The organism is Nostoc sp., from assembly GCF_036917465.1.
GTDB lineage: Bacteria > Cyanobacteriota > Cyanobacteriia > Cyanobacteriales > Nostocaceae > Nostoc.
In genome coordinates this window covers 1-46,699 of record NZ_JBALDL010000098.1, presented here as the reverse complement: position 1 = coordinate 46,699, position 46,699 = coordinate 1, and the positions used below count along the sequence as shown (strand labels likewise).

Sequence of the window (46,699 nt, the reverse complement as noted above, 5' to 3'; positions counted from 1 at the left end):
CGCGGATGCTTTGAGACTGACAAGATAATATTTTTAACCTCTAATTCCATTTGGTTTGCGTTCTCTCATATCGCTTTTAGTCTAAACTCCAGTATTGAAGCAGCTGAGTTGGCTACGGTAGTCGCCAGCCTTGTTGGACGGACTTAGAGGGGATTGGGCAACAACCTTTTTTGATGTAAGTTGGAGCTATGGAGAATCAGGACTCTTTTGCAGACGTAATAACGTATTGTAAACCTGCTGTTTTAAGATATCGTTATTTTGTAGTTCTATAGTAATTTTGTTGAACTGATCGATGCTCAAACCATTATCTTGGACAATTTTTTGAGAGCGATTACAGTAATTTACTGCGATATCTTGAGCCTTTCTAGGAAGACCATTCATGCTATTAGAATCGTTACAAACAATTTTAGGAATTTCTCCATTGCCAATAAGTTTTTTAATTTCTTCAAAGGCATTTTGACGTGCTGGTTCCATTGCTAGCACAGCTTGAGCATAGCTGTCTATTTGACTATTGTTAGCTATTGGTGCTGGAGTTTGACCATAAGCTTTTGAACTCAATAAAAAAGCGTTGGAAATCACACTTGTAGTAACAATCGCGCCGAAAAAGAATGATTGGCAAAGGATTCGCTTTCGGCTAGATCGGCAAAGGAAATCAGAAATTTTCTTCATATAGTGTGTGACACAAAACTACATCAGGGATATTATAAGAAATTTGAATTCTTTTCGGAGTTGGAAGTTCCTGCAACTGTTCAATACATCAAGTTTTTATATTTGATTGTCAACTCCCTCGGCATACTTGACAAAGTTCGATGACTTTAGTCTGGAATGTTGACATTTCTGATGCTCCTTGCTTGAGGCTCACTTCTAACTCCAATAATAGAGGTAAGCAAGAGATTAGTTGTTGCACAGAAAGCAGCTTGATTTCTTGCTGTAAGAAGTAGAGCCGTTTGGGATTACCGATATCAGCAGCAATAGCGATCGCTTGTTGATTGCGCTCCCCACTTTCTATCATAATCTTCACCCATAGCCAGGTGCGAAATTGTCCAATCAGTGTGGCAACTATCCGTAATCCCGGCTCGGAAGCATTGATCATATCTGCCAAGGTTGTCAGAGCTTTCGCTGTATCTCCTGTTCTGATTGCTGCTGCTAATTGTAAACTATTTTGAGTAGTATTTCTTACTAACTTTGTAACGGTATCTACGTCTAAAGGCTTGTTGCTACCGTGGGCATATAACCGTAATTTCTCTATTTCATTGTAGAGCAATCGCGTATCATTTCCTACAGATTCTGCTAACAACTGGGCAGTATTGGCAGTCAGTTTTAGTCCCACAGTTTGGGCTGCTTGATTAACAGATTGCACCAGTAATTCTGTTTTCCAAGGGGGAATGAGGGGAAATTCTCGGAATTCGGTAGCAAATTGTTTTAACAATTTTGTGGATTTGAGGCGTTCATCTGGCTTGTTGCGGCTGGTGAGTAATAAAAATGAGTTTTCGGGAATGACAGGTAGCGATCGCACCAGTTCTGCTAAAACATTCTCTGGACAGTGTTGACACAGGGTTGTATTTACCAGCCATACCAACCGCCCACCAGCGCCAAAAGTGGGTGTCATGGACTGATTTAACCCCTGGATAGCAGCATCAGCCTGATCTGGGGTGAATGCAGTGTAATTAAAACTGATCCAATTGGGATCGAGGACGCGATCGCGCAGCATAGCGATCGCCTTTTCTATCGTAAAATCATCCTCACCCCAGTAAAAATAAATTGGCATAGATAAACCTCAATTGGGCATTGGGAAGAATTCTTAAAACTCTTGTACAGACGCGATTCATCGCGTATCTCTAACTCCACCTTTTGTACAGACGCGATTCATCGCGTCTCCCAAAAACTAAATACTTTTGAAATCATTCTGTTAATCGGGGTAATTTTCCCTAAAATCTATCAAGTGAGAGCGTGAGGCCATGAAGATTGGACGACAACTATCAAACTTACTTAAATCGGTTAGCACGATTAACGCTGCCAGAAGCCTACAGATCGCAAGCCCAGCATATTCAGGAATCTTCTAAATTTCAGCCAAATTCTGGCTTGAGAGAAGCAGCGTCTTTTCCTGGCTATACGTTAATTACCCCGCCGGCAGGAGAAGAATCAGAAAACTCTGCTTTTTATGCCAAATTACAGACTTACCAACAGGAAATTTTGCAGTTGCCTGTAAACCGTAATTTGATTGTACCTCTACCTCCTGCTAGCTTCCATCTGACTTTAGCGGATTTAATTTGGGACAATGCTTACCTTGATGCCTACGAAAAAAATCCCAGCTTTGACGAGGAGCTACCCTCTTGTTTAGCCGAAATGTTTCAGCAATATCAACAATTGATGACAAACAGGAGTCATCCGATTAAATGGCAAATGCTGGGACTGATACTGATGCCGAGAGCTATAGCGGTTTGTTTAGTACCCCAGGATGAAAGCTGCTACGAGGAAATTATTAAATTTCGCCGAACAATTTATCAAAATCCCAAGTTAATTGCCTTGGGTATTGAGCAGCATTATCATTTCACAGCCCATGTTACATTAGCCTATTTTGGGGAGGTTTCATCTGATTTAGACCGGACAAGTTTCAGCACAAAGCTTTCTGAATTGAATGAAAAATGGCTGTTTAATTTGCCCGAATTTTCGATTCATCGCGTCGAATTGCGAAAATTCGACAACATGACACGCTATTATCGTGAACCAGACTGGCCGACTTTAAATTTTTGACATGATCTGCATATTATCTGAACAATAAACCCAGGAATTCAGCAACCCGTAGATCCCCGACTTCTTAAAGAAGTCGGGGATTTTGTTTGTGCGCGTTTAGTTCAGTATTGGTATAGTTTTTATATTTAAAATTTTGGTTGTTTATAAACGAGATAAACAGCCTCTAAAAATACATCAGGTGTAATATCTTCTGGCAGCTTTTCTAAATTAATAATAGCTACTACTTGCTCGGCTAACTTTAAAGATACTGAGGCTTTTGCCTTTAATGACATTGTAGATCGTCGTTGCAAATACTCACGAATAACAGCAAAATCATCGGGTAATAATTTGGATAAATCGGCAATTTGAATTAACTGTTCATGAAGTACTTTTGCCTGTTCTGAAATTGTCAATGTCGCGGATGCAATCGGTGTTTCAGCTTGAATTACAATTGTGCCGGCAGCTAAATCACCTAAGCGCTTTTCATGACTACCCAACATAATTAAAAAAGCGCCAATAAATAAAGTCTCATCAAAGGGTCGCAGTAAGGCACGTAGAGTTGCTTGTTGTAACCCGATGAGTCTGCCATCATCTCGAACCACGCGAATTTTAGCAACCCGTTTACCTGGGGTTTGCCCAAACCATAAAGTTTCAAAAAATACAAAATAGCTAATGTAAATTGCAAAGGCGATAATGAAGAAAATTGCTAAAAACCAAATATCTAAACTTGGTAAATTCGTAAAAGTATCTTCAATAAAATTTATCATTTGCGTGGAGAAAACAGTCCAGGTAAGGATAAACAGAACCAAAGTTACACCCAACACTGTATAGTCAATCAGCAGTGCCAAAGCTCGATTACCAATTCCTGCTAAAGTAAATTCCAACTCTACACTTTCTGGAGTTTGGAATGTGATGCGATTAAAAAAGCGCATATTTTAATCAATTGAAAATTAATAGAGTTGAATTAAGGTGTTGAGTTAACCAAAATCTTGTGTGGGAGGTTCTCGTAACTGCAAACCTAGACCCTCACGCCGAGTCCGCAAGTCCAGGTATAAAACGGCTTTTAGTGCTTGCCAGAATGGCATCACTAAAACCCCACCTACTAAGCTACCCACCCATGAAATAAAATACACAATTCCGTAGATAACAGTACCTGGCTCAAGCTTTATGAGGAATAAGCTAGGTATATAATTTAATACAAACAGTAATGGCATTGTAACGAAAAAAGCAACCAAAACAACGCCCTGAATGCGAAGTACTGAGGCTTTAGTTAACTCCCAACTTCTGGCAACACTTTCGCCACCATTAATATTTTCTTCAACTGCTAGTGGTACTTCAGCTACTATCCAACGCGAGTAGAACCAGGTTAGTCCCAATAGCAAAATAATTACCATTAAGATTATTGCCAATGTGGTTGCGACTATAACACCCGCAGTACCTAATATTCCTCCTAATAACACTCCTAACAAGGCAGAGAAAATACCACCTGCGATCGCTAATCCCAAATAAACTACCAGCAAAGATATACTTACCTGAAAACCAACTCTTAAAAATGACCACAGACGGGGATTAACATGGCTGCTGGCATCTTGGACACTTTCAGGTTGGTAAATCAATTCTCCAAAAGCCAAGCGTGAAATTAGTCCAGAGATCGCTGCATATTTTGCCCAGCCATAGATCGGAACTATAACCCACAAGTGAGCGATCGCAGCCAGTTTCAGATAAGTCTTCAGATGAGAACGATACAACTGCACCGCAGCACTAACAACGTTCCCTACACTCAGTGGTTGTATCTGACTGGGAGATCCAAAGTTTCCAGACATAATGGCAAATTTACCTTGAAACTACGGAGATGAATTTGAGGCTATCTTAAGCTAAGTTAAACTCAGTCTTCCCAAAATTCATGAATATTCAACGTTGGATAGCGCGACGAGAACCAAATTGGCAGCGTCTGGATGCCTTATTAAAGCAGATAGAAAAAAAAGGGCTAAAGTCCCTATGCGCAGCAGAAATTAGAGAGTTAGCGAGTTTATACCGTTCAGTAGCAGCAGATTTGGCTCGTGCCCGTACCCAGCAAATCGGCAATACTTTGATCCAAAGTTTACAATCTTTAACAACTCGTGCCTATACCCAGATTTACCAAGGTTCGCGGCGACAGGAATGGCACGCAATCCTAGAATTTTACCGATGGGGATTACCATCTGTAGTCCAAAAAACCTTTGTATACATCGCTATTGCGACAGCATTGTTTCTACTGGGGGCGCTAGTGGCTTGGTGGTATTCCTGGCAAAACCCCAGCTTTATGTCGTTGATAGTACCTGACAATTTGATTACCAAGGTGCGAGATGAGCATAAATTATGGATGGGATCAATTGTTGGTGTTGAACCTCTAGCATCCAGTAGTATTACGATTAATAACTTGTCGGTATCTTTTGGTGCTGTTGCTGGTGGTATCACAGTCGGGCTATACACAGCCTATTTGATGGTATTTAATGGCTTATTAATTGGTGCTGTTGGCACTTTGGTTGGTCAAAATAATCTGGCTTATCCTTTTTGGGCCTTTGTGTTTCCACATGGTTCGTTGGAATTACCCGCGATTTTTTTTGCTGGTGGCGCAGGATTTTTATTAGCAAGATCAATTTTATTTCCTGGTAAATATCGCCGTGGTGATGCACTAAAATTTTACGGTTCTCAAGCGGTGCAGCTAGTATTTGGGATTGTACCAATGTTGATGATTGCTGGTACGATCGAAGGCTTTTTTTCACCTAATCCCAGTATACCTGATGCAATTAAATATCTGGCAGGAATGGGATTATTTATACTTTTGGTGCTGTATTGTAGCCGTAAGCAAACATTAAATAATTGAGTTAGCGGCGGATTGGTAAATTGAATAAATATTTTAAAATAAGGTAAATACTTTTAAGTTAAGACTTCATTAATATTTCATTCAAGCCAACCCATTTATTCTTGTATTTAAATATGCCAAAACTGACAAATAATATAACATTTTCATAATATGTGATTTAATCATTTTTAGTTATTTAAATTAAAATTAATTTTTTTGTGAGCATATTTTCATTCAACTAATCTAGTCAATCAAATATCAATAATAAAAATTGTTGTAATTAAGATTTAAACACATCTTAATTTTTTATTCATTAAACGTTAAATAAAGTTTAACCATAAAAAACTTAACTTGATTAAGGCTGGAATTACAGCACGAAAGTATTCCTTTAATCAGAGGTTATATGATTTTTTTGACCACCATTTTGAATCGTGTCGTAGCTACTTCAGTGGTGACAACTTCTGTTGTACTTAGTCCATTTTTTGGTGCGATCGCACAAGCTGAAACTCTTAATGGTGCAGGAGCCACTTTTCCGGCTCCCCTTTACGAACGGTATGCTCGTGAAGTGAAGAAGAAACATCCAGACTTGAAAATTAACTATCAAGCAATTGGTAGTGGTGGCGGTATTCGTCAAGTCATCGCTGGAACCGTTGACTTTGGTGGTAGTGATGCTGCAATGAAAGATGATGAAATCGCTAAAGTCAAGAACGGTGTAATCTTAGTACCCACAGCAGGCGGTGCCGTTTCTGTAGTTTACAATCTTCCGGGCGTTAATGAACTCAAATTGTCCCGCAATACATTACCAGCAATTTTCTCAGGTCAAATTACCAAATGGAATGACGCAAAAATTAAAGCTGATAATCCAGGTGCTAATCTACCAAATCAACCAATTAAATTTGCTGTTCGCGCCGATGGTAGCGGTACAACTTTCATTTTTACTAACCACTTAAGTGCTACCAGTGGTTATTTTAAAGGCAGAGTTGGAGCTAACACTGCTCCAAAATGGAATTTGCCAAACGTCCTAAAAGGCAAAGGCAATCCGGGTGTAGCTGCTATAGTATCTCGTACTCCTGGTTCTATTGGTTATGTTGAATATGCCTATGCTGTCAAAAACAATCTGAAATCAGCACTGGTACAAAATAAGAAAGGAGAATTTGTTGCTCCTTCTTTACAATCTGCAAATGCAGCTTTGTCAAATGTCACCTTTCCAGATAATTACCGCGTTTTCGTAGGAGATCCAGGACAAGGTTATCCAATTGTTGGTCTAACCTGGATTATGGTTTATAAACAGTATGCTAATGCTGCTAAAGCTGATGCAATTAAGAAATGGATTAATTGGGTATTGAAAGATGGTCAACAATATAATGATGACCTCAACTACACTAAAATTCCATCTGATGTGGCAAATCGAGTTTTGCAAACAGTGAATAACTCTGTTAAACCTTAATTTGCAATTTTCAAGATTTACGTAGAACAGATCCCCTAACCTCCTGATGAAAATGGGGGTTTTAGATTCCTCTTTAAAAGAAGGAATAAGGGGGATTGTTTTACTAATTTCCTCTTTTAATAGGGTGAGTTTATAACTCACTCTAGTCGTTATAAAAAACTATTTTATTGATTTGTAATGGCAAATTCATTAGATGATTCAAATCTAGACGATGAAAGTTTCAATCTAACTGGTATCAGTGGCACAAATTTCTGGTTTGACCAAGGCTTTACACAGCTAGTACACCTTTTTGCTGTGATTACTGTTGCAGTATTATTTTTGATGAGTTGGGTAATTTTATCCGAAGCTCTACCAGCGATAAAGCAGTTTGGACTGGGGTTTTTGTGGGGAAAAGATTGGGATACAGGTAATCAGATTTTTGGTGCATTACCCTATATCTATGGAACTTTAGTCAGTAGTGCGATCGCTATTTTATTTGCTGTCCCGGTGGGAATAGCAGTAGCCTTAGTCACTAGTGAGAATTTTTTACCTCCGTTGCTGCGAACGATCCTAGCATTTGTTGTTGAATTGATTGCAGCAATTCCTAGTGTAATTATTGGTTTATGGGGGATTTTTGTCTTTATTCCAGTTCTAGAACCTTTACAAAAGTGGCTAGCCAGCACTTTTAAATGGATACCACTGTTTAATACAGAAGATCCTTCTGGGACTAATATGTTGACTGCTGGAGTTATTCTAGCCATCATGATTTTGCCCACGATGGCAGCAATTAGTCGTGATGTCTTAATGGCTATCCCTAAAGAATTACGTAGTGCATCTATGGCTTTGGGTGGTACTCGTTGGGAAACAATTTTTCGAGTCTTGCTACCATCTGCATTCTCTGGAATTGTGAGTGCAGCCATGCTTGCTTTAGGACGTGCTTTAGGTGAAACAATGGCCGTCACTATGGTGATTGGTAACTCTGCTCAAATTAGCGCATCTTTACTCGATCCAGCTTATACAATTCCCTCTCTATTAGCTAATGAATTTGCCGAAGCTGAACCGGGATTGCATATAGGTGCTTTAAGCTATTTGGGATTGATTTTGTTTGCGTTGACTCTAGCTGTAAATATTGGCGCTGTACTATTGGTTAAGTGGGTTGGCAGAAAAAATAAATGACACTTTATCACGAATGTAGAAAAACCTTTATCTATCAAAATTTGTAAAACTTATGAGTGGTTACATCCAGTCAGAAACGGATGAATCTTTGGCAGCAGAATTATGCAGTCCTCTGCCAACAGAGCGAGTAATATTTACATCCACAATGAATGCGATCGCCTTTGGTTTTACAGGTCTAGCACTCATTCCTTTATTATCAGTTTTGTGGGAAATTTTCATTAGGGGAATATCTGGACTCAAATCAGAAATGTTTGTCAAAGCAGTTATTGATAATGGCTTTGGCAACGCCATTCTAGGAACCATAATCATGGTAGTAATTGGTGCTATTTTAAGCATTCCCACAGGGATTATGACAGGAATTTTTTTAGCAGAATTTGGACAAAGCAACATAACTGCTAGTTTTGTTCGTTTTATCACCAGCATTCTTACAGGCGTGCCTTCAATTGTTGTCGGGATATTTGCTTATGGTGTGATAGTTTTAGTAACTAAAGGATTTAGTGCGATCGCAGGTGGTTTTGCTTTGGGTGTAATTATGCTACCTGTGATTATACTGACAACAGAAGAATCCTTAAAACTGATTCCCACATCTCAACGCCTCGCCTCTGCTGCTTTAGGCGGAACTCGCTTCCAAACTACTTTTCGTATTGTTGTCACTACTGCAATCCCCGGAATTACTACAGGCATTTTATTAGCTGTAGCTCGTGCTGCTGGTGAAACAGCACCCTTAATTTTTACTGCTTTATTTAGTCTAGATTGGTCAGAAGGATTGTTAAGTCCAACAGCTTCTTTACCAGTATTGATTTTTAACCTCTACAATGACCCCGACCCAGAAAAAAGCCAATTGGTATGGACTACTTCTATAGTGCTACTCGGCTTAATTTTATGTGTCAGTATTATTTCTCGCTTAGTTATTAGACACAGAAGAATAAAATGAAAAGAATACAAAATTCAGAAGTTAGATTTCATCAGTCAAAATTAAATATGGTTCTTCAGTACCTGTTATGCCAAATTATTAGTTAAATATCAAAGCTAGACTTTAAAGTAAAGTTTAGAACCCTTAAGTCCCAAGAATTGCCTAAAATGTTAAAAACAATGCCTGTTTTTGTTGTGCAGCAATATTTTCAGCTTTTTAGCAGATTAATTTAGCATACTAAGTACTGAAGAGCCTTAAATATTAGTTGTTCTGAATTGTCTCGTAGCTTAAAACCACTAAATCTCATATTTAGTAAAAAGTCTTAAATCTATTTGTTAAATTGCCAGTTCTCTATTATTTATTCTGGCTCCTGAATTCTGTTTTGATAAATTTTGATTTCGCACCTTGAGTAAGCATGAGTAACCTAATTCCAGCTATCAAAGTTAAAAATATTAGCTTTTACTATGGCACAACAAAAGCGATTGAAAATGTGTCAATAGATATTTACCAAAACCAAGTAACTGCAATTATTGGACCTAGTGGTTGTGGTAAATCTACCTTCATTAAAATTCTTAACCGCATTAGCGAATTAGAAGGGCCTGTGAAAGTTGAAGGAAATGTAGAATTTTTTGGTCAAAATATTTACGATTCTCGTGTCAACATTAATCGGTTACGCCGTCAAATTGGTATGGTGTTTCAAAAACCGAATCCTTTTCCAATAAGCATTTACGAAAATGTTGCCTACGGGATGAGAATAGCAAGTAGGTATTCAAAATTAGAATTAGATGAAATTGTTGAATCTGCACTTCACAGCGCTGCTCTTTGGGATGAAGTGAAAAATAAGCTTGATAAATCAGCCTTAGGGCTTTCTGGTGGTCAGCAACAAAGATTGTGTATTGCCCGTGCCTTAGCAGTCAAGCCGAAAGTTCTGCTGATGGATGAGCCTTGCTCGGCTCTTGACCCTATCGCCACCATGAAAGTTGAGGAACTGCTTCATAGTTTACAGTCTGAATTGACGATTGCGATCGTTACCCACAATATGCAGCAAGCCGCTCGCGTTTCTGATTTTACGGCTTTCTTTAGCACGGATGAAAGTCGAATTGGTCAAATGGTTGAGTTTGGCGCTACAGAGCAAATCTTTAACAACCCACTAGACCCTCGCACCCGCGATTACATTTCAGGGCGTTTCGGTTAAGGTATGTTCTTGACGTGACTTATTGATTTTTGTCGAGCTATCTGGTCTTCTGAATTCTTATTCAAATATTATTGCTATTTTAAATAGAACCAGCCCAAATCCTTTTTAATAAGAAAGAAGGTATAGCGATTTTCATTTTAATGAGCTACAGGTGGGGACGCACAGATGTCATAGGTGTCAACTTAAGGTGAAACCCTTGTGAAGAAACTCAATATCCGCATCACCTCCCCTCCCCGATACGTTGGGTATGGGAATGAGGGGTGAGGTAAAACGCCTGTGGGATAAGCGTTTGAGCTTAAATTGACACCAATGCACAGATGTGCGCCCCTACGAATTGTCTCTACTCTACACAATTGCAAACCGCCTATATTAGGTTAAGCCGCTAAAAACGGATATAAAAAGTAAATTAAAGATAAATTTTGGAACACAGTCTTGATATGAATATCTACTAACAGTTTATCTGCTGTATAACTAAATATATAGCTACGTAATTTCCATGAATATCTCCTTTTGGGAGTAACATAGTGAAACAGAGTCCTTGATTTATACTATTTTACTTACTTAAGTTTTGTTTCACACGTTTTGGGAATATGAGTAAACTAATTCCAGCCATCAGAGTCAAAAACTTCAGCTTCTCTTACGACACTCAAAAGATAGTTGAAGGCGTGTCAATGGATATTTATCAAAGCCAAGTCACGGCAATTATTGGTTCTAGTGGTTGTGGCAAGTCTACTTTTATTAAATCGTTAAATCGGATGAGTGAATTAGAAGGAGAAGTAAAAGTTGAAGGAAAAGTAGAATTTTTTGGACAGAGTATTTATGAGCGTCGGGTTAATATCAATCGCTTACGTCGCCAAGTTAGTATGGTTTTTCCCAAGCCAAACCTTTTTCCCATGAGCGTTTACGATAATGTTGCTTATGGGGTGAAATTAGTTGGATGGCATCCGAAAGTAGAATTAGACAGGATTGTTGAGTCTGCCATCAAATCTGCTGAACTTTGGGATGAAGTGAAAAATAAGCTGCACAAGTCTGCTTTAGAACTTTCTGGTGGTCAACAACAAAGATTATGTATTGCCCGGGCTTTAGCAGTCAAACCTAACGTTTTGTTAATGGATGAACCTTGTTCAGGTCTAGATCCTGCTGCTAGCATGAAAATTGAGCATTTGATCCATAATTTGCGCTCTGAGTTAACAATTGTGATTGTTACTCACAACATGCAGCAAGTTACTCGCCTATCTGATTTTACGGCTTTCTTTTGCAGTAATGAAAATCGGATTACTCAAATGATTGAATTTGGGACTACAAATAAAATATTTACTAACCCCGTGGATTCTCGCACCCGCGACTACGTTTTTGCCCGCGTCAGTTGAAGCGTTTCTTAAATTCTAGCTATTCATAGGGCTACGACATAGCGCAAGCGAAAATTAGGGGTGGAATTTCATTTCTGCTTGCTTTGAGTTTTTCTTGTAAGTAGGTAGGCGTAATTAAATATAAGATCAAACCTCACCCTCAATCCCTCTCCTTACTAAGGATAGGGAAACTGGAGGCAGGGTGAGGTTTTATATTTAATTTGACCCACTTACTTATTGGACAATGCGAACTGATGTTGACCGTCGTTTTTTATACTGTATACTTAGACTAAAGTATCTGCTCTAGACCACTTGAATCACAAAATGAAATGTCCTCGGTGCGAATCTACCTTATATCGGAAAAATGGTCGTCGGAATGACAAGCAGAATTACCTCTGCAAAAATTGTGGTAAACAATTTCTTGAGCCTGCATTCCCTCGTTCGCTGGAAGGTGAGTTACTTGCTAACAACAACGGACATACTAAAGTCTCTATAGCTAAAACGGCGGAAGTTTCATTAGGAAAAGACTTACCCCAAGAAAAAATCTCAGAGGAAAATCTTAGCCCTTTCAGTCTTACATTTGCTGAAGAACTGCTGCAAACTATAGTATCATCTGATTCTGATTGGCTAGAATCTGCGGTATTTTCTAAATTAATCCTAAAAATTCAACAATCAAATGAAATTAAATCTAAGTTAGAAACAGGAATATCTCTTCTACTTTTGGATGTAGAAAACTTAAAAATAGATATTAATTCAGAATTATTTTTAGCGAGTGTCTGTGAATATCCTCTCCAAGTAAAAATTGCATTTGCTAACTGGAGAAATCCAAGTATTGGCAAGCAAGATATTGAACTATATAACCGTAGCTATCAACTTGTCCATGTGCCTGGAGGTAAGGATAGTGCTGATGCAAAAATGATCGCATTTGGTGCTTGTATCTTACGCTACTATCCAACAGTTAAAGAAATCTTAGTCTGTTCTGGCGATGGAATTTTGATCCACCTTTGTAACGAACTTCAAAACCAGGGATTGATTGTCTATTGGGTACGTAGACAAGGACAAAATTTGCATATACAAAACCGGAATACTGGCAAATTAACTGATTATTCCTTACCAATGGCAACAGAAGTTCCATCCTTTGAAAAAGTGGTTGATACAATTCAAGATTTAATTAAAGCTGAACAAGAATCTATTAATGAACGATTAAACAGTTTAGTAGCTGTTGCAACTTTATTTCAAGAAAGATGCGAGATCGAGATTAAACATAATCCCAAGTTACCAGAAAGTGAGAAAATAATCCCGTTTTTAAATAACTCACTTACAGAATCTATTCCACAAGAACAAGAAAATTGTCAGAAAATATCTAGTGGGAAAACATTAGATGAATTATTATTTAAAATTATTCAAGATATACAAATAAATTCTCCCAACACTAAATTATCTGTATCTAAGCTAGGTTCAGAATTACAAAAAATAACCGGAGAATCTCCTAATTCAATTATTAAAAAATTAAAGTTAGGTTCCACTTTTAGCAAATACCTAAAATCATCTCCCACATTTACATTAAAGGCAAGTGGCAGTGAATATGAGGTAATGGCGCTACTCAGCGAGTAAATACTTTCTAGATGTCTACGTACAACCTGAGCCTGTAATTCTGTATTATGTAAAAAGATGTAAAGAAATATAAATATTGGAATGCAGGATAAAGTTGTCGTTATTGTCGGTGCTACTGGTGGTATTGGTTCAGCTTTAACACGCAAACTTGCGTCTACCGGAGTCCGGTTGGTATTGGCTGCGAGAGATGCTGTTGGTTTAACAACACTGGCTGCTGATTTACCAGGGGAAGTTTTGACTGTTCCCACTGATATTACTGACCCCCAACAGGTAGATACTTTGATAGAAAAGACCATCGCGGCGTTTGGTCAAATCGATATTTTAGTGAATGCAGCAGGTGTCGGTATACTCAAGCCTTACAACAGCTTGGAACCGGCTGATTTAGATAAGATGCTAGATGTCAACTTAAAAGGTAGCTTTTATACCACTCAGGCGGCTGCTGAAGAGATGCAAAAGCGCAAATCTGGTCACATCTGTAATGTGGTAGGAATTCTGGGCAAGCATTCGATGGGGATGGCAGCAGCTTATTCTGCTTCTAAGTTTGGTGTTGTCGGTTTTAGCAAGTGCATGGCAGAAGAACTCAAGCGTTTTGGTATCAAGTTCACGCTATTCTACTTTGGTGGGGTAGATTCTCCTTTCTGGGATAATGTCAACCTAAAAGTAGACCGGAAAAAAATGCTCAGTCCTGAAACTGCTGCCAATGCGATTTTCTTTGCCCTTTCTGCCGAACCGCAAGCTGTGCCAATGGAAATTAACATTCAACCTGATAGTCATTTGTTCTTTTAAAGGGGGAGTGCGCCTAGATAATTCTTGCTTAGGAAGGACGTGAAAATCTAGCAAAAAAGGCAAGATTTACAGATATATAAACTGTTATGCTGGATTTTGAGTATCTATGAAAATTGCTCACGTTCATTTCTATGTAGAAGATGCCAAAATGTGGCGGGATTGGTTTGTACACCATCTTGGTTTTCAATCAGTAGCCGATCGCAGCAATTCATTTCACACTTGTACAGAAGTGGTTAAAAGTGGTGCTGTTTGCTTTTTTCTATCTTCACCACTGTTGCCCACAAGTCCAGTTGCGGAGTTTTTACGTAACTATCCCCCTGGTGTAGCAGATGTCGCTTTTGCTGTAGAAGATGTAGAAGCTGCGATCGCACTTGCTCAAAAACACGGTGCTACAATCCTACAACCCACCCAGGAACGTCAAATAGGTACGACACTTCTCAAATGTGGCAAAATTGCCGCCTGGGGTGGATTGACTCATACGTTGATAGAAAGGTCATTTGCCAGTAATCATCCGTCATTGGTTTTTGACAAAGGACAAACGACAAATGACAACAGTATTACTGCCATAGATCACGTAGTGTTAAACGTGGCAGTTGGTGAATTGGAAAATGCCGTCGCTTGGTACGAAAATATCTTAGATTTTCAGCCCCAGCAAGCATTTAAAATTAAAACCAATCGTTCTGCTTTACACAGCCAGGTTATGGTTTCGCACAACGGCAGCGTCCAATTGCCAATTAATGAACCAGCTTCCAAAAATTCTCAAATTCAGGAATTTTTAGATGTCAATCGGGGGCCAGGAATTCAACATATTGCCTTGCGGACGACTAATCTGGTGAGTGCGATCGCTAAATTTCGTGCCAGTGGTTTATCTTTACTCTCAGTTCCTCAAACCTATTACACTCAACTCAAACAGCGTCCAGGATTGCCTTTATCACTTTTAGAAATTGAGGCGATCGCCCAACAAGAAATTCTCATAGACTGGCAAGAACATACTCCTTTAGAGGGAGGAAATGCCGCGCCCTTATTACTACAAATTTTTACCCAGCCAATATTTGAACAGCCGACATTTTTCTTTGAGTTTATTGAGCGCCGTTTCCAAGCTAAAGGTTTTGGCGAAGGTAACTTTCGCGCCTTATTTGAAGCCATTGAAAGCGAACAAATCAAACGCGGTACTTTGCAATAAAATTCTGATGTAGCGGTTCCCGATCTAGTGAGGTATGTTTTCAAAGTTACTAATCTTAATTATTGACCCGCTTTGACTTTTAAAACATCCTTTTAGTACTAAATATTCGGCGCGTCCAAGTTCCCATCTGAGGTGTGTTTCGTAAAATTCCGGTAATCTAGCTTGTTACCAATAAAGGCTCTTTTTGTTTTACCATGAATTGCTACAATTTTTATTCTGTAGCCATTTCATGATATTTTGTCTACCCATAAGTTTTAGATCGTACTGGAATAATTCAAACAAGTATTCATACACAGCAAGCAGCAGACTTATTTAACGGGAGTATTGGATGATTAATTTCTCATTCCAGACTGATGAAGACACTGTGCGCTTATTTCAAATAGTTATTTAGTATCTCAAAAGATACTTTTATCATACAGATAATTCAGCAGTAAAAGCTATAAACAGCTACTATGAAAAAAATCTAAAAATACATGACGATGATTTTTACCACCATGAAACGGTATTCAGAGTAGCAGTAAGAATTCATTACTTTGAAGTTTTGAAGGGAGAAGCTAATAAATTTCATGACTGGATAAAAGAATCTGATTATAATTATTCTCCTAAAGAAGCGATTGATTACTTTAATACCTTTTACTTTTACAAAAAAAAGCCTAGCTAAACTTAATAGTGCAGATTGTTCGTATAAAAATAGCCAAACATCTGAGATAATTTTAATAAAAATTAACATTTTCCGCCGATGCTAAGACTGATTACTGACTTCGACGGCCCAATTATTGACGTTTCGGAACGATACTACCGTGTTTATCAATTCTGCTTGGAGAAAACCTGTCACCCAAACCAAGTAGTGCAAGAACTTCCGAAAGCGGAATTTTGGCAGTTAAAGCGATCGCGCGTTCCTGAAAAACAAATTGCCTTAAATTCAGGGTTAGACGAAGCCCAAGCTCAAGAATTCGCCCAGCTGCGGCGGCAAACTGTGCATACAGAAGCTTATTTCAACTATGACACTCTCGCGCCTGGTGCTGTGGATGCACTGTTAAAAATTCAACAAGCTGGAATTGATTTAGCAGTTATGACTATGCGCCGAGTTCGGGAACTAGATTATGCTTTTAAAAAACACGATTTAGGGAGATTTTTCCCGGAAAATCGTTGTTATTGCCTGAGTAACGACTACGTTAAAACTCGTGATATTGAAGATAAGCCTTTGTTAATGGCTAGGGCATTAAAAGAACTGCCCCCGGCTACTGATACTTGGATGGTGGGAGATACGGAAGCCGATATCACTGCTGCTAAAAATTATAGTATTAAGGTGATGGCTGTGGAATGTGGTATCCGCGATCGCACCCAATTAGAACTTTACCACCCCGACTTAATCGTTAAGGATTTCAGCGCTGCTGTAGATTTAGTCTTAAAACCTAAACACCTTGTCTAGAAAGGCTTTGTAGCTGTAACAGATTGAATTAATCGTACAAATTAAAGCAGGAGTCATAATAGTTATTCTGACTCCTGACTCCATTATTTGAGAAGAACACACATAAACCATGTATTCTTTATAGAAATTTGCTTACATGTAGGGGTTTACCGTAGAAAACTACTAACCAACCACAACAATATAAACGTTACGACAGTAGAGAACTGATTCGTTCCCAGAGTGATGAATGATATTTGTGGTAAGAGCCAGCCAGCAACTAGTCCCCCAGCGATTAAGCCAATGATTAAACTTATCAGGGTAAACAAAACTGCTCGGCCAAATTTGCCTTCCTTGCGATTAAGGAAGTAAATACTGGTGCCTACCCCAACCACCAATGCTAACTGCAAAACCTGCTGGCCTCCCTCTGGGTAAAACAAGCTGATAGAACTCAAACCCAGAAACCAAGCTCCTGGTAAAAGTATATCCGCAGGTGTTGGCTGATCCAGCATCCGTTGCAGCCATGCAGGTGACTGCTCACGAGGCGTTGGACTTTCTTTAGGAGGTGATTGCACTCGCAACTCTGGAAACCGGATACGTTCAGGGACTTTAATTTTACCTTCCTGGCGCATCCGTAAGCGATCCATTAAAATCGCATCGTAAGCGGCTTCAATTACTTCTAAATGCTTGGCATCGCCAATATGTTGCTCGAATAGGCGATTACGAGCATCCTGAATTTCATCAAAGCTAGCCTCTTCTGATACCCCAAGTTTTTCGTAGGGATTTTGATCGCTCATGGGAGTTTGTTACTTCAGCCTCAGTCAGCGGCAGTCTTTTGTCGAAAAAAAACAGCTTTAGGTTTTTTTTAATCGAAACTAAAGTCTCGATTTATTTTATCCCCTACCAGGATAGTAGCACGGGTTAGTTTGATTGACTTTTTGACACTCCTCGTCCTAAAGGCGCGTTCGCGTTCGCGTCTCGAAGAGAGGATTCTTGGTTCTCCGAGGCCACTAAAACTAGATACCTTGCAGTGTCTAGCCCAGAGGTGGGACTCTCCCCAAGCGACTATGCCTAACGGCACGCTACGCGAACGGGTATGCCCTACCTAAGGAAGGATTTCTCCAAGTTATTTTTTGGATTTGAAACAAAAATGCTTCAAAATACTGTTTACCTAGCTCCTCTGAATCTTTTACCTACTGCGAGGTGGAGTCTAGAAAAATGCAGTAGAACCGCATAGATTCAATTTTCAAGGTGCAGTGCTTCGCCTTTCGGCAGCAAGGTTTTTAGTGTGGTTGATTACTTTTTCCACCATTGCTAGTATACCAAAAGCCGCCCTAGAACGGCTGGGCTTTAGACCCATTATTTTGGTAGTTTTAACTATAGTTACTTTAACATATCGCTATAACTCCGTGTATACCCTCATGTCGTTGCCTAATTCTGGCTTTAATCTAGAATTTGAACGGAGAGTACCTAAAATTCATAGTTTTTATGAAAAAATCAAGTTTACTGCTTCCAATTTGGCAACTTACTGTGCCCTAATAGAGTTTTTTTAATTATACTGAATAATCGCTTGTGGTATATATCCGCATATCGATTTCAAATTGAAACGTTTTAAGTTGCCACCTAACTAGGATCGAGAAGGTGTTTTGGTGTCAAGAACTCTTGCGGCTAAAGTCAGAACGCTTATATACTGTGGCTAACAGAAGTTTCGCCTTCTCATTACCCACAATCCTGATTACAGTCAGTATTTACTTTTGAGCGATCGGGATTCTCATACATTAGCCATGTAGATTCTTAGTTAGTCCCAAGGTGGCAACTGCGTTTTTACGCAACTCTCTTGTTAATCTTACGAATTTTTGTGCAAAGTAATGGTCATGGCTCCTGCCAAGATTCTTGTAGTTGACGACGACCCTGCGGTTCGGAATTTAATCCAACGCTTTTTGATTAAGCAGAACTATCAGGTGGAGGCTGCCGAAGACGGAAAGACAGCCTTAGCTCTATTTGAGCAATTTAACCCTGATTTGGTGATTCTAGATGTGAATCTACCAGATGTAACGGGGTTTAACCTTTGCCAAGAGATGCAAAGTCGTAATGGTGTTTTTGTTCTGATGTTGACTAGTCGTGCTGATGAAGCTGACAAAATTCGCGGTTTTGCTAAAGGTGCTGACGACTATCTCACCAAGCCTTTTGGGTTGGGAGAGCTAGAAGTCAGAGTTGGAGCGATTTTGAGACGGCAGCGAGTAATAACAACTGCCGAGCAGAAACGCTTGGTATTTGAAAAACTGATGATTGATCCGGTACGACGGGAGGTAGCACTTAATAACCAAGCAGTACCCTTAACTGCTCTGGAATTTGACTTGTTGCATTTTTTAGCAAGTCATCCAGGTCGAGTTTGGCGGCGGGCAGAACTAATCCAAGAGGTGTGGGACTATGAATATGTCGGCGATCAACGGGTTGTAGATGTACATATTGGTCAAATTCGCAAAAAAATTGAAATTGATGCTAGTCAGCCAGCATTAATTCAAACTGTACGTGGCGTAGGCTATAAGTTTGAATCTCCTGCTCACCCCCAACAGGTGGAAGCCAAGTCCTGAGTTTTTATAGTCTAGGCAATTATTTGAGATATTGTTTTCTCTGAGCATAGTGACCTGAGCTTTGTTTGTGTAGCTGCAAATGACCTTTGCTCAGGTTCTAAGTTGACACTAATGTAAAAAAATACGCACACAAAGTAGGGGCAATTCATGAATTGCCCCTACTTTGTGTAGTTTTGCGTAATTTCTAGATCGGAGTCGACTCAATACTGTTCGGTTAAGGCAAGAGACGCGATAAATCGCCGCCTTTACAATAATCAGTCCTTCGTCCTGACTGCGATTTATCGCATCTTTAGGATCTATATATTTTCATCAAATAACCTTAACCGAACCGTCTTGGGAGTCAACTGATCTTTTTTGTTGTAAGAGCGGCGTAAATAATTAAAGGTTTGCAGTAAGGACTTTAATCCTCAAATGAGGGCTGTTCGTGCAGCGTTCCCGTAGGGTAGCCCTAACTACAAACTAATCTCAATATTTTTTACATTACTTAATCTAGTTTGATTTATTCTCGCCTACTTACTTAATACCAAGTTAAAAAAATAATGCGACAGATAAGTAGGGGCAAAATATTGTTATGCCCTTACGAATAATTTATATGTCGCAAATATTATTTTAATTGGTATGGTATTGCCCCGATATGCTCGATCGCTTTAGATCAAAATCCCATTGATGGAGTGCTGTAAAACATGTCCATATTTGGAATAAGCCAGAATAACGCCCGTACCTATGGGGTATCTAATAGATTAGCTGTTGCGGGTGAATCGATACTGGGCGTTTCTACTGTGGAGTGGTGGAACAAAGTTTCCAGATAGACTCGGGCAGCACGGCGATCGCTATCCCCATTTTGGAGTAAAAACAATGATAGTGCCGCCGTCAATACCCTATTTTCATCCCAATCGGGATGGGTTTCTAAGTAGTGTTTTAAGGATTCGTGGAGTGTTTCGGGAATTTCTGTAAAGATGCTAACCGTTGATTTCATGAGATTTTCCTCCTATGAGGATAATCAAAAGGGACAAGTTGCTTGCGGTAAAGCGCCAATTGGCTTCCTCACCACTCTTTTGTCAGTCCGACAATCTACGCTTACATTTTAGGTAATATATTTTACACATTTGATACTAGCGGTTGAACGAACTACAAGAGCAAGCCGAATCATTGTGCGCCAAGAGGGGGTGGGTTTGTCAATGCTGCGAAATGTTAAAAATGATTGTATAAAAAATAAATACGAACGAATAATAGGCATTTGAGTCTGTTTTTCGTTACTTTACTTTATAAAAACTCAGTCCTTAAAGTTCCTTAGCACTGTTAATTAACAATCCCCAGTCAGAGGGTAAGAAGCCTATTAGCTCGTAGTGAACCTGTGGAAAACTGTTAAAATCCCTGTGGAAACCCTGTGGAATGAGTGAGAAAAATAGCAGCCAATGATAAGAATTACAAAAATGTCGCCAAACCATGACATCTAAACTCATGAAATTAGCTTCTCAATCTCAGCTAGCATCGTGGCTGCCCTCAATACATCCCCAAGTCTGGATTTTCTCAATAGGTAGATTTCTCTCGGAAGTTGGCACTGGCTGTACCCTGTTTTACGCCCCCATTTTTTTTGTGAATGAAGTTGGTTTATCTGCAACCAGTGTTGGGGTAGCCTTGGGTAGCGCCTCGATTTCCGGCATTGTGGGGAGGATTGTAGGTGGTTCTTTGGCTGATTCTGAACGCTGGGGTCGCCGCCGCACTTTGTTGCTAGCGACGGCGATTTCAGCAATTGGTTCTCTAGTTTTAGCTGCAACCAATAATTTTACTATTTTGGTAGTTGGTAGCTTGATTAGCAGTTTAGGGATAGGTTTCTATTGGCCGGCAGCTGAAGCTGTTATTGCTGACGCTAGCCAAATTGACAATCGCCGCGAAACTTTTGCATTAGCTCGACTAGCTGATAATCTTGGGTTAGCGATCGGAATTGTGATTGCTGGGTTTTTGATCGCGGTAATTGGGAGTTATCGATGGCTATTTGTCATTGACGCCATCTCTTTTTTAGTATTTTTTGGGGTTGTTTATGTGGGAATTAGTCGAAACGAACAACCACAGATAGAGGAACCTGAAAAGATAGAACATTTTGCTTCTTGGATGGCAGTATTAAGCGTAGACGCAAAGCGGCTTGTTGCCAGACATCGCCGTTTCCTGGTCTACATAGCAGTTAATATATTCTTCACAATCTATATTTCTCAAATCCACAGCACCCTGCCGCTTTACTTCAAAAACTTTGTTATCAAAAGTACTACCGAAGGATTTGCTCAAACTACCATTAGCGTTCTATTTGCTTGGCATCTGGTGCTAGCTATCATTTTTCAGTTACCTGTTACCATTGCCTTAAAACGCTGTTCTCACACACTCGCGCTTACCTTTTCTGCCATTCTGTGGGCAGTTGGTTTTGGACTCATTTGGGTAAGCGGCACTGCCCCATCTGATAATTTAGTTTGGGTAGCATTGGCATTGGGAGTATTTGCAGTTGCAATTGTTTCTTATACCCCATCAGCCGCCTCTTTAGTTACTGAGTTAGCCCCCGAAAATCAACGCGGCGTTTATTTCTCCGTCAACGCTGTCTGCTGGTCTGTTGGGTCTTTTATTGGTCATCCCTTGGGTGGATGGGCATTAGACCAACCGCGAGTTATTACAGATAGTTACTGGCTAGGATTTCCCTTGAGTGTGCTGATTGTCTTAGTAATTTTACAGTATCTGAATCGGATTTTGCCTGAGTAGGGCTAACTCTATTGACGACGTTCTTGCAACTTCCGATATACCGCTTTCAAATCAACCTTATGGTGAGCTAAGGCAACCAAAGTATGATATAGCAAATCAGCCACTTCACCTGCGATCGCATCTGCTTCATCATCCTTAAAAGCCATCACCACCTCGGCGGTTTCCTCACCGATCTTTTTCAAAATTTTATTATCACCACCTGCGAATAGCTTACAGGTATAAGAACTTTCAGTAGGATTATCGCGGCGATCGCATATTATTTGAAATAATTGCGACAATGTATCCCCTGGTGGTGGGACAATATTTCCTTCTATTTGGTGAAAGCAACTGCGCTCTCCAGTATGGCAAGCAACATCTCCTAATTGCTCTACCCCTATGAGCAACGCATCACTATCACAGTCATAACGGATACTCTGCACTTTTTGAATATGTCCAGAAGTCGCCCCCTTATGCCATAACTCTTGCCGGGAACGACTCCAAAACCAAGTTTCTTCAGTTTCCAAAGTTTTTTGTAACGACTCCTGATTCATCCACGCCATCATCAGGACAGTACCATCCAAATAATCTTGGACAATTGTAGGTACTAAACCCCGTTCATCGTAGCGAATTTTTTCAACAGGGATGGCGTAATGCAGCGATCGCGAATCGTTAGAAGACATACCAGCTAGTTTGCTCTAATCAGAATAATTCATGAATTCACGATACCATTCTGAATAGAGCAACTGATATGTTTTTTGAATTTCACTATCTTCTCTAGCTCGAAACAAGAACATTCCGCTCCATAGCAGACTGCATCTTTACAGCACTTAATGCAACTTTGTGAGCTTTTGATGCCTCACCATACCAATGGATGGCCGAGTTAAAAGCTGCTCGGTAAAGATCCTGGTATGCTTCAGATAATCGAGTTTGAATATCTAAAGGCAAGTCTTTATTCGACTTATATAACATATTATTATTTTTTGGTTCAGCTATTTATATAGGATAGAAATTCTAAGCACTTTTTGACACTATCCTAAGATAGAGCTTTTTATTGCCCACTGTTAGGAGAGAACCTTGGTAAATACCACAATTAAAACAACAAAATCACAAGAAGTCTTCGCTGCCGCTCAAAATCTCATGCCCGGAGGAGTCAGTTCTCCAGTTCGTGCCTTTAAATCTGTGGGCGGACAACCCATCGTTTTTGATCGTGTTAAAGGCGCATATATTTGGGATGTAGATGGGAACCAATATATAGACTATGTAGGCACTTGGGGGCCAGCTATTTGTGGTCATGCTCATCCAGAAGTAATTGCAGCATTACATGAAGCTTTAGAAAAAGGTACCAGTTTTGGCGCTCCCTCCTCGCTAGAAAATGTTTTGGCAGAAATGGTCATCGATGCCGTTCCTAGTATCGAAATGGTCAGATTTGTTAACTCTGGAACTGAAGCCTGTATGGGAGTTTTGCGGCTGATGCGGGCTTTCACCAACCGAGACAAAATCATCAAATTTGAAGGTTGTTACCACGGACACGCTGATGCATTTCTAGTGAAGGCAGGTTCTGGTGTTGCCACACTTGGCTTACCAGACTCACCAGGAGTTCCGAAAGCGGCAACTGGCACTACTCTAACCGCACCTTACAATGACCTAGAATCCGTCAAAGCGTTGTTTGAAGAAAACCGCGACGAGATTGCCGGTGTTATTCTTGAGCCAGTTGTTGGTAATGCTGGATTTATTGCCCCTGACGCGGGTTTTCTAGAAGGATTACGCGAACTAACTCACGAGCATGGAGCCTTATTAGTATTTGACGAAGTGATGACAGGCTTCCGTATTGCTTACGGTGGCGCTCAAGAAAAATTTGGCGTGACTCCCGATTTAACAACCTTGGGTAAAGTGATTGGTGGTGGTTTGCCAGTAGGAGCTTATGGCGGTCGCCGAGATATTATGTCAATGGTTGCCCCTGCTGGCCCCGTATATCAAGCTGGGACTCTTTCTGGTAATCCTTTAGCGATGACTGCTGGGATTAAGACTTTAGAATTGCTACAAAAGCCAGGTACTTACGATTATCTTGAGCGGATTACTAAAAAGCTTGCAGATGGTTTGCTGCAAATTGCTAAAGAAACTGGTCATGCGGCTTGCGGCGGTCAAATCAGCGCCATGTTTGGCTTATTCTTTACCTCTGGCCCAGTTCATAACTATGAAGATGCGAAAAAGTCTGATACAGCTAAGTTCGGACGCTTCCATCGGGGTATGTTAGAACGTGGTATTTACTTAGCACCCTCTCAATTTGAAGCTGGGTTTACGTCTTTTGCTCACACTGAAGAAGACATTGACCAAACTTTAGCAGTTGCACGAGATGTAATGTCTAGTCTATGACCAAAAGAGTTCTGAGTACTCAGTAAAGAGAATGCCTACAGCCTTGCTCACTGGGAATTATATCACTACTGTGTGCGATCGCTAGAAGTGGGAGTTTCAGCTTGCGATCGTCGGAACTTCGGTCGCTGATATTCTATCTCACTGCCTAACTGTTCTTCCAGAAGGGTTAGGCAGTGAGAGCCACATCGCAATCTAAATTTCGGTAACTCAGCATTACTCAACAGCCACAGCCAGTGTGACTACAGCCTTTGATAGTTTTGTGACCTTCAGCACAACCTTGAGAGCAATAGTATTTGCTGTCCTCTTTAATAGCATCCTCAACTGAAACGATACACAGGCAAGTTGAACAGGCGCATTTCATTTGGGTTACAGTTGTCATAACTCTCTCCATTTTTTGTTGAGATTACTCTAATAATAATACAGATATGCCCTGTGCCTTCATCACTCAAGGAAGGTCACATCTTCGTCATAATTTTGCAATGGCTTCGTCAATGCGATATGCAATATTTAAACTACATTAAGTATATTCATGTTAACAAGGCGAAATTAATTGCCTTTTATAGTTCTCTAAATTCTCCTCATACCTCATCGTCTACAAAAGCTAAGTCACAAGAAGGCTCGCACCTTCCTGGTGAAAGTTTTATTTATAAATATTTAGATTATTCGTAGGGTAAGGCATTTTTTCGGAGTCAGGGTTGGAGCTAACTTTAAAAGATATACCAATCATGCTGTAGTTTGCATGACAATGCTTGCAAGAGGATAAAAAACGGCCAGAAGTATTGTGAAAAAAATGGTTCTACCCTTGAAGGAGCTATGAAGTGGAGGATAATAAGTCATTTTTTGGTGTGCAAAAAATATTAATAGCGTTGCTTGTCTTGAGTACCACCACGATGATGCTTATCAAGTCAAGATCATCTGAGGCCCAAAGTACAGAAAATATAAATGTAAGTAATCCACCAGCCAAGGTTGGAACTCAACAACAGATTGAAGAATTAAAAGCAACGATGCTTAAAATTTGGCAGCAACAAGCACAAACAAAGGGTCTGTCCTATGGTGTGCCATCAAGCTTTCAAGGAGCAATAGTTGACGCGGCAAAACTGACTCCCCAACATAAAGTAATTGCTCTCACCTTTGATGATGGGCCATGGCCTGAAAGCACTGCCCAAGTACTTGATATTCTCAAACAAAATCAAATCAAAGGGACATTTTTTGTCATTGGGCAGAATGTGAAGAATTACCCAGACTTACTCAAGCGGGAGATTGCTGAAGGTCACGTAATTGGTAATCATACTTGGCATCATTGGTATCAATTCATGAATCCACAAGCAGCTGCTTATGAAATTGACCACACAGCAAACCTAATTTATCAAGTGACAGGGATTAAAACAAATCTGTTTCGACCACCAGGGGGAATCATGCACAATGGGGTGGCTGATTACGCTAGAAATAGCAAATATGCCATCATCCTCTGGTCATCTGACTCTGTAGATTACTCGCGTCCTGCTGTACCAAAGTTAATTAATAATGTGTTCAGAAAAGCCAAACCAGGTGGGATTGTGCTGATGCATGATGGTGGTGGTAATCGTTCTAAAACTGTACAAGCTTTACCAGAAATTATTGCCAACTTTCGCAAACAGGGCTATAGCTTTGTTACTATCCCTGAACTTTTAGAAATGCAAGATAAAGACCAAAAGCTGATTGCAAATCAAAAGCAAAACCATTAGATGGGGTTGCCAATTTAACTCGCTGTTATTACAAAAAAACCGTCCAAAACTAACATTGAACGGAATTTTTATGTATTAATACTTTATGCCGAGCTAATTCTGTTACCGATTGTACTAATACCTACAAGCTACAAGTCAGGAGGCAAAATTACCTGATCGATTGCATGGATCACACCGTTGCTACCTGTGATATCTGCTTGTGTCACTTTAGCATCATTGACAGTTACACCAGTAGCGGGATCAACCTTAACGTTGATTACGCCACCTTCAAGGCTTTTAACTTCACCAGACTTCAAATCAGTGGACAATACTTTCCCAGGTACTACATGGTAAGTTAGAATCTTGAGCAATACTTCTTTGTTGGCTGGGTTTAACAATTCTTTCAAAGCATCTGGTGGCAACTTAGCAAAAGCTGCATCAGTGGGTGCAAAAATAGTTAAGTTATCTTTGCCTTGCAAAGCTCCTGTCAACCCTGCTGCTTTCAAAGCCTTGGTTAAGGTTTTAAAAGAAGCGTTTGACTCTGCCAATGCTAACAAGTTTTTACCTTGATTGCTGCTTGCCCCTGGCCGTGCTGGAGTCGGAGTAGGTGTCTCACTAGGTTGAGTTTCGGGGGTTGTACGTGGTGTGGGTAGTGTTGGCTCACTAGGTGTAGCGCTACCACCACGGTTATAAGGAGGTTCGCTGAAAATACTTGGTCTGGGATTTGTCACACTACCTTTCTGCGCTACTTGTTTGCGCTTGGTATTGCCCTTTTCTATTTCAGAAGCAGCCTGAGTAGGTGTGTATTGAGCGTTTACTTGCAGGCGTTGACCTTTGTTGTAGGGAGCTTCGTTGAAAATACTGGGGTTAGGATTTAGTATCTCTTTAGCTTCAGATGGTAAAGTAATGAGAAGGCTTAAACTAGTGAATCCTGCTATGCCTGCTAAGGTGGTTAGCAATTTGCTGTTATTTGTCTTCATAAATTTTGTTTGTCTTTTTGTTCACACATTACATAAAGATTTATAACATTTTGTTATGCACAAAATGTAACCAAAGAGGGAAGTAAAATTTTTCGTCAGAATATTTTTTGCTCGTGAGGTAAAATATCTAACCTCGCATCAAACTGATAAGTATAAAATATATTTACCACATATTTTATGCAATAAGTATATTTTTCCTATTACACCAACAAGAGTTAAAAAGCCTCACTTGGTGTAGCGTCAACTCTAAAAAAGGATGAAAATTTCACATCTACAAGGTATTAGTTACAACTCACAATGACGGAAGTTAAACTAAGTACTGAAAATTTGGAACTGAGGCGTTAGGTTTATTTATGTATGCCGGATGAAATTATTTAATTATTTGATACTTGAGTTAGAAAATTATACTTTTTAAATTGATTATCTTGCCAAAAACCAGGCATTAGTTCAATCATAATCTCAATTAGATTGACAAAAAGCAATTAATGTAAAGAAAAATTACTTTAACTAAAGATACAATTGTAAAGTTTAAGAAGTTGACCAGTTATCAGGTATACAACATGCTGGAATTATACCAATGGGAACTATCTCAATACTCAGAGAAAGTACGCCTAATTCTAGATTTCAAAGGACTAGATTACCGTAAAATAGAGGTTACGCCTGGGATTGGACAAGTAGAACTGTTCCGGTTGACTGGTCAGAAACAAGTCCCAGTATTAAAGGATCGGAATAAATATATTGCGGATTCTACGGAAATAGCTAAGTATTTAGACTTAGAGTATCCCGATCGCCCAATAATACCTCAAGATCGCAAAAAACGGGGTTTAACTTTATTGATAGAAGAATGGGCGGATGAATCCATAGGTATCAAAGGTCGAAAGGCACTATTTGCAGCCATAAGTCAAGATCAAAATTTCCGCAAGTCTTTATTACCGACATCAACACCAGATATATTTAAAAGTCTAGTTGGAGGAGTACCTACTGACTTACTGACAGTGTTAGGTTTTGGGGTAGGTTATAGTCCAGATGTAATCCAATCAGCGATCGCATCTTTAAAACAAGACTTGGAAGCGTTAACGTTATTATTGGCAGATAGTCCTTATCTAACTGGAGATGAGCCAACTTTAGCTGACTTATCAGTAGCGGGCTTATCGATATTGCTCAAGTTCCCCCCTGGCCCCTATCTGGATTTACCAGCTTCTATTAGAGGAAAAGGATTGCCAATTTTTTCAGAGAATATAAATTATGAACCATTCTTTACCTGGCGTGATCGCATTTACGCTCAATTCCGTAAACCATTAATCAGTAGCACCTCAGCTGCAGGGGGTGCGCCAACTTCAATTCAGATTGATTAGATAATTGGGCATTGGGCATGGGGTATAGGGTGGAGAATGACCAATGACCAATAACCAATAACCAATGACCAATGACCAATGACAAATGACAAATGACTAATCAGATGAATTCGGGACAGCCATTAGGTTCGGTCATTCAAGGTTCTCTAACTGAAGGTTTAGAAGTACGATTGCATCCTGACATTTCTGTGGAAGATATGCGGGTTGGTAAGTTTCTTGTTGTGCAAGGGATGCGATCGCGCTTTTTTTGTATGCTGACAGATGTAGCATTGGGGGCTGCTAATGCCCGAATTATTGCAAATCCCCCCAGATGGGAAGACACTTTTTTACGAGACGTTTTAGCCGGAAGTGGTACTTATGGTACTATCAACCTCGCGCCGATGTTGATGTTCACTCCCGAAACTGAAGAATCTTTCTCCCCAACAAATGGCAAATCGGCAAATCCCTTTATCCCATCAGTGACGGGTTTGGCTTCATTTGTGCCACAAACTAGCACGACGATGGAATTGTTGCCTGTTAAAACTATTCCTAGCCACTTTAGTCAAGTTTACGATGCAAGTGTTGACGATTTTCGCCGCGTATTTGGTTGGGAAGATGACCCCCAAAGGCGCAATTTTTCCATCGGGAAACCTTTGGATATGGATGTGCCAGTTTGTATCGATTTAAACCGCTTTGTGGAACGGAGTAATGGGGTTTTCGGGAAATCTGGTACTGGTAAATCCTTTCTAACACGGTTACTTTTAGCTGGCGTTATCCGTAAAAGTGCGGCAGTGAATTTGATTTTTGATATGCACTCTGAGTATGGCTGGGAAGCCGTCGCAGAAGGGAAGAATGTAAGTACTGTTAAGGGATTAAAGCAACTTTTTCCTAGTAAGGTAGAAGTTTATACCCTCGACCCGGAATCGACAAAGCGCCGGGGTGTGCGTGATGCTCAAGAACTTTATTTGAGTTACGAGCAAATTGAAGTTGAAGATATTAAGTTATGTAGCCGAGATTTAGGACTCTCTGACGCAGCCCTGGATAACGCCAATATTTTATATAGTGAGTTTGGCAAGTCTTGGATTGTCCAACTGCTGAACATGACTAACGAAGAAATCGAGATGTTTTGCGACGAGAAGCGCGGACACAAAGGCTCGATTATGGCATTGCAGCGCAAACTCTTGCGGATGGACAGCTTGAAGTATATGCGAGCGGTTTGCCCCCAAAATTATATTAGTAAAATTGTGCAATGTCTGGAATCTGGGAAGAATGTTGTGATAGAATTTGGTTCCCAGTCTAATATGCTCTCTTATATGTTGGTGACAAATATGATCACCCGACGTATCCACGAGCATTACGTCAAAAAAGCAGATAAATTTCTGCAAAGCAAAAATCCTTGCGATCGCCCCACGCCGTTGATGATTACCATTGAAGAGGCGCACCGTTTCCTTGACCCAGGAGTAGTACAAAGTACTATCTTTGGGACTATCGCCAGGGAACTGCGAAAGTATTTCGTCACACTTTTGGTAGTCGATCAACGTCCATCGGGTATTGATAATGAGATTATGTCCCAGATTGGGACTCGGATTACCGCTTTGCTTAATGACGAAAAAGACATTGACGCGATTTTTACGGGTGTATCTGGTGGTAGCGGACTGCGATCGGTTTTGGCAAAGTTAGACTCTAAGCAACAAGCGTTAATTTTGGGTCATGCCGTTCCCATGCCAGTAGTAGTACGTACTCGTCCTTACGACGCAACTTTTTACGAAGAAATTGGTGAGCCAGCCTGGGAAGAAAAACCTGATGCGGAAGTATTCGCTGCGGCTGAACTCGCCAAAGCTGACTTGGGATTTTAAATTGTCATTTGTCATTGGTCATTTGTCATTGGTCATTGGTTTAAGTAATCGCACAGAATTATTTACTTAACCTTAGTTTCTAGTCTGGATAAGAGTTTCATGTCTTAATTTTGTTTAACTACTTAATTCTCTTCCCCCATTCCCAATGCCCAATGCCCAATTCCCAATTCGTAACATCCCTCCATCCTTACAGGAAAATAAGTTCGGTTATCCGGCTAGTTCTTGGCAACAGAAGAGGGGTTTTTGGGGTCACTATATATATAGTCAGTAATTTCAAGGAAGCCTAAATTTTTTTTCAAACGAGCAATTTTGAATTATAATTTAAAGCTTTATCTTAAGATACTTTACTATCTGCCTGGTTTATCGTACTATAAAAGTAAGTGAACTCATACCGACTTCGATTTGCTCATTACTCTGAGTAACTAGCTAAAGTAAGAATTCTCAAAAATAACCAGTGTGCTTATAAGAGATTGAAAAATTTAGGGAAGGTAGGGGAATCTATCTTGGGGCTTACCGTCTTAACAACGGCTATATCAATTGATAATTGTTTTTAGTAGCTACCGGGTATTTCCTGATACATTTACTAACTTCATAAGGCTATTTTAGTAATAAAAAATACATTTTAATTACGGAGTAGAGGACAACGCACCAATGCCTACTGTCAATACCCAAACGGAAAACCTCAACACCAGATTCACGGCTGATATGGTGCGAACCTATCTGCGAGAAATTGGTCGTGTACCACTGCTAACCCGCGAACAAGAGATTATCTATGGGAAGCAGGTTCTACAAATGATGACGCTCATTGATGCCAAAGAGGTTTTGGCAAAGAAACTGCACCGCGAACCGGATATGTCAGAGTGGGCTGACGTGGTTCAGCAATCGGAAACTGAGGTACAACAAACGGTAGCGCAAGGTAAGCGGGCAAAGCAAAAAATGATCGAAGCGAATTTGCGCTTGGTCGTTGCTATTGCGAAAAAATACCAAAAGCGGAATATGGAATTTCTGGATTTAATCCAGGAAGGAACACTAGGATTAGAGCGGGGTGTGGAGAAATTTGACCCAATGAGGGGTTATAAATTCTCGACTTATGCTTACTGGTGGATTCGCCAAGCTATTACCCGCGCGATCGCACAACAAGGACGTACTATCCGGTTGCCGATCCACATTACCGAAAAATTGAACAAAATCAAGAAAGTGCAGCGTGAGTTGGCTCAAACCTTGGGGCGATCGCCCACGCCAGCCGAAATTGCCAAAGAACTGGAACTAGAACCTGCTCAGATCCGTGAGTACCTGAACATGGCGCGTCAACCAGTGTCTTTGGATGTTAAAGTTGGCGAGAATCAGGATACTGAGTTGCAAGAAATGCTCGAAGATAGTGGCCCATCACCAGAGTATTACACCAACCAGGAATTCTTACGCCAAGATTTAAACAACCTGCTAGCAGAACTAACCCCGCAACAGCGAGAAGTTTTAGCCCTACGCTTCGGTTTAGAAGATGGCAATGAAATGTCATTGGCGAAAGTGGGTGAGAGATTGAATCTCAGCCGCGAACGTGTCCGTCAACTAGAGCATCAGGCTTTAGCTCATCTACGTCGCCGTCGCGCCAACGTCCAAGAATACATTGCTAGTTAAATATAGAGACGCAAAATTCCGCGTCTCTACACTACTCTGGCGATCCGCCTCCTAAAGTCTAGGGGGCGATTTTTTTATGCTGATAAGGGCTGTATTTCTACGGCAATGCATCCGATAAAATAATATCAGTATTTTTTCATTAAAAAGTAAAAAAAAGATGCCAGAAAACCGATGTTGATTGAGAAGATTTAATTTCTGATTAACTTCACCCTATGAGATGAATCTATTAAAAATAAATCAATCTATGTTAAGCAATGTAAAGTTGATTAAATTGTTTTGTAATAAGGGCTTCAGACCGTAAAATAGGGCTGAAGCCCTTACTACAAACTTTTAATTAGTCACGATCGCTCACTGACTCTAACTGGTGGTAATCTAGGGTTGTTGAGCTAGATTAAATAAAAACTTTAGTTTTTGACAGTTTTATTTTTTGGACAATAGTAATATAAATCGGGAACTAAGTCTTTGACAATTAAGACTTGGTTATAGTTTAAATAAGTTCTAGAGAACTTAGTTGATTTTTTAACAGGAGAAGTAGGGTGCTTAACAACCTTTATCAGTTCTTATCTCCCCGCCAGTGGGGGATTTCCCTAGCCGGCTTAGGCTTACTTCTCGGTTTGGGCTTTATAGGCAAGCAGACTCAAGTAGTATCGTTTACAGATTCTCCATTATCATCGGCTCAGATTCATAAAACCAAAATCTCCGAAAACTCCCTTTTGTCTCAATTAAGAAGAGTTAGAGAAGAAAGAAGTCAGATGAGAGCGGCGGCTGGAGAGAGGGATATTTTTGTGCATAAGAGCGGAAAAACACTCCCGACAACCACAGCACTGGTTCCAGATTCTCAAGGAGCAACAAAAAGCGCAGAAGGTTTACCAAAAGTGAATTTTCCTGTAAAAGATGGGGTTTATCTCTATGGTCAATCCCCAAAACCAAACCAGCTTGGTCAAGGCTACATTATATTTCAGAAGCAACAGGACAAGATAACTGGTGCGCTGTATATGCCCCAATCAGAATTTAATTGTTTTCAAGGTACGCTCAACAAGTCAGGAGAACTGGCAATGACGGTTAATAGTACGTCAAATGAAGCCAGTACTCCGCAGTCGAATCAGGTAGCTGCAAACAATACACTACCTAGAGTCAGTGAAGATGATTTCAGCAGTTATCCTTATTCTTTGGCTCTGCAAGACTTTTATCAGTTAAATTCAATCACAGCTAGCGATCGCCGTACGTTGCAAATGTGCAAATAATCTTGAAGTTAATACTCAATTCCTGGTTGCGCTTTAACGCCTTGATCGCGAAAAGGGTGCTTAATTAAGGTCATTTCGGTTACGAGGTCAGCACGTTCAATTAAACCAGCCGGTGCGCCTCGTCCTGTGAGAATAACGTGCTTGTTAGCTGGTTTTTGCGCCAAACCCGCCAAAACGTCGTCTAATGGTAAGTAAGCCATTTTGAGGGCGATATTAATTTCGTCTAACAATACCAGATGAAAATCTGGGTTGCGGATATATTCTAATGATTTTTCCCAGGCGGCGCTAGCTTTGTCAAGATCGCGATCGCGGTCTTGAGTTTCCCAAGTGAAGCCTTCACCCATTGCGTGAAATTCTATTTGGTCTTCCCAAGAACTGAAAACCCTTTTTTCTGAAGGTTCCCAACTTCCCTTGATGAATTGAACGATCGCTACTTTATACCCGTGACCTAGCGACCGTAACACCATCCCCAAAGCCGCAGTAGTTTTACCTTTACCATTACCAGTATTTACAATAATTAACCCTTTTTCTGGTACAGCTTCTGCTATGCGCTTGTCTTGCACTTCTTTGCGTCGCTGCATCTTTTTGCGGTACTGTTCATCAGTCAGAGATGATGACATTACCTCATCAATCAAGCGCCCAATTTCTTGATCTTGCTTTAATTCTTGTGGTGTATCGTTTTTCATCAACCTTGTCTAGAAATAACTGTTAAAACTTTTGAGAAGGAACCGAATTTCTGTTTAGAATTTAATTTTAGCTAAATCACATAATTGAATATGTCCAGTAAGATTTTATATAAAAATATTGATTCTGTGCTAGCTTTATTTAACATGATTTACAGACGAGTACGTAAAATTATATGATATACAAACCGAACTTATAATTTGAGTTTAATATTACTATTTTAAATAATTTAATATGTTCATTAAAGTAATTTATCAGTATAACTTTGTTATTCTATCCTTTGCTACAGTCATCAGTTAAACTCCCAACTGAGGGCGTTAGCTTGACTATCGTATTCTCACCCTCTAGTTGACAATCCCAGGAGTTTGATATGAATAGTAATCCTCTACAGATGATTTTAGCTGATACACCTATTGATAGAGTATTACCTGCGATCGCTCAACTAAATCTACCTAACTGGTGGTTAGCCGGTGGTGCAGTCAGAAACACAGTTTGGTCTTCAATTTTTGGTAATGACTGTGGGTTAATTATTAAAGATTTTGATATTGCATTCTTTGATATAGAGGGAAATCGTTCTCAGGAACTAGCAGCAAAAGCAAGTCTCACAGAACAATTTCCTCATGATGAGTTTGATGTCAAAAATCAAGCCAGTTTTGCTCGGTGGCGGCTTGGTAGTAGAACCTACACTAGTACAGAAGATGCGATCGCAGAGTGGTTGCACACCGCTACTGCTATTGGAGTTCGACTAGATGCACAAGGCCAATGGCAATTTTTCACTCCCTACGGATTGGATGACCTGTTTGATGGCATTATTCGACCTACACCAGCACATACTCATAATATAGATGCCCATAATAAGGCATCTGGATTTTTACAAAAGTGTTCTTATCTGCGGTTAGCGTAAGGGATACAATCGATTTTAATTTAAATGAGGGTAGCACAGCTAGCTGTAGTACCCTACGAATTATCTATATATTTCAGTGGATTTAGGATACTGAACCACAAAGTATTTTCTACTTTTTATGATGTTTGATGTATGAATAAAGAAGTTCGCGTAGGCGTAGCCCGTCGTAGACATCGCTGGGAGGATTTACAATTAGGCATGGGCTATTACCGTCACTTCCATTACTTACAATAACCACAGTAATGCCGGATTTTGGGCAAACTCCTAAACAACTGGTGCTAACGACCCGAAATTCACCCCATAATCCCTCAAGTTTTAAACGAGATTTCAACCAATTCTCTAAGTCTTCGGAAGCCGTTGAGCTTTTGTTAGCTGGACGAAAACTATTTGACTGTTCGTTTGCACATTGTGAACACACAAGCACCAAACCAGACTCCCATCGGGGAGAAACGCTGGGAATAGATGTGTTTAATGGGCGAGAATTTATTAAGGGCAATGTCTGCGGAGTATTAGATGCAAAGCTTTTAATGATACGTTGCAATAATCTCTTAATACGCTGCATCAGTTTTTTCATGAATGACCACCTATTTCTCTGACAGGATAGTGGAAATTTCCCGTTTAATCTGTTCTGGTAGATCATTAAAAGTAGAGACGTAGCAGTGCTACGTCTCTACAAGGGTTCTGCATAACACATATTTAATTTCTGGAGATGTCTATTTAATAATCAGCGTTTCTGAGCAATTTGCTGCAAGTATGTAATTAGCTGTTCTCCTGCGGTGTCAATGTGTCGTTTTAGTAGCCTGACAGCAGCTTTTGTATCCTGCTTTTGACAAGCATCTAAGAGTTGATAGTGTTCTTTTTGCGATCGCTCTTGGTAATCCATCTCTACCAATTGTACGCGAACATAGCGATCGCAATTAACGTGTAAAGTTTTAATCATCGCCAGCAACCGGGGACGTTCAGCAGTGGCGTACAGCGTCGCATGAAATTCCCAGTTGAGTTTTGCCAACACACCTGCATCAGTTGCTTTATCTGTCGCTTCCAAAATCACAGCCGCTTTTTCTATATCTGTTTCCCTGAACTTGGGTATTGCTAATTGCATCGCTTTCACTTCCAAGGCGCTACGAATTTCACAAATTTCTTGCGCCTCTTGTGCTGTCAACACCGATACAATCGCCCCACGATTTAGATGCAGTGTCACCAATCCTTCTGCTTCTAACTGCTTCAAGGCTTCGCGCACGGGAATGCGACTAACGCCAAACTGAGTGGCAATTTCATCCTGTCTCAGAGATTGTCCTTCCTGAAAAATGCCGCGCAGAATCGCTTCCCGCAAAGCATCGGCAATTAAATCTGGCGTACTGCGTTGTTGTTGCAGCACATTCGCAGCTAAGTCATTTAAGTTCATATTGAATATTGTATACAAAATCAAAAAAATTGTATACAATATCCAAAGTAAGTTTTTGAAATATCCCTTCAATACCACGGGAGACAGTTATGAGCATCGCATCTCAACCAGATAGAGTTATCATCTTCGACACCACGCTACGGGATGGGGAACAGTCACCGGGCGCAACCCTCAATGTAGAAGAGAAATTAGCGATCGCTCATCAACTAGCTCTCCTTGGTGTCGATGTAATTGAAGCCGGTTTTGCCGTTGCTAGTCTGGGAGATTTTCAAGCTGTCAAAACCATTGCTGAACAAGTCGGAATACCTGGCGGGCCAATCATTTGCAGTTTAGCTAGAGCCATTCGCCAAGATATTCATACCGCCGCCGAAGCCTTGAAAGGCGCGGCTCGTCCGAGAATCCACACGATGATTTCTACCTCTGATATTCACCTGAAATATCAATTGAAAAAGTCTCGCAGTGAAGTATTGGCGATCGCATCAGAAATGATTGCATACACCAAATCCTTTGTAGAGGATGTAGAATTTTCGCCAATGGATGCTAGCCGCACTGAGCCAGAGTTTCTTTATGAAGTTTTGTCAAGTGCGATCGCAGCAGGTGCAACTACAATTAATATTCCTGATACTGTTGGTTACTGCACACCCAAGGAAATCGGAACTCTGATTCAAGGAATTCGAGAAAATGTTCCCAATATTGATGGAGTGATTCTTTCCATTCACACTCAAAATGATTTGGGTTTGGCGACAGCTAACGCTTTAGCAGCAATTGAATACGGTGTACGTCAGGTAGAATGTACCATTAATGGCATTGGGGAACGAGCCGGGAATGCCGCATTAGAAGAAATTGTGATGGCGTTGCAGGTTCGTAAACCATTTTTCAACCCTTATTTTGGTCGTTCGGTTGATGCCGATACACCCCTGACTAATATTAAGACTCAGGAGATTTACAAAACCTCATCCTTGGTTTCCCAATTAACCGGAATGCTGATTCAGCCCAATAAAGCGATCGTGGGAGCAAACGCTTTCGCCCACGAGTCTGGTATTCACCAAGATGGGATTATCAAGCACCGCGAGACTTATGAAATTATGGAAGCTGCTGCGATCGGTTTGCCAGAAAATCGGATTGTTTTGGGTAAGCACTCAGGACGAAATGCTTTTCGTACAAGGCTCAAGGAATTGGGTTTTGAATTGAACGAAGCAGACTTAAATAAAGCCTTCAATCGATTTAAAGAAGTCGCCGATAAGAAAAAAGAAATCTCAGATTGGGATTTAGAAGCGATCGCTCGAGATGAAACGCAGATTCAAGTAGAAAGTGGCTTCCAAATCGAACATGTCCAGGTAATCTGCGGTGACTGCACTTGCCCAACTGCAACCATTACAATTGTTACTCCCGATGGCAAAATCCTCACGGATGCGAGTGTCGGCACTGGCCCAGTGGATGCAGTGTATCAAGTAATCAATCGATTGGTGCAGATTCCCAATCAACTAATTGAGTTTTCTGTTCAATCTGTGACTGGAGGGATTGATGCACTGGGAACTGTGACAGTTCGCTTGAAGCATCAAGAGCGGATATTCTCTGGACAAGCATCTGATACTGATATCGTGGTAGCCGCAGCTTACGCTCATATCAACGCCCTGAATCGTCTTTATCGTTATTTGCAAACAGAGAGATCCCATTTTAATGAGATTAACTCTGCTGTTGTCTCTGGGTAGATCGTATAACTTACGCAAAACTACACACCTAAAATTCTTCCTTGGCGAAAAAAACTTGACATCAAAATGCTTTAATAGTACCTTTGTACTATTAAAGCATTTAAGTGTTGCATAAAACTTTAATACTCCCCACTACGCCAACAGGAAAGCAAAATTAATGAGGCTATCTAAGGTAGACTTGAGCAGTTTAGTAGCGATCGCTCACTCTGATGGATATTTGCAGTTGTTGCTCGATCGAGGCGACGAACTAGAGTTTTTGGAAATTCCGGCACCGATACAAGCTTATGAAGGATTGCAAGAACTGAGCGAGGCCATTGCTGAAACGACTGCACTACCTTATGAAGAACCAATTGCTATGTTACCAGTTAGCTCATCAATGGCGATCGCTGTCGGCTACGATCGCGACGAGCAAATTTTGCAAGTTGAATTTCAAAGTGGATCTGTTTATCAGTACTTAGGCGTAGAAGAGGATACTTGGGAAGATTTACATACCTCTAACTCAGTTGGCAGCTTTTTCAATCAAGAGATTAAAGGTAGATATGACTGCGATCGTCTAGATAGCGCAGATTATACTATTGACTAATTAATAAATTTAACGCGCCCATTGTTGCAAGATGTAATCATAAAAAGCGTCTTTATCAACCTGATCCATTGCATAAATTTTCCGACCACTAGGAACTACTTTAGTACGCCCCTGGCTCACGCCAGTGGTGACAATTTCTGTTTCCCATTCGCGCAGTTGATAAAATTCTGGATGTCCTAGATAAGCCGTTGCTAATACATCCCAAAAATAATAATCTTGGGGGGTAACTAGTGCATAACATTGTCCGGCTAAATCAGAGATGGGATAGTGGTGTTGTCCCCACATTTTTTGCACTAACTCCGATGTGACTGGGACATTGTTAGTTAAATCCAAAGGACACATAATAATTTCAATTTGCGTTTTCCACACCCGCGCCGCCGAAACCGCGTCCCAATAAACATTCCATTCGGCGGAACCATCTTGTCCAGCTTCTAAACTTTTTTCCACATTGCCAGGGACATTCAAAGCACCTCCCATCCAAACAATTTTGTGAATCTTGGCTTCAATATCCGGTGCTTTATCCAAAGCTGCTGCTACTGTGGTCAACGGCCCAGTTACCATCAATGTTACGGGGCTTGATGCGTTACGTAACACCTCGATCGTGAAATCTTGACCTGTTTCTTCAGTCAAAGGTGTAGTGATGGTTTCATTTTGATTGAGAATGGGAAGATGGTCAATGATAAACGAATCACGGCGATAGAGAGTAGGAAATGGATTGATCCCGCGCACAGTACTTTCTGCAACCGAGATATGAGAAAATCCCATCAAATCTATAATTTTACGTGTGGCGCTAACAGCCGGTTGGACATAACAATCAGCCGGCGTAACAACAACGCCAAGGAGTTCAATATGATCCATCGTCAACAGCAGCATGGTTGCTAGATAATCATCTACACCGCCATCGTGATCCATTAATACAAGTTGTTTTGACATAAAAGGAGAATTAATATGGATGAATTTATGGAAACTGCAATTCAAGAAGCAAAACAAGGCAGACAAGAAGGCGGAATTCCGATTGGTTCGGTTCTCGTCAAGGATGGCAAAGTTCTCGGCAGAGGACACAATAAGCGTGTGCAAGATGGCGATCCTATCACTCACGCCGAAATCGATTGTCTTCGCAATGCTGGGAGAGTTGGCAGCTACAGAGGTACTATACTATATTCAACCTTAATGCCATGTTACCTGTGCGCTGGGGCAGTGGTACAATTCGGTATTAAAAAAGTCATCGTCGGAGAATCCAAAACTTTTCCTGGTGCTAAAGAATTTATGGTATCTCACGGTGTGGAAGTAATTGATCTTAATCTTGATGAATGCGAACAAATGATGAGTGAGTTTATTGAAACTAACCCAGAACTTTGGAATGAAGATATCGGTAATTAGTTAGGAGGAGATTTTTCTGTTAGTCTTCTTACCATCACGTTCACCGGACTTTGATTGCACCCAGTATTTGCCCCGTCTCGTGCAATTTTTTTCAAATGGCGATCGCTGCTGCAATAATTCTCTCATCAAAAGTCACCTTGACAAGGCTATTCCCAACTTTTGTACAGACGCGATTAATCGCGTCTCCCAATTCCTAACTCTTAATCTCCAATCAACTCTACTGCATCTCGTCCATCGCAATTTTGTAAGTAAACTTTGACAATCTCTTCTTTCGCAGTAGGCAACTTTTTGCCAGTAAAATCTGGGTGGATTGGTAATTCTCGATGCCCTCTATCTACTAATACAGCTAAACGAATCACTTCTGGTCTACCATAGTCGTTAACTGCGTTCAAAGCAGCACGAATTGTCCGTCCTTTGAAAATCACATCATCCACGAGTACAACCGTTTTCCCTGTCAGATCAAAAGGAATTTCGCTTTTCGTTGGAGTCCGCAATCCAATTTTGTCAAGGTCATCTCGATAAAATGTAATGTCTAAAGCGCCAACTGACACAGCTACACCTTCCAACGTCTCAATCTGACGCGCCAACAATTCGGCGAGTAATGCACCCCTAGTATAAATACCAAGAAGCACCAATTGAGACAAATCACGTGTCCTTTCCACAATTTGAGAAGCCAGGCGAGTTAAGGTACGACGGATTTCTTCGGATGAGAGAATTTCAACTACTTTGGCAGACATAGGGAATTATCAGATAGGAGTTAGGAGAGATGCGAAAAATCTTTGTCTGTACAAAAGGTGCGAGACGCGATTCTTAATTGCTAACTTTACATTTATCATTAATTGTTTGGGAGTATTAAGAATATTGCGATCGCTATGCCTAACCATAGCAAAAAACAAGATCGAGTTAGCTGCAAAGCATTGTGAATAGAAGTTACAGTAATGGGATAAATTGCATCTCCTAGCAGTGGTTTGTACTTAGCTACCCCACGATACCAATTTGTACCCCCCATCTGCACGCCCAAAAAAGCCGCATAGACGCACTCACTCCAACCAGAGTTGGGACTAGGATCGTTAATTGCATCCCGACGACAAATTCGCCAAACATCTTTCGGTTTACCCGATAACAGCGCCAGAGTCACGACGGTTAACCGACAAGGTAGCCAAGTTAAACAATCTTCCAACCGCGCACAGAACCATCCCAAATAAGTATAGGGTGCTTCTCGGTAGCCCACCATTGAATCAAGGGTACTGCTGGCTTTGTATGCTAAAGCTAAGGGAGTTGGCCCCACAATTGGCACAAAGACACCAAAAATTGCATAAAAAAGCGGAGCCATCACTCCATCGGTGGCATTTTCTGCAACCGTTTCTAAAACAGCTCGTAAAATTTCTGCTTGCGAGAGATTTTGGGTATCTCTACCAACGTAATTACTTAAAATCTTCCGAGCCTTTTCTAAATCTCCTGCTGTTAAAGGTTGTAAAACAGCCTCTGCTGCTGCTCGTAAACTTCTACCAGCAAAACAACTAGCCAAAAGAATGCTATCTATTGCAATTCCCAACAACGGATGAATCCATCTGGCACTTTGAATAATCAAAAAACCAATAAGACCGCTACCAATTATTAGGATAATACTTAGTACAATTCCAGCTAGGCGTTGTGCAAAAGAACTTTTACACAATTGGAAAGAAAATTTGGTTAGGCGAGAAATTACCCACCCCATAACTTGCACTGGATGAGGCCAATCCCAAGGATCGCCAATTAAGTAATCTAAAAATGCAGCAATTATTAAGATATAGATACTATTGGTCATAAGTCACGAGTCAAGGGTTAATAGTGAAGGGTCAATATTTAGTTAGACTGTTGACTCTTGACTAAACCACAAAACTAGCTTCTTCTCCAAGAGAAGCTTGCCAACTACGAGCATCATAATAAAGGTCTGCCAGAGTAATACTGTACAAAGCTTCTTTGAGCTTTTGGTTGAGTCTCTGCCAAAGGCTAAATGTTACCCAATCTTCAGCTTGTGTAGGTGCTGGGGTGTGATGAGGTAAATGGCTAGTCTCTCCAACTGCTTCTAAAATTTGTCCTATAGATATTTGTGCAGGTTCTCTTGCCAATTGGTATCCGCCAATGCTACCACGAGTTGATTTAACTATTGATGCACGACGCATTTCTATTAGTAATTTTTCGAGGTAAGGAGCTGGGATATCTTGACGTTTAGCGATCGCTCTCACAGATACAGGCCCATATTTTGGCTGTAAACTCAAATCTAGCAACGCCTTGACACTATAGTGTCCTCTGGTAGTTAGTTTCATTTTGGCAAGTTTTGTTGTTTGTCTTTTATCATTTGTCTTTTGTAAATAACTAATGAGCAATAACTAAGGATCAGTTTTACTTATCATTCTGTAACTCAGTTATCAATCCTCAGCAAATAAATAAGCTTTTGAGCGTTAGTTTAGAAAACTTAAACATGTATCTTAGCAGTGATTTACAAACTATATATATAGTTATCAGCATTGTCGGCATTCTCTAAAATAGATTGTATTGACAATATTGTTAATGGCATAACAATTGTGCATCTGAGTGTAATATACTTGGCTAGGTTGAGATAAAAACTAAAAGATTATGTTCCTATTAGCTCAACCTCAGCTAAAATAAAATCGATTCCAACACTTCAAACATTCATTTTCGACCTAAGTTGATGCCTAAACTGAAAAAAATTGAACCCCTACTCGGTGAAGAACTGCTCAAAAAAGTCAAAGAGCTAGAGAGCGAGAGCAAAGAAGACAAAGCCAAGAAGTGCGGCTACTATACCGTTACCAAAAACGGTATAGAGCGCGTCAATATGATGAAGTTCTTAAATGCCCTAATTGATGCTGAAGGCATTCAGTTGGACAGTACACCCAGTGCTAATGGGCGTGGTGGACGTAGTGCTAGCTATAGAATTAGTGTGCAATCGAATGGTAACTTACTTATAGGTTCAGCTTATACAAAACAGATGAATCTGCAACCAGGAGATGAGTTTATCATCACTTTAGGCAAAAAGCACATTCGGCTGAGACAGGTAGATCCAGAAGATCGGGAAGGTGATGAAACTATAGAAGCCACAGCTTAATAAATATACATGGTCATTAGTCAATTGTCATTTGTCCTTTATGAAAACCAATGACCAATGACCAGTGACCAACGACTAATGACTAATAACTATATCTGTGGTGGGTAATAGTGGTAAATAGTCACGAAGTGCTTTGCGCGTAACGGCTAAATTGCAGGTTAATGCAATTTGCTCTTTTTCTAGTAAACCCAGAATGCAATCGGGTTTGTCTCGTGCTACCACTGGTAATTGATGCAAGCCTCGTAAATTCATGCGGTCTAAAGCTTCAGATAATAGTTCATCCTGCCATGCATAGAGGATTTCAGTAGTACAAATGTCTATGAGAGTTTGACTGGATAAATTATCTGGAATTTCAGTTACCGAACTTGGGTAAGTTTGCCAAAGAGCAAGGACACGGTTAATATCTTCCAGAGAAACTATACCAACTAATTGCTCGGCTGCATCAATTACTAAAGCACTCCGGGTGCGATCGCGGATCATTTCTACAGCTGCATCTAAAATTCCAAGAGTTGCAGGTAATTTTTTTGGATCGGGGTGCATGGCATCTTCTACCAAAATATGCTGCACAATTTCCGCTTGTTCATCTTTCAATTCCGAAAGACCAATTTGTTGTAAATTAGAGTTAGAGTTAAATGTTGGTTTAATCCTTTCTACTAACCAAACACTCAAACCCACAGCTGCCATCAACGGTAAAACAATCCGATAGTCACGAGTTAATTCAAATAGCATTAGAATAGCCGTTAACGGCGCTCTGACACTAGCAGCTAGTACTGCTGCCATTCCCACCATTGCGTAAGCTGGGGGAGCCGCCATTTGATCGCAAATAGTCGGGAATGCCACAGCTAAAATTTTGGCATAAGCTGAACCAAAAGAAGCACCTAAAAACATAGCTGGTGCAAACAAACCACCGATAAAACCACTACCTGTACTAATTGCAGTCATTAGTAGCTTCACCACCAACAGCACCACCAACAGGGAAAGAGGAAACTCCACATCCTGAAGCATCGCTTCTACAGTTTCATAACCTACGCCCAGGATTTGCGGAAAATGCAAAGCAACTGCGCCAATTATTACACCACCAATAATTGGATGAATCGGCTCAGGAATGCGTCCCAAAAAGGTAAAACCTGGAACCTTCCCAGCAAAGCAGGCTTTTGCTCCCCGAATTGATTGCGTATAAGCCAGAGAAACAAGGCTTGCCCCTAAACCCAAGCCCAGATAAAGGGGTAATTCTAAAGGACTGCGGACTTGATAAGCGGGTAAATCAAAAGCAGGTTGTGTCCCCAAACCAATTTGGGCAATTAATGCTGCTACCACCGCCGCTAACAGCACCACACTCACGCCAGAAGTAGCGAAAGATGTCGCTCCCATTACCACCTCTAGGGCAAAAAATACTCCAGCGATGGGAGCATTAAATCCTGCCGCAAGTCCAGCAGCCGCGCCAGCACCTAAAAGCAAACGTTGTCGTTCTTGAGATACATTCAGGATTTCAGAGAACAACATCCCAAAATTTGCGCCAATTTCTACACTTGGCCCCTCTGGCCCCAAAGAAGCACCGCTCCCTAAAGAAACAGATGCGGCCAGCATTTTCGTGACTGGTCGTAGTGGTCGCTTAATCTCTGTTCCCTCTGAGGCGGCGATGAGAGATGAAAGTCCAGGGCCAAAGTCTTGAGTGCGCCAGCGCATCAAGCCAACAATTAACCCGCCAAGAGTCGGAACGCAAGCTAAAGTCCAAGCACCCCAGACACCGATTTGACCCATTAAATTTTCCAGCATCAACTTGTGAATCAACTGGATTAAATAGTGAAAGGTGACTACACCCATACCCGTACCACCGCCAATGAGCATGGCTAAAAACAGGACAACTGTTTCTGGGGATGGTTGAAAACGATTAATTAAGTGAGCTAAATGAGCAGAAGGTGTAGGAAATGCAGATTGTTCCGTTACCTTCCTCAGTTGAGTGGGAGGCAGGAGAGTCATTGAGAGGCGGGGTAAATGTAAGAAAAAATTTAAATTTTTATCTGTTACTTCTCATTGTGAGCCATTATTTAGCAACCAGACAAGTAGACTTTATTTGCTTGATTTACAAAGCTTTAGCAAAAAATGTCATTGTGCAAAATTTTTGTGGGGAGAATGGTTAAATGGGCGACAATTATTATTGGAGGGTCAAAGATGGTTAGTAGGGTGCAAGTGAGCGCCAACACTATTTTTGCTAGAGACAACAAAGTTTTTGTCGGCTAGGTGGATGCACCCGCAAACATTAACTAGGAGTCATCCTGGCCTAAATCTAGCTATACTCGTGTTGCGACTATTGATCCATCCTTGGTAGTAATACAATGTATGTGTGATTGATGGCTGTTGTCACACCATACTTGGAAGTCTGCTAAGTATCGATCCCAATTCAATATAGCTATTCTTATAGAGCGAGTAAATGGACTAGGCGGACGAGGTAAATGAATATACACACCTTTGATAATCATTATGTTACTTGCCCAATTTGCCAAAGAAATGCCACACCAAAACCAATTAAAACGCGCATGGGCTTATTTTGCTGTCCTTATTGCCAGGAAAGGCTAGTAGTTTGCCAAAGCGGTCATTATGTCCGCGACCCGTTTACTTGGAGACAATTAATGATTGCTTCCTCGCTACGTCGTCAAAGCCGACCTTTAGCTAGGATTATCAGAGATTTTGTCTTGCTGAAACGTCCTATGGTAGCTTTGGCTGTGGGAAGTGCCATTTTCTTTAGTGCGATCGCCCTAACTCAAGAAAAGACAAGCTACGATCGCCAAATCTTTCCGATAACAGAGAAAGTTAATCAACCAGAAAGCAAATCTCAGTAGATGGATTAATTTGGTATAAATCAAATCTTACTTTGATTTTTGTAATATTATAACTAAATACTTTTATGAAACCGTGTCTTATTGCCCCAAATAGGACGCGGTTTTACATCATGTACCGCTTAAATATCTGTCCTGGTGCAACAGGTAATTAACGTGGCGATAATTCCTTAATTTTTGGCTGGGTACAACAGATGATATGGGTCTAGCCAAACAATGTAGAAAATCTCGTCAATAAAAAATCCATGAACCCTGCCATGTTCATAGGACTTACACAAAAGTGAACTCGGTAGGGGCAATTCATGAATTGCCCCTACCTGGAAATAAGGGTTTTGACTATTGTTTGCGTAAGTCCATGTTCATTTGAGGAGACGGAAAACTGATATGGTATGTTAACTAATTGTTCTTCATTTGGCAAACCAAATGCTCTATCGCTGGTATTTTCCCACCTGATGGGATGACATCTGAGCGTACTGCTACGATTCACTAACAACTCTTGAGCCGTTATACTAGATAGAGCTTTTGATCGATCAAGCAAGGTCAGCTTTATTAATTACATATTTTCTGGATTTGCAAACAGAGATTTTAAGTTACGTCTGCCACTAACAACTCTGACAATTTCAATTCCTTCACCAGTAATTATTAGGACTTACGCACTGTACAAATTAGTCATAGTATGCTTTCACCGAAATAGCTTGTTTCAGACTTTGACTAATTATATTTTTACCGATCACTTAACCGTGGAGTAGGGGTTTAGCATTGCTAAACCCCTACTAGAAATATGGTTTTTCCGGGATATATATTTATTGTTTTCTGTCAAGGCGTAAGTCATAATTATGTAGAAAATAATATACCCATCCAGTAGAAGTCCTCTTAGGCTGGGACGCAAATCCTCGTATTGTCGTGCCATGTTGGGAAAGCTATAGCGGTTATTAGTCTAGTGCAGTACAATAGAAAAGAGCAATTTTACTGATAACTGGTGGCAATGAAAGCCTACTCTCTCGACTTGCGTCA

The 46,699-nt window shown here is 40.5% G+C and carries 44 protein-coding genes and 1 pseudogene; 26 read left to right on the top strand and 19 right to left on the bottom strand.

The window, feature by feature from the left end:
- Nucleotides 1-186: 186 nt before the first annotated feature.
- Nucleotides 187-669, bottom strand: a complete 483-nt coding sequence (locus tag V7K38_RS27025; protein WP_334862422.1) for a DUF4168 domain-containing protein — start codon at nt 667-669, stop codon at nt 187-189.
- Nucleotides 670-778: 109 nt separating this feature from the next.
- On the bottom strand, nt 779-1,768 hold the full coding sequence (gene holA / locus V7K38_RS27020; protein WP_334862420.1) for a DNA polymerase III subunit delta: 990 nt from the start codon (nt 1,766-1,768) through the stop codon (nt 779-781).
- A 197-nt stretch (nt 1,769-1,965) separates the two neighbouring features.
- Here holA and V7K38_RS27015 point away from each other — a divergent pair, with 197 nt between their 5' ends.
- Nucleotides 1,966-2,754 (top strand): DUF1868 domain-containing protein, encoded by a 789-nt coding sequence (locus V7K38_RS27015; protein WP_334862418.1) that lies wholly within the window; start codon nt 1,966-1,968, stop codon nt 2,752-2,754.
- A gap of 125 nt (nt 2,755-2,879) precedes the next feature.
- Here V7K38_RS27015 and V7K38_RS27010 read toward each other — a convergent pair whose 3' ends face one another.
- Both V7K38_RS27010 and V7K38_RS27005 read right to left on the bottom strand, forming a co-directional pair.
- Nucleotides 2,880-3,665 (bottom strand): RDD family protein, encoded by a 786-nt coding sequence (locus tag V7K38_RS27010; protein ID WP_334862416.1) that lies wholly within the window; start codon nt 3,663-3,665, stop codon nt 2,880-2,882.
- 45 nt (nt 3,666-3,710) lie between these two features.
- A complete protein-coding gene (locus V7K38_RS27005; RefSeq protein ID WP_334862414.1) occupies nt 3,711-4,556 on the bottom strand; it encodes a hypothetical protein in 846 nt (281 codons plus the stop codon).
- An 80-nt stretch (nt 4,557-4,636) separates the two neighbouring features.
- Here V7K38_RS27005 and V7K38_RS27000 point away from each other — a divergent pair, with 80 nt between their 5' ends.
- The 10 genes from V7K38_RS27000 to V7K38_RS26955 all read left to right on the top strand — a co-directional run bounded on the left by V7K38_RS27000 (nt 4,637) and on the right by V7K38_RS26955 (nt 16,652).
- Nucleotides 4,637-5,599, top strand: coding sequence for a stage II sporulation protein M (locus V7K38_RS27000; protein WP_334862412.1), 963 nt, complete (start codon nt 4,637-4,639; stop codon nt 5,597-5,599).
- Between the two features lie 382 nt (nt 5,600-5,981).
- On the top strand, nt 5,982-7,025 hold the full coding sequence (pstS, locus tag V7K38_RS26995) for a phosphate ABC transporter substrate-binding protein PstS (RefSeq protein WP_334862410.1): 1,044 nt from the start codon (nt 5,982-5,984) through the stop codon (nt 7,023-7,025).
- 177 nt (nt 7,026-7,202) lie between these two features.
- Entirely contained in the window at nt 7,203-8,180 is a 978-nt protein-coding gene (gene pstC, locus V7K38_RS26990) for a phosphate ABC transporter permease subunit PstC (RefSeq protein ID WP_334862408.1), read from the top strand.
- A 52-nt stretch (nt 8,181-8,232) separates the two neighbouring features.
- A complete protein-coding gene (gene pstA, locus V7K38_RS26985; RefSeq protein WP_334862406.1) occupies nt 8,233-9,114 on the top strand; it encodes a phosphate ABC transporter permease PstA in 882 nt (293 codons plus the stop codon).
- A gap of 394 nt (nt 9,115-9,508) precedes the next feature.
- Nucleotides 9,509-10,288, top strand: a complete 780-nt coding sequence (gene pstB, locus V7K38_RS26980) for a phosphate ABC transporter ATP-binding protein PstB (protein ID WP_334862404.1) — start codon at nt 9,509-9,511, stop codon at nt 10,286-10,288.
- Between the two features lie 590 nt (nt 10,289-10,878).
- Nucleotides 10,879-11,658: a phosphate ABC transporter ATP-binding protein gene (locus V7K38_RS26975; protein ID WP_334862402.1), complete on the top strand. Its 780-nt coding sequence runs from the start codon at nt 10,879-10,881 to the stop codon at nt 11,656-11,658.
- Between the two features lie 291 nt (nt 11,659-11,949).
- Nucleotides 11,950-13,251, top strand: coding sequence for an IS1/IS1595 family N-terminal zinc-binding domain-containing protein (locus V7K38_RS26970; RefSeq protein ID WP_334862400.1), 1,302 nt, complete (start codon nt 11,950-11,952; stop codon nt 13,249-13,251).
- 81 nt (nt 13,252-13,332) lie between these two features.
- A complete protein-coding gene (locus V7K38_RS26965; protein ID WP_334862398.1) occupies nt 13,333-14,037 on the top strand; it encodes an SDR family oxidoreductase in 705 nt (234 codons plus the stop codon).
- 106 nt (nt 14,038-14,143) lie between these two features.
- Nucleotides 14,144-15,220, top strand: a complete 1,077-nt coding sequence (gene hppD, locus V7K38_RS26960) for a 4-hydroxyphenylpyruvate dioxygenase (protein WP_334862396.1) — start codon at nt 14,144-14,146, stop codon at nt 15,218-15,220.
- A gap of 739 nt (nt 15,221-15,959) precedes the next feature.
- Nucleotides 15,960-16,652, top strand: coding sequence for an HAD family hydrolase (locus V7K38_RS26955; protein ID WP_334862394.1), 693 nt, complete (start codon nt 15,960-15,962; stop codon nt 16,650-16,652).
- A 146-nt stretch (nt 16,653-16,798) separates the two neighbouring features.
- Here V7K38_RS26955 and V7K38_RS26950 read toward each other — a convergent pair whose 3' ends face one another.
- Complete coding sequence (locus V7K38_RS26950; protein WP_334862392.1) at nt 16,799-17,425, bottom strand: CPP1-like family protein; 627 nt, start codon at nt 17,423-17,425, stop codon at nt 16,799-16,801.
- A 459-nt stretch (nt 17,426-17,884) separates the two neighbouring features.
- Between V7K38_RS26950 and V7K38_RS26945 the strand changes: the two genes are divergently transcribed.
- Both V7K38_RS26945 and V7K38_RS26940 read left to right on the top strand, forming a co-directional pair.
- Nucleotides 17,885-18,181: a hypothetical protein gene (locus V7K38_RS26945; protein WP_334862390.1), complete on the top strand. Its 297-nt coding sequence runs from the start codon at nt 17,885-17,887 to the stop codon at nt 18,179-18,181.
- A 321-nt stretch (nt 18,182-18,502) separates the two neighbouring features.
- Nucleotides 18,503-19,222, top strand: coding sequence for a response regulator transcription factor (locus V7K38_RS26940; protein WP_334862388.1), 720 nt, complete (start codon nt 18,503-18,505; stop codon nt 19,220-19,222).
- 784 nt (nt 19,223-20,006) lie between these two features.
- On the opposite strand, the pseudogene V7K38_RS26935 reads toward V7K38_RS26940, so the two are convergent.
- Nucleotides 20,007-20,198: pseudogene (locus V7K38_RS26935) on the bottom strand (DUF2811 domain-containing protein); the annotation flags it as partial.
- Nucleotides 20,199-20,683: 485 nt separating this feature from the next.
- Between V7K38_RS26935 and V7K38_RS26930 the strand changes: the two are divergent.
- Complete coding sequence (locus tag V7K38_RS26930) at nt 20,684-21,967, top strand: MDR family MFS transporter (protein ID WP_334862386.1); 1,284 nt, start codon at nt 20,684-20,686, stop codon at nt 21,965-21,967.
- 8 nt (nt 21,968-21,975) lie between these two features.
- On the opposite strand, the gene hisIE is transcribed toward V7K38_RS26930, so the two are convergent.
- Nucleotides 21,976-22,626 carry a bifunctional phosphoribosyl-AMP cyclohydrolase/phosphoribosyl-ATP diphosphatase HisIE gene (gene hisIE / locus V7K38_RS26925; protein WP_334862384.1) on the bottom strand — a complete coding sequence of 217 codons (651 nt, stop codon included), beginning with the start codon at nt 22,624-22,626 and terminating at the stop codon, nt 21,976-21,978.
- 94 nt (nt 22,627-22,720) lie between these two features.
- Nucleotides 22,721-22,915 (bottom strand): ChaB family protein, encoded by a 195-nt coding sequence (locus V7K38_RS26920; RefSeq protein ID WP_334862382.1) that lies wholly within the window; start codon nt 22,913-22,915, stop codon nt 22,721-22,723.
- 105 nt (nt 22,916-23,020) lie between these two features.
- Here V7K38_RS26920 and hemL point away from each other — a divergent pair, with 105 nt between their 5' ends.
- On the top strand, nt 23,021-24,319 hold the full coding sequence (gene hemL, locus V7K38_RS26915) for a glutamate-1-semialdehyde 2,1-aminomutase (protein ID WP_334862381.1): 1,299 nt from the start codon (nt 23,021-23,023) through the stop codon (nt 24,317-24,319).
- 65 nt (nt 24,320-24,384) lie between these two features.
- On the opposite strand, the gene V7K38_RS26910 is transcribed toward hemL, so the two are convergent.
- Nucleotides 24,385-24,540, bottom strand: a complete 156-nt coding sequence (locus V7K38_RS26910) for a hypothetical protein (protein WP_334862379.1) — start codon at nt 24,538-24,540, stop codon at nt 24,385-24,387.
- Nucleotides 24,537-24,680, bottom strand: coding sequence for a metallothionein (locus tag V7K38_RS26905; protein WP_442940809.1), 144 nt, complete (start codon nt 24,678-24,680; stop codon nt 24,537-24,539). Before V7K38_RS26905 ends, V7K38_RS26910 begins: the two co-directional genes overlap by 4 nt.
- A 457-nt stretch (nt 24,681-25,137) precedes the next feature.
- Here V7K38_RS26905 and V7K38_RS26900 point away from each other — a divergent pair, with 457 nt between their 5' ends.
- Nucleotides 25,138-26,043, top strand: coding sequence for a polysaccharide deacetylase family protein (locus V7K38_RS26900; protein WP_334862377.1), 906 nt, complete (start codon nt 25,138-25,140; stop codon nt 26,041-26,043).
- Nucleotides 26,044-26,171: 128 nt separating this feature from the next.
- Here V7K38_RS26900 and V7K38_RS26895 read toward each other — a convergent pair whose 3' ends face one another.
- A complete protein-coding gene (locus V7K38_RS26895) occupies nt 26,172-27,002 on the bottom strand; it encodes a fasciclin domain-containing protein (protein WP_334862375.1) in 831 nt (276 codons plus the stop codon).
- A 560-nt stretch (nt 27,003-27,562) separates the two neighbouring features.
- On the opposite strand from V7K38_RS26895, the gene V7K38_RS26890 reads away from it, so the two are divergent.
- The 4 genes from V7K38_RS26890 (at nt 27,563) to V7K38_RS26875 (ending at nt 33,071) form a co-directional block, all read left to right on the top strand.
- Nucleotides 27,563-28,357: a glutathione S-transferase family protein gene (locus V7K38_RS26890; protein WP_334862373.1), complete on the top strand. Its 795-nt coding sequence runs from the start codon at nt 27,563-27,565 to the stop codon at nt 28,355-28,357.
- Nucleotides 28,358-28,461: 104 nt separating this feature from the next.
- Nucleotides 28,462-30,192: an ATP-binding protein gene (locus V7K38_RS26885; RefSeq protein ID WP_334862426.1), complete on the top strand. Its 1,731-nt coding sequence runs from the start codon at nt 28,462-28,464 to the stop codon at nt 30,190-30,192.
- Nucleotides 30,193-30,843: 651 nt separating this feature from the next.
- The gene (locus V7K38_RS26880; RefSeq protein WP_334862371.1) at nt 30,844-31,827 is read left to right on the top strand and encodes an RNA polymerase sigma factor, RpoD/SigA family; all 984 of its coding nucleotides are present in this window, start codon (nt 30,844-30,846) and stop codon (nt 31,825-31,827) included.
- 536 nt (nt 31,828-32,363) lie between these two features.
- On the top strand, nt 32,364-33,071 hold the full coding sequence (locus tag V7K38_RS26875) for a hypothetical protein (RefSeq protein ID WP_334862369.1): 708 nt from the start codon (nt 32,364-32,366) through the stop codon (nt 33,069-33,071).
- An 8-nt stretch (nt 33,072-33,079) separates the two neighbouring features.
- On the opposite strand, the gene cobO is transcribed toward V7K38_RS26875, so the two are convergent.
- Nucleotides 33,080-33,757, bottom strand: coding sequence for a cob(I)yrinic acid a,c-diamide adenosyltransferase (cobO, locus tag V7K38_RS26870; RefSeq protein WP_334862367.1), 678 nt, complete (start codon nt 33,755-33,757; stop codon nt 33,080-33,082).
- 368 nt (nt 33,758-34,125) lie between these two features.
- Between cobO and V7K38_RS26865 the strand changes: the two genes are divergently transcribed.
- Nucleotides 34,126-34,659 (top strand): nucleotidyltransferase family protein, encoded by a 534-nt coding sequence (locus V7K38_RS26865; RefSeq protein WP_334862365.1) that lies wholly within the window; start codon nt 34,126-34,128, stop codon nt 34,657-34,659.
- Between the two features lie 109 nt (nt 34,660-34,768).
- Here the strand turns inward: V7K38_RS26865 and V7K38_RS26860 are convergent, their stop codons facing one another.
- Complete coding sequence (locus V7K38_RS26860; protein ID WP_334862363.1) at nt 34,769-35,233, bottom strand: (2Fe-2S) ferredoxin domain-containing protein; 465 nt, start codon at nt 35,231-35,233, stop codon at nt 34,769-34,771.
- A 150-nt stretch (nt 35,234-35,383) separates the two neighbouring features.
- Nucleotides 35,384-36,064 carry a GntR family transcriptional regulator gene (locus V7K38_RS26855; protein ID WP_334713368.1) on the bottom strand — a complete coding sequence of 227 codons (681 nt, stop codon included), beginning with the start codon at nt 36,062-36,064 and terminating at the stop codon, nt 35,384-35,386.
- Between the two features lie 89 nt (nt 36,065-36,153).
- Here V7K38_RS26855 and V7K38_RS26850 point away from each other — a divergent pair, with 89 nt between their 5' ends.
- Nucleotides 36,154-37,776, top strand: a complete 1,623-nt coding sequence (locus V7K38_RS26850; RefSeq protein ID WP_442940808.1) for a 2-isopropylmalate synthase — start codon at nt 36,154-36,156, stop codon at nt 37,774-37,776.
- A gap of 157 nt (nt 37,777-37,933) precedes the next feature.
- Entirely contained in the window at nt 37,934-38,359 is a 426-nt protein-coding gene (locus tag V7K38_RS26845; RefSeq protein WP_334862361.1) for a KTSC domain-containing protein, read from the top strand.
- A gap of 9 nt (nt 38,360-38,368) precedes the next feature.
- On the opposite strand, the gene V7K38_RS26840 is transcribed toward V7K38_RS26845, so the two are convergent.
- Entirely contained in the window at nt 38,369-39,292 is a 924-nt protein-coding gene (locus V7K38_RS26840; RefSeq protein WP_334862359.1) for a nucleoside hydrolase, read from the bottom strand.
- A gap of 15 nt (nt 39,293-39,307) precedes the next feature.
- Between V7K38_RS26840 and V7K38_RS26835 the strand changes: the two genes are divergently transcribed.
- The gene (locus V7K38_RS26835) at nt 39,308-39,739 is read left to right on the top strand and encodes a nucleoside deaminase (RefSeq protein ID WP_334862357.1); all 432 of its coding nucleotides are present in this window, start codon (nt 39,308-39,310) and stop codon (nt 39,737-39,739) included.
- Between the two features lie 200 nt (nt 39,740-39,939).
- On the opposite strand, the gene pyrR is transcribed toward V7K38_RS26835, so the two are convergent.
- The 3 genes from pyrR to V7K38_RS26820 form a co-directional block, all read right to left on the bottom strand.
- Nucleotides 39,940-40,476, bottom strand: a complete 537-nt coding sequence (gene pyrR, locus V7K38_RS26830; protein ID WP_334862355.1) for a bifunctional pyr operon transcriptional regulator/uracil phosphoribosyltransferase PyrR — start codon at nt 40,474-40,476, stop codon at nt 39,940-39,942.
- Between the two features lie 98 nt (nt 40,477-40,574).
- Nucleotides 40,575-41,546, bottom strand: a complete 972-nt coding sequence (cbiB, locus tag V7K38_RS26825; protein ID WP_334862353.1) for an adenosylcobinamide-phosphate synthase CbiB — start codon at nt 41,544-41,546, stop codon at nt 40,575-40,577.
- Between the two features lie 61 nt (nt 41,547-41,607).
- Nucleotides 41,608-42,048 carry an Rrf2 family transcriptional regulator gene (locus tag V7K38_RS26820; protein WP_094327503.1) on the bottom strand — a complete coding sequence of 147 codons (441 nt, stop codon included), beginning with the start codon at nt 42,046-42,048 and terminating at the stop codon, nt 41,608-41,610.
- Nucleotides 42,049-42,434: 386 nt separating this feature from the next.
- Here V7K38_RS26820 and V7K38_RS26815 point away from each other — a divergent pair, with 386 nt between their 5' ends.
- Nucleotides 42,435-42,848, top strand: a complete 414-nt coding sequence (locus tag V7K38_RS26815) for an AbrB family transcriptional regulator (RefSeq protein WP_265271671.1) — start codon at nt 42,435-42,437, stop codon at nt 42,846-42,848.
- Nucleotides 42,849-42,923: 75 nt separating this feature from the next.
- Here V7K38_RS26815 and V7K38_RS26810 read toward each other — a convergent pair whose 3' ends face one another.
- Nucleotides 42,924-44,828, bottom strand: coding sequence for a chloride channel protein (locus tag V7K38_RS26810; protein ID WP_334862349.1), 1,905 nt, complete (start codon nt 44,826-44,828; stop codon nt 42,924-42,926).
- Between the two features lie 473 nt (nt 44,829-45,301).
- Here V7K38_RS26810 and V7K38_RS26805 point away from each other — a divergent pair, with 473 nt between their 5' ends.
- On the top strand, nt 45,302-45,688 hold the full coding sequence (locus V7K38_RS26805; protein WP_334862347.1) for a hypothetical protein: 387 nt from the start codon (nt 45,302-45,304) through the stop codon (nt 45,686-45,688).
- Nucleotides 45,689-46,699: the final 1,011 nt, after the last annotated feature.

Excerpts from the sequence above, each read along its gene's own strand:
- V7K38_RS27025 (WP_334862422.1), bottom strand. The coding sequence starts at position 669 with ATGAAGAAAATTTCTGATTTCCTTTGCCGATCTAGCCGAAAGCGAATC.
- holA (WP_334862420.1), bottom strand. The coding sequence starts at position 1,768 with ATGCCAATTTATTTTTACTGGGGTGAGGATGATTTTACGATAGAAAAG.
- V7K38_RS27010 (WP_334862416.1), bottom strand. The coding sequence starts at position 3,665 with ATGCGCTTTTTTAATCGCATCACATTCCAAACTCCAGAAAGTGTAGAG.
- V7K38_RS27005 (WP_334862414.1), bottom strand. The coding sequence starts at position 4,556 with ATGTCTGGAAACTTTGGATCTCCCAGTCAGATACAACCACTGAGTGTA.
- V7K38_RS27000 (WP_334862412.1), top strand. The coding sequence starts at position 4,637 with ATGAATATTCAACGTTGGATAGCGCGACGAGAACCAAATTGGCAGCGT.
- pstS (WP_334862410.1), top strand. The coding sequence starts at position 5,982 with ATGATTTTTTTGACCACCATTTTGAATCGTGTCGTAGCTACTTCAGTG.
- pstC (WP_334862408.1), top strand. The coding sequence starts at position 7,203 with ATGGCAAATTCATTAGATGATTCAAATCTAGACGATGAAAGTTTCAAT.
- pstA (WP_334862406.1), top strand. The coding sequence starts at position 8,233 with ATGAGTGGTTACATCCAGTCAGAAACGGATGAATCTTTGGCAGCAGAA.
- pstB (WP_334862404.1), top strand. The coding sequence starts at position 9,509 with ATGAGTAACCTAATTCCAGCTATCAAAGTTAAAAATATTAGCTTTTAC.
- V7K38_RS26975 (WP_334862402.1), top strand. The coding sequence starts at position 10,879 with ATGAGTAAACTAATTCCAGCCATCAGAGTCAAAAACTTCAGCTTCTCT.
- V7K38_RS26965 (WP_334862398.1), top strand. The coding sequence starts at position 13,333 with ATGCAGGATAAAGTTGTCGTTATTGTCGGTGCTACTGGTGGTATTGGT.
- hppD (WP_334862396.1), top strand. The coding sequence starts at position 14,144 with ATGAAAATTGCTCACGTTCATTTCTATGTAGAAGATGCCAAAATGTGG.
- V7K38_RS26955 (WP_334862394.1), top strand. The coding sequence starts at position 15,960 with ATGCTAAGACTGATTACTGACTTCGACGGCCCAATTATTGACGTTTCG.
- V7K38_RS26950 (WP_334862392.1), bottom strand. The coding sequence starts at position 17,425 with ATGAGCGATCAAAATCCCTACGAAAAACTTGGGGTATCAGAAGAGGCT.
- V7K38_RS26940 (WP_334862388.1), top strand. The coding sequence starts at position 18,503 with ATGGCTCCTGCCAAGATTCTTGTAGTTGACGACGACCCTGCGGTTCGG.
- V7K38_RS26930 (WP_334862386.1), top strand. The coding sequence starts at position 20,684 with ATGAAATTAGCTTCTCAATCTCAGCTAGCATCGTGGCTGCCCTCAATA.
- hisIE (WP_334862384.1), bottom strand. The coding sequence starts at position 22,626 with ATGTCTTCTAACGATTCGCGATCGCTGCATTACGCCATCCCTGTTGAA.
- V7K38_RS26920 (WP_334862382.1), bottom strand. The coding sequence starts at position 22,915 with ATGTTATATAAGTCGAATAAAGACTTGCCTTTAGATATTCAAACTCGA.
- V7K38_RS26905 (WP_442940809.1), bottom strand. The coding sequence starts at position 24,680 with ATGAAATGCGCCTGTTCAACTTGCCTGTGTATCGTTTCAGTTGAGGAT.
- V7K38_RS26895 (WP_334862375.1), bottom strand. The coding sequence starts at position 27,002 with ATGAAGACAAATAACAGCAAATTGCTAACCACCTTAGCAGGCATAGCA.
- V7K38_RS26890 (WP_334862373.1), top strand. The coding sequence starts at position 27,563 with ATGCTGGAATTATACCAATGGGAACTATCTCAATACTCAGAGAAAGTA.
- V7K38_RS26885 (WP_334862426.1), top strand. The coding sequence starts at position 28,462 with ATGAATTCGGGACAGCCATTAGGTTCGGTCATTCAAGGTTCTCTAACT.
- V7K38_RS26880 (WP_334862371.1), top strand. The coding sequence starts at position 30,844 with ATGCCTACTGTCAATACCCAAACGGAAAACCTCAACACCAGATTCACG.
- cobO (WP_334862367.1), bottom strand. The coding sequence starts at position 33,757 with ATGAAAAACGATACACCACAAGAATTAAAGCAAGATCAAGAAATTGGG.
- V7K38_RS26865 (WP_334862365.1), top strand. The coding sequence starts at position 34,126 with ATGAATAGTAATCCTCTACAGATGATTTTAGCTGATACACCTATTGAT.
- V7K38_RS26860 (WP_334862363.1), bottom strand. The coding sequence starts at position 35,233 with ATGAAAAAACTGATGCAGCGTATTAAGAGATTATTGCAACGTATCATT.
- V7K38_RS26855 (WP_334713368.1), bottom strand. The coding sequence starts at position 36,064 with ATGAACTTAAATGACTTAGCTGCGAATGTGCTGCAACAACAACGCAGT.
- V7K38_RS26850 (WP_442940808.1), top strand. The coding sequence starts at position 36,154 with ATGAGCATCGCATCTCAACCAGATAGAGTTATCATCTTCGACACCACG.
- V7K38_RS26845 (WP_334862361.1), top strand. The coding sequence starts at position 37,934 with ATGAGGCTATCTAAGGTAGACTTGAGCAGTTTAGTAGCGATCGCTCAC.
- V7K38_RS26840 (WP_334862359.1), bottom strand. The coding sequence starts at position 39,292 with ATGTCAAAACAACTTGTATTAATGGATCACGATGGCGGTGTAGATGAT.
- V7K38_RS26835 (WP_334862357.1), top strand. The coding sequence starts at position 39,308 with ATGGATGAATTTATGGAAACTGCAATTCAAGAAGCAAAACAAGGCAGA.
- pyrR (WP_334862355.1), bottom strand. The coding sequence starts at position 40,476 with ATGTCTGCCAAAGTAGTTGAAATTCTCTCATCCGAAGAAATCCGTCGT.
- cbiB (WP_334862353.1), bottom strand. The coding sequence starts at position 41,546 with ATGACCAATAGTATCTATATCTTAATAATTGCTGCATTTTTAGATTAC.
- V7K38_RS26820 (WP_094327503.1), bottom strand. The coding sequence starts at position 42,048 with ATGAAACTAACTACCAGAGGACACTATAGTGTCAAGGCGTTGCTAGAT.
- V7K38_RS26815 (WP_265271671.1), top strand. The coding sequence starts at position 42,435 with ATGCCTAAACTGAAAAAAATTGAACCCCTACTCGGTGAAGAACTGCTC.
- V7K38_RS26810 (WP_334862349.1), bottom strand. The coding sequence starts at position 44,828 with ATGACTCTCCTGCCTCCCACTCAACTGAGGAAGGTAACGGAACAATCT.
- V7K38_RS26805 (WP_334862347.1), top strand. The coding sequence starts at position 45,302 with ATGAATATACACACCTTTGATAATCATTATGTTACTTGCCCAATTTGC.